The sequence below is a fragment of the Duganella sp. CF458 genome, from assembly GCF_900113115.1.
Taxonomy (GTDB): Bacteria; Pseudomonadota; Gammaproteobacteria; order Burkholderiales; family Burkholderiaceae_D; genus Rugamonas.
In genome coordinates this window covers 115,343-173,013 of the sequence record NZ_FOOF01000012.1, presented here as the reverse complement: position 1 = coordinate 173,013, position 57,671 = coordinate 115,343, and the positions used below count along the sequence as shown (strand labels likewise).

The following is a 57,671-nucleotide window of genomic DNA, read 5'->3' as shown; positions in this document are numbered from 1 at the left end:
AGGTTGGCCAGCGTGTCCAGGTCGATGCCGGAAGGTTCGGTATAGATGTCGTTGCTGTATTCGCTCATTGAATGCTTGCTCATTAATCAGGAAGCAAGCATTGTAACCTTGGCACCCGATTCTTCGCCGAGCAGCATGGCCGTGATCTTCTGCGGCGGCACCGGAGGGCTGAACAGATAGCCCTGGATCTCGTCGCAGCCGTGCTGCTGCAGGAAGCTGCGCTGCTGTTCCGTCTCCACGCCTTCCGCGATCACGCGCATGTCGAGCTGGTGCGACAGCGAGATGATGGCGCAAGTGATGGCCTGGTCGTCCGGGTTGCCTACCAGGTCGCGGACGAAGCTCTGGTCGATCTTCAGGCGGCTGATCGGGAACGATTTCAGCGCGGCGAGGCTGGAATATCCGGTGCCGAAATCGTCGATCGCCAGCGTGATGCCCATTGCTTCGAGCTGGCGCATCTTGGCCACCGACTGCGCGGTGTCGCGCATGATCATGCTCTCCGTGACTTCCAGCTCCAGCCATCGCGGGTCCAGGCCGCTCCACTCCAGGGCCGCGGAGACACGCTCGACCAGGCGCGGATCGTCGAACTGGCGCGCCGAGACATTGACCGACACCACCAGCGGCGACAAGCCGGCCTCCTGCCAGGAAAAGGCCTGGCGGCACGCTTCGCGCAAGGCCCACTCGCCGATCGGGATGATCAGGCCGTGCTCTTCCGCCAAAGGAATGAACTGGGCCGGCGATATGGCGCCGCGCTGCGGGTGCTGCCAGCGCAGCAAGGCTTCCACGCCGAACATGCGTCCCGATTCCAGGTTCACCTTGGGCTGGTAGGCCAACGAAAGCTGATGCTCTTCCAGTGCCTTGCGCAAGCCTTCCGTCAGTGCCAGCTTTTCCTCCAGCCCGGCGTTCATTTCGTGGGTATAGAACTGGCAGTTGTTCTTGCCGCTGTCCTTGGCGCGGTACATGGCGGCGTCTGCATGCATCATCAGGGTGGCGGCGTCGCGGCCATCGCGCGGGTAGACGGAGACACCGATCGAGCAGCTCACCTGCATCTTCTGCCCTTCCAGCATGATCGGCTGCACCACCGATTCCAGGATCTTGTTCAGCAGCGGCACCAGCACCTGCGGGTTGTCGTTCACGTGCGGCAGCACCAGCACGAATTCGTCGCCGCCGAAGCGGCCCACAGTGTCTTCGCGGCGCACGCAGCCCACCATGCGGCCAGCCACTTCCTTCAGCAATTCGTCGCCGGCGTTGTGGCCCAGCGTATCGTTGACCAGCTTGAAGCTATCGAGATCGATGAAGGCCACCAGCACCGATTCCTTATTGCGCTCGGCATGGGCGATCGATTGCTCCAGGCGGTCGCAGACCAGGCTGCGGTTCGGCAGGCCGGTCAGGGTGTCGTGGTGCGCCATGTGGTAGATGCGATCTTCGGCACGCTTGCGCTCGCTGATATCGCGCACGATGGCAACCACGCCGCCTTCCACCCCGACCACCTGCCAATGCAGCCAATCCGCCTGCAACTGCGGCACCAGGTTCGGGCCCTCTTCCTGATGCACGCCGCCGTTCCTGGTCACCAGCGCCAGACGTTCGAACATGCCGTTATGGCGTGCCGCCGGCATCCAGCCGCACAGCGTTTGCGCGCGCAGCTCACTGCGGCTGCGGCCGGTCAGTTGCTCGGCACGCAGGTTGACCGCGGCGAACTTGAAGTCCACCACCACGCCCTCCTTGTTGCGGATGGCGCGCAGGACAAAAAACGCGTCCATGTTCGATTCGGATGCGGCGGCGTAGGTTTCCTGTGCGCGGCGAATGCGGCGGCGCGCCTTGGCCCCCTGCCAGACGCAAGCCCAGACCAGGGCGGCCAGCAGGATCAGCACCGCACTGGCGACGACCGCTTCCCACAGCAGCTGGCGGCGCTGGGCCACGAAGCCGGCCATCTGCTCCTGTTCCGCCAGCCCCACCATTGCGCTCAACCGCAGTCCGGCCAGCTGGCGTACTGCCGTATAGCGCTTGATGCCATCGATCTTGCTGGCCACCGGGACGCCGCGGCGCGCCTGCAGCGCCGCCAAGTCCAGTCGCTGTCCGAAAGACTGCTTGTCGCCGACCCGCCGCGCGCGCACCACGCCGTCGTCGCCGACCAGGCCGAGCATGCCCTGCTCGCCCAGGCGGCTACGTTCATAGCCGCTGGTGAAATAAGCGGGATCGACTTCCACGATCACCACGCCTGCAAATTCTCCATGCTTGTCGTCGAGCCGGCGCGTGAAATGCAGGTGCCAGTCCGGGTTCGCCTCGTCGCGCATCGCGTGCGAAATGAAGGTGTAATTGCTGCGATGCTGTTGATGGAAGCTGAAGTACTCCTGCCGCGCGACATTGATCGGAGCTGCAGCCGGATTGCTGGCAACCGTATTGCCCTGGGAGTCGACAATGCTGACGATGAACACCAGGCCCGATGGCAGCAACCCATGCGCCTGCAGCTCCGGCAAGGCGCCGCTCGCGCCCTGGATTTCGGCGCTGTACTTCAACACTTGCAAGGTTTGCTCGATGCCGTTGATGCTGCGCGCCACCTGCGCTTCATAGGTGGCGATCAGTTCGCCGGCCGATTCGGCGGCCAGTGCGCGCGAGGCGGCTTCCTCGCTGTCGATGAAATGCAGCGTGGTGCCCCACACCACAGCCAGCAGGACAATCGTGAACAGGGGCAGCGAGACTTGCGTCTCCAGGCACATGCGCAGCCAGCGTTTCATGATCAATGCACCACCAGCACTGGACGCACGCTGGCATCGAGCGCGCTGCGGTCGATGTAGCCGATCAGGGTTGGGTTATCGGCCACCAGCTTGCGCACGGCCTGGCTGTTGGGCAGTTCGCGCGGCGGCTGGCCACGACCGGTGAAAATCCTCTTGGTCCAATAGGCCTTCATCAAGGCCGGCGTGCGGTTGGCAACCTTCAGGTAAAAGTCGTCGCGCAGCGGGGAGCCGATCGGTAAATCGAGCGCAACCACTTCGCCGCCATCCGGAAAGCGCGTTGCCTCGGACAGGAAGATATCGGCCACCTGCTCCGCGCGCAGGGTTGTAATGGCGCTGCGCGCCGACACCACCACTACCAGTTCGGCAGCGGCGGCAGCGCCGGCAAGCAGCATCAATAGCAGGCCGCAAAGGAGTTTCCTGGTCATCGCGAACTCCCCCATCAGAACACGAAGTCCACCGAGGCGCTGAATACGCCGAAGCTTCGGCCGTAACGGTAGCCAGGCTGGATGTTCGACAGCGTACCGCTGGTGCCGCTGCGCGGGCGCACGTGATCGAACTGCAGTTTGACGGCGGCATTGCGGCCAGCATCCCAGCGCAGGCCCAGGCTGGTGCTATCCTGTTCCGCAATCATGCTGAGCAAGCCATTCAATTCCATGTTGAGGCGCTGGGCAGCCGGCGCATAAGCAGGCGGCAGCATCGACAGGTCCAGCCCGGCGACCCGGTTCGGGGTATTCGCGACCACCTTGCTGAAGGTGCCGTATGGCGTGAAGCTGCCCAGGCGATAACCGCCGCTGATATAGCCAGCGGACTTATCGCCCAGCATCGAGCGCGCGTTGACACGCCCTACTTCGCCCATCACGAACCAGTTGCCTGGATCATAGGAGGCACCGATGCTGAGCACCGTGGCGCGCTTGCGGTCCGGTTCATAACGGCGCGCCAGCGTTTCACCTTGCGGGCCAAACTGGCGCATGGCGGAGAACAGCTCTTGCAACAACGGCGTTTCCAGCTCGCCCTGGATGGCAGTGGCGCGCACTGTCAGCGCTCCGTACGTGCTGGTGTTGGAAATGCCCGCCAGCTCGTGCGCCTTGACGCGGGTATCGTCGGACAGCGGCACGCTGGTGCCGCCGAACAGCACTTGTGTCGTATTCTTCACGCTGCCAAAGTTCCAGCGGTAGCTCGCATCAATGCCGTCGCTATTGCTGATTGGGAGCGAGGCATACAGTTCGACCGGCGTGCGCACGGAAGTCAGCGCATAGCTGGCCTTGCGGTAGTCCCCGGCCAGGAACAGCGGCAGCGCGATACGGCCGACGCGCAGGCTCAGTTCCGGCGATACCTGGTATTGCACATTGGCCCATTCAACCTTCGGCGTCCACGAGTGCGTGAGGTCACGTTCCGCCACAACCTGCAGGACGGCCGACCAGTGGCCACCGTTGTTGTAAGTAAGCTGCGCGCCGAGCCGGCTGTCCACGGCATAACTCCAGTCGCGCGTGGCGCCGGCCTCGCCCGGGTTGAGCGGATTGGCCGCGTAGTCGGCCTGCTTCTCGCTCGAATGGACGGCGCTCAGGGTGCCGAAGCCGCCGAAGGTCCAGCTGCCGTCCTGTCCTGCCGTGTGCCCGGCATGCGCGGCAGGCTGCACGAGCAGTGCTCCGGCAAGGGCGAACAGGACAGGCGTCTGGTGCAGCTTTGGCATAATGGCCCTCTTGGCAAGAAACGTCGGCAATAAAACAGCGTCGCTTGCCTTGTGAGCATGCGTACGCGATGGTTTTGGGGTTGGATAGTAAGACCGGGCGCTGGGGCACGCCTTCTGAATTCTCACACTTTATAACAGCACCTTGTGACTGTCGAGAAGTTTCCTTAGAGTACCATTACTAGTAATTGGGAAATAGTAAAATATGGTAAAAAAGCAAAGGAAACAAGGACATGCAGCAAGTTTCATGTGGCACCCTGGTGCTCAATTCCGCCCGCCAAATACTGCTTTGCCATGTCACCGGGACCGCCAGCTGGGACATCCCCAAAGGACTGCAAGACCCCGGCGAAACGCCACTGCAATCGGCACGGCGCGAACTGTTCGAAGAGACCGGGCTGGATTTCGATGCCGGCCTGTTCGAAGACCTGGGCGAATTCACCTATCGCCCCGACAAGCGCCTTCACCTGTTCAAAGTGGAAGTCGGGGAGCAACTGTGCAGCCTAGATCACCTGCGCTGCACCAGCTTCTTCCCCCACCAGCGTACCGGCGAACCGACACCGGAAGCGGACGGTTTCCGCTGGGCCTCGCGCGATGAACTGAGTTCCTTGTGCTGGCCGCGCATGGCGACGCGGCTGCTCTCTATCGAGTGGTGATTCAGGCCCCGCCGGATACGCGGATTGTCGTACCGCTGATGTAGCGTGCCGCCGGCGACAACAGCCACACTGCCGCTTCAGCGATTTCTTCCGGCTCGCCGACGCGGCCCATCGGGATGCGGCCCGCCACGCGCGCCGGGCGTCCCGCATCGCCGGAGGTGGCATGGATATCGGTCTGCGTGGTTCCCGGCGCAACGCCGCACACGCGGATGCCTTCTGGCGCAAGCTCCTTGCCAAGACCCATGGTGAAGGTATCGACCGCCGCCTTGCTGGCCGCGTATGCCACGTACTCGTTCGGGCTGCCCGCCGTCGCCGCGGTGGAGCTGATATTGACGATCACCCCGCCCTGTCCATGTTGACGGAATGCGGCCAGCGCGCGGCGGCTGGCCTGCATCAGGCCAAGCACATTGGTGCGGAACACCTGCTCCACGGTCGCCGGCTTCGTATCGGCGAAAGGACCCAGCCCGCCGGTGATGCCGGCATTATTCACCAGTCCCGTGACCGGTCCCAGTTCCCGTTCAACGGTCGCAAACAGCCGTTCGATATCCTCGTCGCATGCCACGTCCGCTTGCACCGCCAGCGCCCGGCCACCAGTAGCTTCAATGTCTGCCACCACGCGCGCCGCCGCATCCGCATCGCGCTGGTAGTTCACGGCTACCACCCAGCCATCTGCCGCCGCCCGGCGTGCAATGGCAGCGCCGATGCCACGACTGGCGCCTGTCACGATCAGTATTTTTTCCATGTTTATTTCAAAGCAAGCTATTATCTTGTCGAATTGTAGTCGGCTTCCGAGATTAGATAAATGATCGACCGCTTTGCGGATTCACAATGAAACTGGAATATCTGGCCATGGATCGTTTGATCGTTGAAACGCTCGCAAAGCGGCCGTTGCGTTTGGATGAACTGTTGGGAGTGACGACTATTCGAAATGAGGCACTGCGCCTCAATATTCGCAGAGCCGGCGCATCCCCGAGCGAGAGCGCTGACACAACCGTCAATGAGCGGCTGCAAGCGCTTCGGCGCAGCAATGGGATTGCATACGATTCCGCGACGAGTCGTTGGAGCATTTCATCGACGTCCGCGAACCAGTCTTTCGCGGGTCCGCCAATTTGAACGAGCGCGCCTAACAGCCAGCAACGCGCCTTCAAGCATTGCGAGAAGTGGGCCGACTGCAGCAGCTATGGAGAGACTAAGCTACGCATGACTATTTACGTTCGACGCACCATCGGTGCCTGTATTTGTTTATCGCCACTGGCCTTATCAGCTGCATCTATAGTTAAGTCGTATGGTGCTAATCATGCAGACTTTACCGCGGTCGCCTTCGCTGTCGGGGCGTTCGCACTAGGCGCTTTGAACTTCTACTTATCTTTCATTCGGCTCTGGTGGATCAACCGTCGGCGTGGAAGTCTCGATGGCATTTCAAATGTCTCTGGAATTCCAATGGTCGGGACGCTTCTCGTCTTGGCGAGTATGTTGTTTGGCTTTGGCTCCTTCGGTACATCAGTCATCGCACTATGCTCTGTTTTGCTCGACACAGGCGGGGCGTCCTGGTTCCTCGTTGCGACGTGGCATGATAAATCCTTATGGGGTGCTTCATAATGTCCGATAAGAGTTCGTCGCACTCGCCTGAGTACGAACGCGGAAAGCGAGGAATAGAGCGTGGGCAGAAAGGGCTGGGATCCTCGAAGGGAAGTCTATGGTCATTCGATGACGGTTCCGCGAACCATATTCTGCTTAGTCGGTTCGCCAGAAGAACAGGTGCCTTCTATTGCCATGGCATTCATGAGTGACGTCTACAGAGACAGGCCCGGTCTCATGGACGACGTTCCGACGAGGGATCCAGCGCAGGAATTTTTGACTAAATTCTTTCCCTGCGAATGAACTGTTCCGATGGCGGACGCGGCAGAAGCAGGCGTTGTAAATATTTCAAGTTTAGCTACTTAAGCAAAATGAGATCAATCGCAATTGTATTTGGACTCCTCCTGCACGGATCAAGCCACGCAAGTGAATGCATACCGTTGCCGCCGAGCGAAATCGCACAGTCGGCAAAGATTGCGTTTATTGGAACTGTAACGGCTGTGGATGAGAGCGATTACAAGCCATGGAAGGGCTGTTGGGAGCATTCAGCCCAGCGGCCACCTTGTGGTGGCAAGCTCGTTACACTTGAGGTTACGGAAACTCTTCGCGGGAATATCTCGAAATCGGTAACAGTGCTTGCGGAAGATGCCTGTTATTGCTGGGGACCGTACTGGGAGACAAGTGCCTCGTATATTGTCGTCGCTACGCCTGCCGCCGAGACGACAGCGCCAGCTGTCGCTGCGAATCAGTGCGGGGGAACGATGGAGCTCACAAACGACGCCAAGCCGCTCGTTGAAGCATTCCGAGAGTCGAAAAAAGTTCTTTCTCCGTTGGTGCGCTAACGACCAATACCGGACTGGCAATCACCATTGACACAATTAAGGATGCACCTCTGATGAATCACGCGTTCACCGCTTCCGTACCGCACCTCCAGATAGAACGACTTACCCTTCGCGAATATCGGCGCACGGACTTCGATTTATTTGCAGACCATTTGGCGAATCCGGAGAGCTCAGTTCACTTAGGCTCAGCTGACCGTCAGACGGCCTGGAGAATCTTCACGTCACATGCTGGATTATGGCTCGTCCACGGAGCTGGTTGGTGGGCTATAGAGGATAAGCAGACTGGCCAGCTCGTCGGCAGTGTGGGGGCCTTCTTCAGAGAACAATCAACTGTGATGGAAATGGGCTGGAATACTTATCGGGCATTCTGGGGCAAGGGAATTGCGAACGAGGCGGCAGCGGCGGTCTTGAATTACGTGTTCGAGGTTCGACGCGAACTGAAAGTTCGGGCTCTTATCGGTCCTGGCAATGAATCATCGCGTCGCGTTGCCGAGCGCCTCGGAATGACTTTCGAGATGGAGACTGAGTTGAACGGCAAGACCATCAGTAGCTATATGCGTGAGCGCGCGTGATCGGCTAAATGCGATGGGACAGCCTTGCCGTCGCGTTTGCTATTTGTTGTTGGGGGCAGTGCCCGCAGCCGTGGGCGCATGGCTCCCGACTTCCGCAGATGTGAGTACGAAACTGCCATTCTCTCCAATAGCGGCTGATGTTGGATCCATAGGAGATTAGATGACCTATTTGAAAAATCTGCCTTACCTCTTGTACTACGCAACACTTGCGCTTCTGAGTCTCGCGGGATGCAAGTCGTTACCCCTGGACCAAATTCCGATGAAAGCGGAGTGGAATACTCCCAAAGATATATTCTTTACAATTAAGCCTAATGACAACGGTAAAGAACCCCTTAATTTTACTGCATCCGAGGTAGATTCTATAATTCGCGGCCAATGGTCAACGAAAAGTATTTCCGCATTACGATCATCTCGACTGCCTGAGAGAACGAAATATACTTTGTTGTTTATTTTGGCCACGCGCGAGATTGTTGAGAAAAATAACAGTTGTGAAAATTTAGAATTGGTAAGTGTTGACATGTTTGACGGGGTCAAAGCTATAGACCGACAGGTGCATGACTCTACCTCGACGTTAACGGCCGAAATTTGGAATGTAGATGCCTGCGGTGCGAAGCAAACTCATCATATCGGTGCTGATGGGAGCATCAAAATGGTTGAGGATGTGACCTTGCGCTTGCAATGATCGTTCATCAACTTTTGCCGCCACCTCGGCTGCGCAAAAGTCTAAAAATGAGCGTCCTGCAGCGCAAAAGGTTGCGGTACGAGAGTGCCGAATGAGTCTGGGCGCTAGACTGCGGAGGTATCAGTCGATCTCGTTACCGATGACAACCAAGAATGGCTTTTCGCCGTTGAAAATACCGTTGAACCGCCTTACCCATGCTTTGACCTATACGTTTCCATTAACAAGAAAACAGGCAAAACCGCTTCCTGGTGGGGCAAGTGAACAAAGCGCCGGTTGATCTGTGTCATGGAATCCCTGTCTCCGCCGGGCGAAACTGGCGCAATACACAAGGAGACCGCCATGCAACGCCTCGAATGGAGCCCGCTGCTGGAAACCGGCGTGGCCGAGATGGATGCTTCTCACCGCGCCCTGTTGCAAGCCATTCACGCCACCATCGACGCCGACGACAACGCGCTGTCCAGCCGCATTGCCGAGCTGCTCAGCGCCTTGTCCCTCGATTTCGCCGAGGAAGAAGCGTTGATGGACCAGCTTTACTATCCCACCGACCATGAACACCGCGCCGCCCACCGCCGGGCGCTGGCCGCGCTGCAGCATGCCCTGCCGGTGGCGCAGGTCGATCCGGCGGGCGCCCGCACCCTGCTGGAACGGCTGCCGCGCTGGTTCCTCGGCCATCTCAGCGCCATGGATTTGCCACTCGCGGTGGCGGTGGAAAACGCCGGCCACCCGCACAGCCAGCCGCCCAACGCCAAGTTGCGGCAGCAGCTGGCGCAACTGCTGCAGGAGCAATCCATCTGAATTAACGATACATTGCATCTAAATATATTGGCTTCCAGAATATATCTGTGCGGCATAAGATGACTCCATCAACAACACATTCCCTGAAGGAGTCACACCATGAATTTCGATAGAACTTACCTGCCCCTGATCGGCCGCATCCTGATGGCTGCCATTTTCGTCATGAGCGGCATCGGCAAGATCGCCAACCCCGCCGGTACCATCGGCTATATCAGCGCCATGGGCCTGCCCTTCCCCGAACTGGGGCTGGCCGCAGCCATCGGCATCGAGGTAGTTGGCGGCGTGCTGCTGGTGGCCGGACTGTACACCCGCCCGGTGGCACTGGCGCTGGCAGCGTTCTCGATCGTGACCGGCCTGATCTTCCACAGCGCAATCGCTGACCAGAACCAGATGATCCACCTGATGAAAAACCTGGCGATGGCCGGCGGCCTGCTGCAGATCGCTGCCTTCGGCGCCGGCACCCTTAGCCTGGACGCACGCCGCGGCACCAGCGCGCTGCGCACCGCCTGAGTAGTTGCACGCATGTGGCGGAACACTTTAGACTGCGGCACCTGAAGGAGATTTCAAGAGATGTTTCGCCACATTCTGATTCCAAGCGACGGCTCCGCCGCTTCGCAACTGGCAGTGAACGCCGCCCTGCGCATGGCCCGTGAAAGCGGTGCCCGTGTCACGGCGGTTCACGTGCTTCCCGAAGAACCGGCGCTGGCCAGTTTGGCTACAGCGCCAGCCGAGAACACCATTCTGGCCGAAAACACGATTCTGGCTGATATCGCGCGCCAGGCCACCACCTTGCACGTCAACTGCACCACGCTGGAAGTGCATGCCGACCAGCCGCATGCCGCCATCATTGCCACCGCCCTGCAACGCGGCTGCGACCTGATCGCGATGGCCTCGCGCGGCCGCAGCGGACTGGCCAGCCTGATGCTGGGCAGCCAGACGCAGAAAGTACTCACGCACAGCAAGATACCGGTACTGGTGTTCCGCGAAGGCTAGCGGCGAACGGCAACCAGGTCGTCGTAGATCGGCACTGCCGCCATGGCCAGCAGCACGCAGGCCAGCGGCAGCACCGCCCCGAAGCCTAACGCCTGGAAGCCGAATGCGCCGGCCAGCGCACCAATGAAGAAGGATGACAGCAGCGAGGCCAGGATCCGCACCCGCTTCCAGTCGGCAGCGACGCGCGGTACGGCTTGCCCGTCGCGGTTCCAGTAAAGCGCCTTGCCGGTCTCGATGCCAAGGTCGGTGACGATGCCCGTCATATGGGTGGTGCGGATCTCCGCGTTGGACAGCTTGGTGATCACGGCATTCTGCAAACCCATCATGAAGCACAGGAGCATCACCGTAGCCGGCAGTACGAATACGTCGATCGACTGCAAGCTGGTTCCCATCACTCCAAACGCCAGCAACAGGACTGCCTCCACCAGCAGGGGCAAGGCAAACTCGCTATGAAGCTGGCGGCGGCGGGCGAAATTGACCATGATGGCGCAACTGGCCGCACCGGCGACAAATGCCAGCAAGGCGCCGGCACAGTCGAGGGCCGCGTCGATGGCACCCAACGCCATGTTGTCGGCTGCGGAGGACAGGATACCCGTCATGTGCGAGGTGTACTGCTTGACGGCGAGGAAGCCGCCAGCGTTGGCCGCCCCGGCCACGAAAGCCAGGACGATGCCGAGGTGGCGATTAGCCTGGGCGGCGCGCTGCCGCCCCGTCAGCCTTCTTACATAATTGATCGGCATTCGTCCTCGGCATGGGCATTATCCTGTTACAGGTAAGCGCTGACGTCGGGACGGGTTGCCAGGGCCTGCTGCACCACCTGCACCACGAACTCGCGGTCAGCGCCGCGCAGTGGCTGGCGTGGACGGCGAACGTTTTCGTTGCCAACTTCGACCAGTGCCTCCACCAGTTTCAGATTCTGCACCAGCTTGGTCGAAACGTCGAGGTGCAGCAACGGCATGAACCACTGGTACAGCTTCAGCGCTTCTGCCAGGCGGCCGGCTTTCACCAGGTTGTACAGGGCCACGGTCTCTTTCGGGAAAGCCACCACCAGGCCAGCCAGCAGGCCGTCGGCGCCGAGTGCCAGGCCTTCGAAGGCCAGGTCGTCCACGCCCATGAAGATGGCGTAGCGGTCGCCCACAACGTTACGCAGGTCGGTCACGCGGCGGATGTTGTCGGTCGATTCTTTGATCGCTTCCAGTTCTTCGCAGTCCGACAGTTCCTTGAAGTCGGCCGGGGTCAGGTCGACTTTGTAGGTCACAGGGTTGTTGTACACCATGATCGGCAGCTTGGCAGCCTTGGCGATGACGCGCAGGTTGGCCTTGGCTTCGAAAGCGTCGGCAGCGTACAGCACCGAAGGCATCACCATGAAGCCGTCCACGCCCAGGTCGCGCGCTTCCTGCACATAGCGCTCGGCGTTGGCAGTGCGGGTTTCACTGACGTTGGCCAGCACCGGCACGCGGCCGTTGGCCACCTTGACGGCGGTCTTGGCGACAGCCAGCTTTTCTTCGAAGGACAGGGTGCTCGCTTCGCCCAGGGAACCGCAGGTCACCAGGCCGTGGCAGCCGCTGTCGATCATGAAGGAGAAGTGCTTCTCCATTTCCGCGTGGTCCAGCTCCTCATTCGCGTGGAATTTGGTGGTTACTGCAGGGAATACGCCTTCCCATTTGATTGCTGCCATTTCAAGTCTCCTTGTGAGGTTCGAGGGTGATAATGCTGCCGGCAAGTGCCGGCGAGATCGGAGTACGCACGGCGTCCGGACGCCATCCGTACAGGAAATCGGTTGCGTTGCCGCAGATGCGGCCCTGGCAAGGGCCCATGCCGCAGCGGGTATGCAGCTTGGCGCTGCGCCAGTTCGCATGCTCGCGCAATTCGTCGTGGCAGACGTCTTCGCAGCGGCAAACGATGGTGTCCGTTTGCGCCAGCTTGCGCAGTTCCTCGCGCGGGGCGAAGGCACGCGCCAGCCGGGCCGCGAAGCCCTGCCATTGTGCGCGCTCGGTGAAGAGTTCCTGCGCCATGCCTTGGCCGCAAGCCACCATGCCGGCGATCCGGCCTTCAACCAGGGCCAGGTCGACGCCGCCGACACCTGTGCCCTCGCCTGCGCACAATACATCCGGCACCGAGGTACGCTGCCAGGGATCGGTCTTTACCGCGCCTTGCTCTATTTCGCAGCCAAGTGCGCGCGCCAGTTCCGTGTTTGGCAGCAGGCCGTAGCCGCAAGCGAGATAGTCGCAATCGATATCGAGCTTCGCATCCTTGCGCTGGACCTGCACGGATGTCAGCTGCACGTCGCCGCGGGCGATCGTTACATAACTGTTGCTCAAGTACGGGATACCGCGCAGGGCAACGCCAAGCTTGGCCGCCTGCACCGCCTTGGTTGGCGTCAACGCCAGGCCTGCGGCAAAGCGCGCCAGGGCGGTCATGCCCGCCTGCTCGACGATGGCGGCAACGATCGCGCCACGTTCTTTCAAGGTTGCCGCGACGGCCAGCAGCAATGGACCGGTACCGGCCACCACCACGCGCTTGCCCTGCACGGGGTAGCCGCCTTTGGCCAGCGCTTGCAGGCCGCCTGCGCCGGTCACGCCGGGCAGTGTCCAGCCTGGGAACGGCAGCAGCAATTCGCGCGCACCGGTTGCCAGGATCAACTGGTTGTAGCGGATGGTGCGCGCCTGTTCGGCGTCCTGCACCAGCAGTTCGCCGGGCTGTGTTTGCATCAGTACGCGGGTGCCAGGCAGCACGCTCACATTGCTTGCCGCTTCCAACGCTTGCCAGAGCTGGCGGGCACGCTGGTCCTGCTGCTTCGCCGGGCCGCCGCGCCAGATCTGGCCGCCGGCCAGCGGATTGTCGTCGACGATGGCAATACTGCGCTTGCCTTCGGTGCTCGCTGCGGCATGCGCCGCTGCCAAGCCGGCCGGCCCGGCACCGACGATCAGGATGTCGAAGAACTGTGTCATGCCGCCGCTCCCGTCTGCACGTCCATCCCCGAACGGCAAAGCGTTTGGCAGGACAGCACATGCGCCCGGCCGTTAATGGTCACGCGGCACTCCTGGCAAACGCCCATGCCGCACAAAGGCGCACGCAGTTGCCCGCTGACCGAACGCCGCGTCACGCCTGCAATGGCAGCGGCGACGGTGGTTCCGGCGGCAACGGTCGTGCCATGTCCGTCGATAGTCAGGTTGATGGAATCAGCCATATGCCCTCCCCTGTGCATCAAAGCGGCTCGGCAGGTATGGGCGCGAGTCGATTCCCGCCGGTCCGCCGGCCATCTGCGCCGCCAGCAGTTCGGCAGTGGCGAGCGAGGTCGTGATGCCCAATCCTTCATGGCCGGTCGCCAGCCACACGTTGCGGCGCGACAGGTCCGGGCCGATCAGCGGCAAGCCGTCCGGGGTCGCCGCACGCAAACCCGTCCAGCAGCGCAGCACATTCAAGCCCGCCAGCGCCGGAGTGTAGTCGACCGCCCTGGCCAACATGCGCGCCATCATCGACGGTTCCGCCGCCAGGTCAACGGTGTCGAACTGCCGGGAAGAACCGATCAGCACCTGCCCGGTGGGACGCGGCTGCAGGTTGAAGGCCACCGATTCGCCTTCCGACGCGTGTGCACTCTTGATATATCCAAGCTCCACCAGTTGGTGGCGAATGAATCCCGGATAGCGGTCGGTAATCATCACGTGGCCCTTCTTGGGCCGCAGCGGCAGGTCCGGTGCCAGCGACAGGCAACGCGTACCCGCCGCAAGCACCACCTGCCCCGCCGACAGGCGCGATCCGTCCGCCAGCACGACAGCGCCGTCCTCCAGCGCCACGACTTCGCCCATGACCAGCGACGCGCCGCGCGCCACTGCGCGCGCCAGCAGGATGCGCGCGCTCTTTGGCGGATACACCAGGCCATCACCCTGCACCAGCAGGCCGCCAGCCAGGTGCGGCCGCAGGTTCGGCTCCAGCCGGTACAGCTCTTGCGCGCCGATCACATCGCATTCCAGTCCATGGGCCTTCATGGTGACGGCCTTGGCGCGCGCAGCTTCCAGCTCCTCATCGTCCGCGGCCACCCAGATGGTGCCGCAACGGCTGTATTCATGGCGCTGCCCCTGGCCGTCCACCAGCTCTTTCCATAATTCCAGCGAATGGGAGCTCAGGGCCAGTTCAGCCGCGTTATCGTCCATGGCCACCAAGTGGCCCATACCGGCGGCAGTTGCGCCGCTTCCGACCGCATCGCGCTCGACCACGGTCACGCGCAAGCCCCGCGCCGACAAGGCATCGGCGCAAGCAGCGCCGATAATTCCCGCGCCGACAATCAGGACGTCCGGTTTCATGCTCAACGAATTCCCCAGACAAATGGATCGCTCGGGTCCAGCACCAGGGTCGCCGTCGCATTCACCCAGGCCTTGCCGCGAATACTAGGCAATACGCGCTCGCCCTCTCGGCGATAAGAACCTTCGAACACGCTGCCGACGATGCTTTCCTGGCGCCAGACTTCGCCTTCCGCCAATTTGCCGTCGGCCGCCAGGCAAGCCAGCTTGGCGCTGGTGCCGGTGCCGCAAGGGGAACGGTCGTAGGCATTGCCCGGGCACAGTACGAAGTTCCGGCTGTCGCCCAAGCCGCTGCGGGAATCGGCAAACAGCTCGATATGGTCGATCAGCGCGCCGTTATCGCCGGTGATGCCTTGCGCTTCCAGCGCATCCTTGATCGCGGTGGTGTAGGCCGACAGCTCGCGCACATTGGCCAGTTCGAGTTCCCGGCCATGGTCGGATACCAGGAAGAACCAGTTGCCGCCCCAGGCGATATCGCCGCGCACTACGCCATAGCCTGGCACATCGACCGGCACGCCAGTCGCCTTGCGCCAGGAAGGCACATTGTTCACCGTCACGCTGCCGTCGTCATGCAACTGCGCTTCCACCACGCCGACCGGCGTATCGATACGGTGCACGCCCGCGCTCAGGCGGCCCATGAAAGCGAGCGACGCCACCAGGCCGATGGTGCCGTGGCCGCACATGCCGAGAAAGCCGACGTTGTTGAAGAAGATGACGCCTGCTGCACAATCCGGAGCATGCGGCTCGCACAGCAGCGCGCCCACCAGCACGTCCGAGCCACGCGGTTCGCACACCACGCCGGAACGGAAGCCGTCATGCTCGTTGCGAAAGCGCGCCAGGCGTTCGTTGAGGGGACCGGCGCCCAGGTCGGGGCCGCCGTCAATCACCAGGCGGGTCGGTTCTCCGCCGGTGTGGGAATCGATAATGGCTATGGTTTTCATGCTTGCCATCTTATGCCTTCCCAGGGCCGCCGTCTTGCATCGCCTGGCTGCCGAAGGTGACGAAATCTGCATAACCGTGTAAAAATAGACAAACTCACTGGGAGAACCGCATGTCAGTACATCTTTTACACAGCACGGCGCGCAACGATCTGGGAGCCCGGATCGAGGATGTTTTCTTTGCGGAGCCCCTGTTCGATGCGCTGCCGGACGTGGTGTTTTTCGTCAAGGACCGTGCGGGGCGCTATGTGGTGGTGAACCAGACTCTGGCGCGGCGCTGCGGGATGAAAGACAAGTCCGGCCTGCTGGGCAAGACCGCCAACGAGGTGTTTGCCGCGCCCCTAGGCCAGCGCTTCCAGGCCCAGGACCAGTCGGTGCTGGATGATGGCGTGCAGATCGAAGACCAGCTTGAGCTGCACCTCTATCCCAACCGTGATCCGGGCTGGTGCCTGACGCAAAAGCGGCCCTTGCGCGATGCGCAAGGCGCGATCGTCGGCCTGGCCGGCGTGTCGCGCGACCTGGCCATGGCCGACCACAAGAACCCCGCGTACCACAAGGTTGCCGATGCGGTCCGGCTGATTCACGATAAGTATGGCGAGACCCTGACCTTGCCACAATTGGCACGCACGGCCAATATGTCGGTGGCGCAGATCGAGCGCTACTTCGAGCGCATTTTCCACCTTACGCCGCGCCAGATGATCATCAAGACGCGGCTGGAGGCGGCCTCGCGCATGCTGGCCGGCGACTCAAGCGTTTCCGACATCGCACAGGCCTGCGGCTACGCCGACCACAGCGCCTTCACCCGCCAGTTCCGCGCCACCGTCGGCGTGACACCTAGCGAATACCGCTTGCTGCTTCGCGAACATTGAGGAAGTAGGCCGCGATGCCGCCAGAGGATTAATCCCAGCGGTCCAAACGGTAGTCGCTGACCTGGTCTCCTGACGTAACCCGCAGCGTTACCTGATACTGATCTCCCTTCGACAGCAACAAGCCAGCCACATTGTCTTCGCCAAAACCCGCCAGGCTATTTGTGTTGCTGTACGCCTCGATGGTCGACCTGAATCCATGGAACTCGCCTTTCAGGCAAGAGGGGAATATTGCCGAATGCCCTCCACACTTACGCAAGTCGCGCGCGTTCTTAAGCAATAACACAATGCCTTCGCCTTGTTGGGGATGAACCTGCCCCAACCATGCGTGCGGCGGCAGCGTCATTGCCGTTACTTCGTAAAAGCCGCCGCACAAATTGAAATCGCTGGCAGATGAACCGCCATGGTAAATGTACCAGGCAACCGGGTTGCGCTGGGAGTCATTGTCCCACTGCAGGATCGGACGAGCATCGGCATGGACCGCCGATGTCAGGGCAACGAATGATGTCCGGCCCGCTGGTGCCGCCATCTCGATCTTGTCCGCGTCCGGCAGCACTGTACGACGGAATTTATCCAGCGTCATGACCGTCGCCGGCGCCATCATCGACGTGGTCCGCGCGCTTACCCCTTTAGGAATAATGCTAGCGAACAGGCCGCCTTTCGCTTCCTGCTTCGGCGCGGTCTTGGGCAGCCAGACCGTTTCCAGGATGTCTGCCATCGTTGCATAGCGGCGTTGCAGCGCCGTTCCCGCGCCCAGCTTTTCGAAAGCCGCTTCGGCTGCCTTGATGGCGCCTGCGGTCGGAGCTGCCTGCGGCCGCAGATAACGCAGCGGATGCATCTTGGCGGCCCAGCTGGCTGCAGCTTCTTCGAACGATTTGCCGGTCGCAATATCGTCAAGCAGCGTAGCGATCATGCTTGAACGCGGATGGCAAAAACCCGTCGGCGCGGTAGCCACCATGCGATAGACGATATTGTCCTTACCCTGCTGGCCGTCGACGGAGTCACGCGCGGCATGCAGGTCCACCAGGAATTGCGCCTGGCCCAACGCCGCTTCTGAATTGGCGAGCGCATCGTCCTTCAGCAAACGCAATGCCGTGGCGCAGGTGGACGGCGTATACTCGTCCAACGCGCGACGCACCGAATCGAACGCCTGCCGCCTGGCACTGGCGGCCTGGAAGGCATTGTCAAGCCCATTACTGGCGAAGACCTTTCCCGACTTGACAGCGAAGTGGTGCCAACCGCCCTTTTCAGGCTTGCCGAACACCGCTTCGCCCGACAGGAATGGCATGCTGATGCTGGCCCGCCGAACTTTGCGTTGCAGCGCGACGAGCGCTTCACGGTATGGCTCGGGCACGTCCTCAATATCCCACAACGCTGGCACCAGTTGGCCGTCATCGCCGACCGTCGCCAATCCGCCGAAGCGCTCAATGAACTTCCGGCAGCAGCTGCACGTACGCTTCTGGCGCTCAGCCGGATCGGCGCAGGCTTGGAGATAAGCATCGAACAATTCAGTGGCATCAGTCTCGAAAATCGGCCCGGTCAACGCGCTGAAGCGGTCGTTGATTTGCGCAACAAAAACGTCAAAGGCGCTATCGACGGGATGGGCGTGAGTTTGGTCTGTAATCATTAATATGGCAATTGCCAGTGGAGGAAGTTAATACTTGCATATTACCACTAGGAAATTCCGTTACGACCGAACTCGCGATAGCCGGGACGTTCAAGAAGGCGCTCGACATAGGCGTCGACAGCTGGGAAGTCAGGGCGGTCAATTGGCGTCATCAGCCAACGGTTCAGGGACAATCCGAGGACGACGTCGGCCAGCGTGAAATTGGCGCCGGCCGCAAAAGGATCGCCGGCGGCCAGGTGGCGGTCGAGGATGCCGACGTTGCGATTCCAGGCCGCTGCACTAGCGGCGATTTGTGCTGGATCGGTGAAGGCCGGGCTGTTGCGCACCAGCGCCATGAAGGCGTAGCGCCAGGAGCTGTTCAGGTCCGTGGCCTGCCAGTCCATCCACTGCTCGACGCGTGCGCGCGCTTGCGGTTCAGCGGGCAGCAGGTCGTGGCAGCCCGCCTTGCCGCACAGGTAGCGGCAAATGCTGTTCGATTCCCATAATACGAAGCCGCCGTCCACCAGCACGGGCACCGTGGCGTTCGGGTTCAATGCCAGGAACTCCGGCACATTGGTTGTACGGTATCCATCGCCCCAGTCTTCGCGCTCATAAGCCAGGCCGGTTTCGGCCAGCGTCCACAACACCTTGCGCACGTTGATGGAGGTCGGTTTTCCGAGTAGTTTCAGCATGCCGGCGATTTTAGCACCGGCCCGCTTGGGAGCTCGACCCATCGCATGCCGCTCGACACACCCGTGCCGGTATTGGTGTTCCGGCCCCGGTAAACATGACGCAAATACACCACAAGTTGCCAAGAGATTTATGACGCCCCCGTCACATAACTCTTTCAAAATTGGACAAATCACGAAATCTGTTCAAGTTCAGACAATTCAAACCGGTATATAAGCCCTGCGTCTTAATAGCAAAGCTTTTCCGTATTTGTCGCCGCTCCCGTGCTGCCGCATATTCTCGCGCATTATCACAGCACGGGGAAAACCATGACTTTCGCATTTCGCAAACTAGCGATGGCCGCCGCACTGGCAGCCATCGGCACCGCCCAGGCATCCACCGCCGACCACCACGAGTTCGAAGCCACGCTGCATGCGCCTTACCGCGCGGTTGCCGGTACCAATGAAGCGCGCAGCTTCAAGCTCGAATTCAGCTACCCTTACGCCAAGAACGCCCAGTCGGTAAGCTGGGTGCTGGAAGTCGTCGCGCCAAACGGCAGCGTGGTGGAACGCTGGACCGGCGTCGAACGCCTGCAAGACAAGCCGGTCACCGTCAACGTTGAATGGGCCGGCCGCAACCGCCGTAACGCCCTGCAGAACGGCATCTACAAGGCGCGCCTGCGTGCCATTTCCGACGACGCCCAGCGCGGCCTGGCCTCAGGTGTGGACGCCGTATTGCGCCGCATCGCCAGCCACGACGGCGAAATCCACGACCAGGAATGGGACATCGCTATCGGCCAGCAGCCGCAGGCCAAGGCCGCCGCGGCGCCATCGTTGATGGCGATGGCGCCAGCGCCATCGTTGATGGCGATGGCGCCAGCGCCATCGTCCCTGCCGTACACCGTCTATTTCGGCAATATGCACAGCCAGACCAACCACAGCGACGGCGGCGGCGACCTGGGTGCATGCACCGGCGCGCAACACCCGCAGTCGGCGGCCTACGGTCCAACCGACGCCTTCAACTACGCCAAGAACCGGGGCCTGGACTTCCTGATGGCATCCGAACATAACCACATGTACGACGGCTCGGATTCCACCAACACGTCCGCCAATCCAGCCACCGCCAAGGCCCTGTACCAGGCCGGCCTGGCCGAAGCGGCCAGCTTCAACAGCGCCAACCCGAACTTCCTGGCGATCTATGGCATGGAATGGGGCGTCATCAACAACGGCGGCCACATGAACATCCTCAACTCGAACGAGTTGCTGGGTTGGGAGAGCAACGGTTCCGGCCAACTGCTTGCCGACACCTTCACCGCCAAGAACGACTACGCCGGCCTGTACACGCTGATGCGCCAACGCGGCTGGCTGGGCCAGTTCAACCACCCGTCGAGCAGCGGCCAGTTCCTGGTCAACGGCGTAGCCCTGGGCTACACGGCCGACGGCGACGAGGCAATGGCGCTGTGCGAAGTGATGAACACATCCGCCTTCTCCATCAATACCACCGAAACCGAAACGGGCCGCAGCAATTACGAAGGCGCCTGCAAGAAAGCGCTGGAAGCCGGGTTCCACGTCGCGTTCGTCACCGACCAGGACAACCACTGCGCTAACTGGGGCGCTTCCTACACCAACCGCACGGGCGTGCTGATCCCGAACGGCACCGCCCTGAGCACAGCCAGTTTCATGGATGCGATCCGCGCCCGCCGCGTCTTCGCGACCATGGACAAGACGTCGCAACTGGTGCTGACCGCCAACGGCCATATCATGGGCGAGCGCTTCACCAACAGCGGCCCGCTGAACCTGGTGGCCAATTTCACCAGCAGTTCCGGCAAGACGGTATCGACCTCGGAATTCTATGAAGGCGTCCCAGGCCGCAACGGCACCGTCACCCTGCTCGCCTCCAGCGCGAACACCACTATCACCCCGACCGATGGCGCCCACTTCTACTACGCCAAGGTAACCCAGGACGACGGCAATATCCTATGGTCGGCACCGGTCTGGGTGACGCAACAGGGTTCCAGCGGCGGCGACACCGTGGCCCCTACTGTCAGCACTTCCAGCAGCGGCAGCAGCGGCACCATCACCTTCAACGCCAATGCCACCGACAACGTCGGCGTGACCAAGGTCGAGTTCTACGTGGACGGCGCGTTGAAAGGCACCGATACCGCATCGCCATGGTCGTACGGCTTCAATTCGACCGGTGTAAGCAATGGCACCCACGTGCTGACCGCCAAGGCCTTCGACGCGGCCGGCAACAGTGCCCTGTCTTCCGCCGTCAACTTCAGCGTGAACAACACCACCATCACGCAGCAGCTGTTGCTGAACAGCGGCTTTGAATCCGGCAGCACCAGCTGGAGCGCGAGCAGCGGCGTAATCACCAACGATTCCTCGGTGTCGGGCCATGGCGGCACCTGGAAAGCCTGGATGAACGGCTACGGCAGCGCACATACCGACACCCTGTACCAGCAAGTAAGCATCCCTTCGACCGCCAACAGCGCCACCCTGGGCTTCTGGCTGAAGGTCACGTCCGACGAAACCACCACGACCCAGGCTTACGACACGCTGAAAGTCCAGGTACGCAACAGCAGCGGCGCCGTGCTGGCAACGCTGGCCACTTACTCGAACCTGAACAAGGGTTCCAGCTATGTACAGCGCACCTTCGACATGAGTGCGTACAAAGGCCAGACCGTGCGTGTCTACTTCGAAGGCGTGGAAGGCTCCACCATTGCCACCTCCTTCATCGTGGATGACGTTACGCTGAACGTGCAGTGACCCTGATGTCGCGCAAGCCCTTGCCAAGCTTGCGCCGCAGCAGCGTGCGCAATGTCACGCCGTCGCGATAACCCACCTGCTCGGCGATGCGATCGACGTTCTGGTCGCTGGTCTTGAGCAGGTGGACTGCGCGCTCGATGCGCAGGTCCTGCACATAATTCACGGGCGTCTTGCCCAGCACCTCCTGCAGGCGCCGCGCCAGCGTGCGCTTGCTGGTGGCCAGCGCCGCCGCCGCTGCCTCCAGCTGGAAACCCTCCGCCAGATGCTGCCTCACCCAGCGGTCGAACCCCGCCACCAGCGGATCGGCATGGGCCAGGTGGTCGGAAATCACATACGCCGACTGCGCCGGCCGCGCATCCACCACCAGGTAGCGCGCCACCATCGCCGCCAGTTCCGGGCTGGCTTGCCGGATCAGGGCCAGCGACATATCGAGGTGGCTGAGCGCAGCACCCGCCGTAATGAACCGGCCCGATGCCACCACCATGCGCTGCGCATCCAGACGCACCTTGGGATAGCGCTGGCGGAACATGGGCGTCAGCCACCAGGTCGTGGTGGCTTCTTCGCCGTCCAATAGCCCGCTTTCCGCCAGCACGAAGGTGCCGATGCAGGCGGCGGCGATGCGCACGCCCTGCCCGGCCTGCCGGCGCAGCACGGCGCCGGCTTCCGCCACTTCGGCCGACGCCAGCGCGGCCTGCAGCGGCTCCGGCATCTTGTGGCCGATGGCGGGCAGGATCAACAGGTCAGGAGCAGGTGCGTAAGCCAGGGGCACCACCGGCAATTGCATGCCTTGCGCACTGCGCACGGCGGGACGGATGCCCGCCAGCGTCACGTTGAACACCGGCTGCGGCGCCTCCAGCATGGGCGCCAGCTCATTGGCAGTGGTGAAGGCGTCCAGGACGGCCGAAAGCCCGGTGTCGAACACGCTGTCCAGTGCGAGTACGGTGATATTCATGGCGCGATCGATACCAAAGATGTCAATCTCGCCAATTTAACCGGAAGCGCGGCCTCGGTAAAGTACCTCCATCGCAGTTTCGCGATCAATCCAACCAGGAGATAACATGATCAAGTACGCACTGTTCGCCCGTTTCGAAGCCAAACCGGGCAAGGAATCCGCCGTGGCCGACTTCCTCCAAACCGGCCTGGCGCTGGCCAGGCAGGAGCCGGGCACCAAGTACTGGTTCGCCCTGCGCCTGTCGGAGCGTGTGTTCGGCGTCTTCGATGCCTTCGAGACGGAAGAAGCGCGCCAGGGCCACCTGAATGGCCCGATCGCACAAGCCCTGATGGCGCAGGCACCAGAGCTGTTCGCCACACCGCCGAGCATCGAGCCGATCGAGGTACTGGGCCTGAAAACCGCGTAATTACTGGTCGTCGGAGGAGATGAAGTTGTACCTCTTTTTCAGCTCCTCCACTTCCGCCTTATTGGTCTGCATGAAACGGCGGAATTCATCCACCACCTTCGGGTATTTGTGCGAGGACAGGTACCACTGCCCGGAAGCATGCGGCAGGTCCGGGTCATACAACACCGGTACCTGCGGCAGCTTGCGGATCTTGGTCCAGTAATGGTGGGCGATACGTGTGTTCATGTAGGCGCCATCGACGCGCCGCATGATCAGCTTTTCATAGAGGGCATCGTAATCGGCCGTCTCCTCGATGCGCAGCGAGCCGGCCGACATCAGTTGCTGGTATGGATAAGGCGTGAAGCCGAGCGGGATGCCGAGGGTTTTCAGGCGGCTTACCCCCTTGCCGATGTCCTCGGGCCGAACCAGCACGCCGTCGGTGAATTCCAGTACCGGGGCATAGCTGATTTTCAGTTCCTTCTTCATCTCCACCACCCAGTTCGGGTTGTCCGGGAAGGACAGGTCGACCTGCCCGTCGACGAACAGGCGGTCGCGCCGCTTCAATGGATAGGATTCGTAAACGAAGGTGTAGCCCATCTGCCGGGCGAAGGCATCGAGGATATCCCTTCCCAGGCCGCCGTACACGCCGTTCCGCACTTCGGAATACGGCAGCCAGTTCTTGTAGTCCTCAACGCCTATGGAGAAGGTTTTCTTGTCGGCGGCGTGTACGGCGCCCACCACCAGGAATCCGGCTAACAACCCTCTCCACATGACGCACCTCCGTCATTCAAGCTGGTAGGCGTAAATGTTGACGACGTTAAACGTGGTGTCGGGCACATACACGCGCCGGTCGCGCGCGTAGATGAAGAACGGCATCCAGACGCCGCCTACTTCAGGATACTTTTTAAATACAAGCTCTCCTGTTACGTATTCTAGCGTGTCCTCGCCGATGCGGAAGATCTTCAGCGCGCGGTTTACCAAATCGTTGACAATCAGGTGTCCCTCCTGGTCCACGCACAGGCTGGCCGGCAGGTAGAACTTGTCCGCATCCTTCTCCAGGTCGTCGCAGTACCCCGCGCGGCCGAAGCTCCACAGGCTGTTGCCCTGGCGGTCGAACACGCGGATGCAGTTGTTGAACTGGTCGCACACGAAGACGCGGTCCTGGGCATCGATCGTTACGTCACAGGGTGCGAAGCTGGCCAGCGGTTCGCCGTTCTCCACCCATTGGAAGTTTTTGACGAAGGAAACCAGGCCGGTCGGTTGCAACTGCCACATCGAGATGCGGTTGTTCAGCGAATCGGCGATATAGACTTCGCCATGACTGTTCACTTCCAGCCCCTGCGGTGCTTTCAGCGTACCGTCACCGCCCAGCCCTTCGCGTGCAAACGGCAGGCCGTAGTTCAGCAAATGCCCGCTGGGACCAAACTGGAACATCGATACCGTGCAGGCGTTGAAGTTGGTGACGAAGACCAGCGGCGTGCCGGGGCAGATCTGCCCCAGCAACGGTTGCGAAGGGTAATACACCGCCATTGCCAGTCCGCCCGGCATGAAGAAGCCGCGCATCATATCCTGCAACTGGGCGATCGGGTCGGCTGCCGTGTCGAACGTTTTCATGCACCAGTTGCCGGAATCGATGTTGAAGGACGAGGTGGCAGCGCCCGCCAGCGGATCGAGGCGGGCGTGGTGCTTCAAATGGTCGTACCAGTACTTGTAGATATTGGCCGTGGCGCTGGCCCAGCTATCGATCCAGTTCGACTGCGGCAAGGTGCCGCTGCCCTCGCGCTTGGGGTCGACGCCGATCACCGCCGTCATGCAGTTGAACTGCGAGGTGACGGATTTCGCCGCCTGGTTGTCGCGCCTGTGGCCGACCGCATCGAGCAGGATCGCGTCCTGGTCGCCGCCATCACGGTCGGGCGCAATGCGCATCTTCAGCACGGTCGAGGCGAACGGCTCCGTCACGTAGTAGACGTTGGCATCGGCGGCGGCACAGATCTGGTACGGGCCGACGAAGACGGCATCTTCCAGCGAGCCGTACACCAGGTCGGAAATCGAGTGCATGGCTTGCGGCTTATGGTTCCACAGCGGCAGCATGCCTTCGACAATCGTCAGCAACTTGCCGTCGGTGTCGTAGACCGTGATCGAGTCCTCCACCTGGCCCGGCACGAAGATGCGGTCGTTGATCACGCACACCGAACGCATGACGTTGAACTTGCCGATGCCGGCCGGGTTGCCGAAGCTGTGCAGCAGTGAAGTCTCGCCGGGGCATTGCACGCGTTCGTTCTTGATCGGCCAGGCGGTATCGATCTTCAAGACCTCGTAGTGACCGGTGTTGGCGAGGTACAGGTTGCCGTGCGAATCCGAAGCCAGGCCCTGTGGCCACAGCAGGTCGTGCACGCTGTTGGCATCGTCGATGGTACGGAACTGCAATACGAATTTACCCTCCGGCGTGAACTTCACGCAGCGGCTGCGGTCGTCGCCTTTGGTGTGGAAGAATTCATCGCAGACGTACACGAAGTGATCGCCGCCGGCCTCTTTGACGATGGTGATGCCATTCGGGTCGCTCAATGGCACGAAGCCCTTGCCGTTGATGCCGTCCGCCGCGTCGCCAAAGGCGAACTGGAAGTCGACCGAGTGCTCGTCGTACTCGAACACCACGATGCGGCCGTTGCCCATGTCGGTGCAGTACATCAGGTCCTGCTCCGGATGCGGACAGAGATGGAATGGCATCAGCAGGCGGCGCGCCTGTTCCGTGCCCTCGCCCGGCGTATCGATCACATGCAGCAGGGTATTCAGGTCGGCGGTGAAAACCAGCAGGCGGCTATTGCCCGTATCGCACACCCAGACATGGTCGTAATGGTCGCGCGCAATGCCGACCGGGGAATTCATGGTGAAGTCGTCCGGCAGTTCGCCGCGCGCCGTGGTGCCCGGCATGACGAGTTCACCGTAGTGCGTAATATGATGAAATTTGCTCATGGCCATCCCCCGCCTGTTATTGGAGCATTCCAGTATCCGGGCTGCCTTCAAATTCGGCAACATTGACAGGAAAGCCCTTAACGGCAGGGACGGCGAGCTATCAAATGGCTAGGTTGGCCGGCTCAGAATGGCACGCTAGCGGTGAACCAGGCGCGGACCTTGGACGTCTTGCCATCCGCATCTTCACCTTTGGTGCCCGGCGCCGGATTGTGGCCGAGCTTGCGCGCCACCTGCACCTGCAGCAGGATACCGCTTGCGCCACGCCAGGTCGCGCCCAGGCCCGCGCCTTTCAGGGTGTAGCTGTTGCCCGGGCCATTCGCTGCCAGAGCGCCCGCATACAAGCCATTGTTCAGGCGCACATGGCCCACGTCCACGAAGGCCGACAGGTCGGTGCGCAGGTTCTGCAATTCGTAATGCAGCTCCGTGCTCAGCACATGCCCCTCATCGCCGGTGGCCTCGCCGGCCGGATAGGCGCGCACGCGGCCAGCGCCGCCGAGCGAGAATTTCTCGCCCGATTCCAGGTTGCGCGACGCGAACTGGCCGCTGGCGTTCAGCAGCAAACCGACGTTGCCACCCAGGCGCTGGAAGCGGCCCAGCGAGTATCCCAGGTGGGAAAAACGGCCGTCGCTGCGTGGGCCGGCCGCATCCGCCGCTGCCGACGCGGCGTTGGCGCCCAGGTCCAGGTGACCAAGGCTCAGCTCCAGACTGGCCTGGGTCATCGCATCCTGGTCCTGGCGGCTGAAGCTCACAGCCATTGGCAACACCTTCACATGCTTGTCGCTGGTCTGGGCTCCGTTGGCAAAGTTCTCGTAACGCTTGTCGTCGTAACCGGTGCGCAGCTGGATATTGGTCCTGCGGGTACGCAGCAACGGATAGGTGACGATCAATTGCGACACCGACGCCGTGCCGTGCGCGTCCAGCGCCTTGAATTCCTCGCCCAGCTTGTAGCGCAGGCGCGAGAACGCGGCACCGGCCTTCAGGCCTTTGAATCCCATCGGCGCGACATAGCCCGCGCGGCCGTAGCTGAAACCGTCGCCAGCGCTGGATGCGAGCAGCGACAGCTGGCCGCCATAGCCGCCCAGGTCGTTCAGTGCAACGTTGCCGGACAAGCGCGTGGCGCCGGTATAACGGTTGCTGGAGTTATCCAGGCTCACGGAGCCGCTGGCCAGCGGGCCTTCGCTCAGTTGCACGGCCAGTTCGGATTCGCCGATGCCCTGCCCCTGGCTCAATTCGGCGCGGGCGCCCATGCCGGGCAGGTCCTGCGTCAACAGCAGCGCACGTTCCAGTCGGTCCTCCTGCACCGGCTGGCCATATGGCACCAGCGCATCGAGGTAGCGTCGCGCGATCTCGGGACGCAGGCGGACTTCGCCGTCCGGCACCATCCGCAATTGCGAGATACGGCCTTCCAGTACCTGGATTGTCACCTCGCCGTCGCCGATTTCCTGTGCCGGCAATACCGCGCTGGCCACGAAATAGCCGCGCGCACGATAGTAGTTCGTCACCGCGTTGCAGGCTTGCTGCAATTCCGCAAACGTCAGTTCGCGCCCGGCAAACGGCACCAGCACGCCCTGCAAATCCGCCGGATCGAATGCGCCCACCCCCTGCAGCGTGAAGCGGCGCACCATCACTTTCTGGGCGCCTTCCAGCGCCAGGCCCGGCACGGGTGCCGCATCGGGCACCACCTTTCCGGTCGCTGCCGGCTGGCGCACCAGCGCCGGCGGGCGGTTCTGTTCGAGGATGCGGCCGGCGTCCGGCAAGGCCTGGGCCTGTGCCAATGCGAGGGCCGGAGCGCCCAGGATGGCAAGCGCCAGGCTATTCTTGGTATGTTTCTGCACTTCTTGTTCCCTGCTTCTTATCAGTTAGGTGCGACGGCACCGTTCACGCCGCCGTCGCGTACTTTCACGCGGCTGCCGCCGCCGATGGTGTACTCGCGCGTTTCGCCGACGCGTTGCTGCGGCGCGGCGACCGCTGCATCGCTGGCGGTTGGCGCCTTGGCACGCTGCACCAGGTCGGTCAGCCATCCCCACCCGTTCAAGGTGGCAGGGCTGGCAGCGCCATTGACCGCAGCAACGTCCGCAGGCACGTCGACCAGGGGTCCACCGTCGCCAGCCAGTTGCATCCACACGTTCAGGTCCCGTCCCATCGCGCCCTGCTGCCCCGGCAGTGCCGGATTCACAGCGCTGCCGATGACGTTGTCGAACTGCTGCAGGGGGCGCGCCACGGTCATCACGCCATTGACGTAATCGACAGCGTAGTTGGCCAGGCTGCCACCGCCGACGACGATGGCATAACTGCCGGGAGCCGAGTCGCGCGCCGCGATGGTGGTCGCATGCACGTCGCCCAGCAGCGCCGAAGTATCGCCGCCGACGAAGCCGCTGGCAGTCCAGGTCAGGGCCGGGTTGCCAGCGCCGTATGCGCGCGCCTGGTCGTCGGCCTTCACCTGCAGCTTCGCCTGGTCGATGGTGCCGCTGGCGGTGACGCTGTTACCGGCCAGTGCATAGTTCGACGCCCGCCCGCTGCCGTCCGCCAACCCGTAGCCGCTGGCGACAACCTGCTTGCCGGTTCCCGCGTTGCGGTTATCGAACTGCACGCTGGCCGGACCTTGCAATACCAGGCTTTCGCCATTGACCAGGCCGGACAGGCTGCCGATATTCGACAGGCTGCCGTTGGCGCTGCCATCGTAGGTCTTGTTCGCGACACTGACCCCGCCGATCGTCAGCTGGCGCGCGCTGATGCTGCCGGCCAGCGCAACGTCCGCCGGCAGCACATAGTTCGACAGTGCGGTGCCGCCATCGGCATTCACCGCGGCGACATCCAGCGTGGCCTTGACGCCGACGGCATCCACCACATTGGCACTGTTGTACAGGCCTTGCAGCGGGCCGACGGATGCACCTTCGCCAGCGACGAATCCGGTCAAGCCGACCTGGCCCGCAGTCACTTGCGCCGACGTGCTGCCGTCATACACTTTATTCACTACCCCGTTCGCGACAGCCGCCAGCGCCCTTGGCGTGATGGATGCGGTGGTGTTTGCAGTACTGTTGCCGACGGCGTAATTGCCTGCATCAGCGCCCGACAAGGAAATGCCCGAAACCGAGACCGCCTTGCCATTGCCGACATTCTTGTTGGCGAAGCCGGCATTGCCGCTCACCTGCAGCTGGTCACCAGCCAGGCGATTGTCGCCGTAAGCCACGCCGGCGGCCAGCGAGCCGTCATACACCTTGTCAACGCCGCTCACGCTTACCTGCAATGAGCGCTGGGTGATGCTCGCCGTCGAATTGGCAACGAAGGAAACGTCGTAGTTGCCGGCATCGGCGCCGCCCACATTGAGGCCGGACAAGGAGACAGCCTTGTTGTTGCCGGCATTCTTGTCGAAGAAGCTGCCATTGCCGCCGGTGAGGACCAACTGGTCACCCGCTACACGATCGTCGCCAAGCAGCACGACCGAGGTCGAGGTCGTGCCGTCATACACCTTGTCGGCGGCGGCAACGGTAGCCGTCAGGGTGCGCGCTGCAATGGACCCGGAACCCACCGCTGTCGTTGACGACAGCTGGTAGTTGCCGGCATCGCCGCCGGACAAGGCCAGGCCGGTTACTGTCAGCGTCTTGCCATTGCCGGCATTCTTGTTGTTGAAGTTGCCGCTACCGCCAACGGACAGAACATCGCCCGCCACGCGGTCATCGTTGAAGCTTGCCGAAACCGCAGTGCCGCCGTCATAAACCTTGTTGCCTTGCACACTGACGTTCAGCGTACGCGGCGTGATATCGGCCGTGGTGACGGCGCTGCCGGACGCCAGCGCATAATTGCCGGCATCGGTTCCGGACAAGGACAAACCGCTGGCCATGACGGCTTTACCGTTACCCACGTTCTTGTCGGCGAAGCTGGCATTGCCGCTCACCGACAACTGGTCGCCGGCCAGGCGGTCGTCGGTATAGCTTGCGATGGCGGCCAGGCTGCCGTCGTACACCTTGTCGGAAGCCTGGGCAGCGACGACCAGCGTGCGCGGCGTGATGTTGCCGCTGGCGGTAGCATTGGTCGATGCCAGCACATAATTGCCGGAATCAGTGCCGGTGGCGGAAATGCCGCTGACATTGATCGTCTTGCCATTGCCGGCATTCTTGTTGGTGAAGTTTGCCGCGCCGTAGGACAGCGACAACACGTCGCCCGCGACGCGGTCATCGCCCAGCGTCACGGATGCGGTGGTGCCCCGGTCGTACACCTTGCTCGAGCCGGTCGCCGTGGCATTCAAGGTGCGTGCGCTGATATCGGCCTTGGCGGTGACCGGACCGGCCGACAGCACGTAGTTGCCGGCATCGGTGCCGGAAAGCGAGACTCCCGTCACGCTGATATCCTTGGCGGTGCCCACGTTCTTGTCGAGGAAGGCTGCATTGCCGCCGACCGACAGCACATCGCCATTGACCCGGTCGTCGCCCAGGGTCACACCGGCGGCAAGGCTGCCGTCGTACACACGGTTGCCGCCGGTGGCCGTCACCACCAGCGTGCGCGCCGCAATATCGGCCGTTCCGCTGACGGCGCTGGAAGCCAGCACATAATTGCCCGCATCGGCGCCGCCAACGATCGAAACGCCGCTGACGTTCACGGTCTTGCCGGTGCCGGCGTTCTTGCTGGTGAAGCTGGCGCTTGCGCTGCCGAGCGACAGGCTGTCGCCGCCCAGGGCGTCGCTTGCCAGGCCGACTGTCGCAGCGGTCGTGCCGTCATAAGTCTTGTTGCCGCCGTTCATGGTAACCGTCAACGTACGCTTGCCGATATCCGCCTTGGTGGCGGCCTGGGTCGACGACAGCACGTAATTGCCTGAATCGGTCCCGGTGATCGCTATGCCGGTCACGTTGACATCCTTTGCAGTGCCGGCATTCTTGTCGGTGAAGGCCGCATTGCCGCCAACCGACAGCACATCGCCGGCCACACGGTCATCGCTGAGATTCACCGTCGCCGCCTGCGAGCGGTCGTACACCTTGTTGTTGCCGCTCGCCGTCACAGTCAGCATGCGCGCCGTGATCGACGCCGTGGTGCCGGCGGTAGGCGATGCCAAGGCGTAGTTGCCGGCGTCGGTGCCGGACAAGGCCAGGCCCGTGGCCGTGACGGATTTGGCCGCACCGACGTTCTTGTCGGCGAAGGCGGCGTTGCCTGAAATCGTCAGCGCGTCGCCATTCACACGGTTATCGGTATAGCCGACCGTCGCAGCCAGTGCGCCATCGTAGACCTTGTCGGATGCATTCACACCCACTGTCAGCAGGCGCTGCGTGATATCGGCTGCGGCGGTGGCCGTGCTCGCGCCAAGCACATAATTGGCCGCATCGGTGCCCGACAGGGAAAGCCCGGTCACCTGCACCGCCTTGGACAGTCCCACGTCCTTGCCTGCAAACGTGGCGCCAGCCTGGTTGACCGTCAGAATATCGCCGGCCACGCGGTCATCGCCGAGCACTGCGCTGGCATTGATGGAGCCGTCATAGACCTTGTTGGAAGCCGTAGCGTTCACGTTCAGCGTGCGCTGGCTGATGTTCGCGGTCGTCGCGGCCGTTGTCGACACCAGCGAATAGTTCGCCGCGTCGGTGCCGGACAGCGCAATGCCGCTGACATTGACCGCCTTGCCGTTGCCGGCATCCTTGTTGGCGAAGGTGCTCGACGTTGCGCTCGCGGTCAGCTGGTCGCCATTGACCCGGTCGTCGCCCAAGGTCACGCCGGCGCTCGCCAAGCCGTCATATACCTTGTTGATCCCCGTAGCGGTGACGGTCAGCGCCTTGGGTGTGACGGTCAGCGTCTTGCCGGAGGCGAAACTGATGTTGTAGCCCAAATCGCTGAGCAGGCTGCCCTGGTTCAGGCTATACGTACCGACGTTCTTGATGAAGTCGGTCGCGGCGGCCGAACCGGAAATGCCGCCCGAATCGCCGTCGATGTAGCCGGTGACGTTATAGCTGAAGCTTGGCAGCGAATCCGTTCCATCGTAGACTTTACTGGCGTTCTGCGCGGTGACCGTCAGTGTAGGTGACAGCTTGTACATGAACCAGTTGCCGCCTGCAGCAGTGTACGAAGGTGCCATTCCGGTATACGACTGGCTGTAGTGCTTGTTGTAGCCGCTCATTCCCTCCAGGACATTGGCCGGCGCATCGGCGTACACGTGGTAATAGCCGTTGGCCCCGCCCTGCAGCGCATTGCTGCCCACATTGTTGGTAAAGGTACCGCCGGCGGCACCGGTTGCCGCGACCACCACCGTGGCTGCACCGCCGCCGCCCGAACCCACCAGGCGGCCACCGGTATTGATCACGACGTCGCTTCCTGCCGATGGACCTTTGTTCACAACGGTGATCGTCTTGGCGTTGACGATGCCCGCGATGGTGATATCGCCGCTGGCAGATTCCGCCTGGCCGGCGCCGGTATCGATGGTCAGGTTGACATTGCCCGCATTGATCGCGGTGCCATTCGCAACCGTGATGACCGCGTTGCCGGCACTGCGATAGGCGCTCACCACACCGGCTCCGGTGCCGGCGTTGGCGGTGACATTCAGCTTGCCGCCCATGGTGATGTTGGAGTTCAGCTCGACGCTGCGCCCGGCCTGCAGCGACAGGTCGCCGGTACCGGCCGCGTTGATGGCGTTGCCGGCCAGCCAGGTGATGTCATTATTGGCTTGCAGCGTAATGCTGGTGCCGGCTGCCAGGGCGGCGGCCAGCTTCTGGGCGTCCACCGAAGCGTTCACATTCGGCTGCGGATAAGCCTGGCCGAACGCAATGGAAGCGGCCGCGGGTGCCGGCAGCAGGCGGAACAGATTGACCGACCCGGTCTGCAACACGCTGCCATCGGCCGAGTCGGCAAAAGGCTGGGCCACCACCAGGCTGTCGCCGGCGCCGTTCACGGCCACCGCAAAGCCGAAGTTGCCGAAGTCGTTGATGTCGAGGCTGGCGTTTGCACCCTGGGTGTAATCGCGGCCGATCACCGCCGTTACCGCCGGCGACGAGAAAGTGCCGGTGTAGTCGATGATGCGCACGGCACCAGGGCCGGTGCCCGTGCTGCCAAGCCCTCCGTTGGTTGGCGAACCGATTGCCAGGCGGGTCCCGGCATCGTTCATCGCCAGCGAAGAACCGAACAATTCGCCGTCATTCAAGGTGATACTCAGCTTGCTGCCGCCCTGGCCGATCGAGCCCTGGTCAGTCAAGGAAGTGAACGGCGTGGAGTACAGGTGGACCATGCCCTTGCCGTTGTTCTCGGCCGGCGCCCCGACCGCCAATTGCGTGCCGGCGTCATTGAGCGCCACGGCGCTGCCAAACTGGGTGTCCGCAGCACCGGTTAGCGTGCTCACGCTGGAAAAGCTGCCGCTCGACTTGGTGAACAGTTCGACACTGCTGTCGAACAAGGCGCCTACCGCCAGCTTGTCGCCGTCGCCATTCAGGGCCACCGCGACACCAAAGCCATTCGAACCGCCGGCGCTGCTGGCAATCGTCTGGGTCAATGCCGGCGCCGTGAAGCCGGCGCCGAAGCCGAAGGTGTACACCTTGCCGGCGTAGTCGCTGCCCAGTGCGCCGACGGCCAGCACGTCACCGCTGCGGCTCAGCGCGACCGAACTGCCGAACGCGTCGCCGCCGGTCAACTGAGCCGACATATTGTAGTTGTTGCCGCCGGTGTAGCCATGGCCGATGGTACCCACCAGCGTGCCGCCGTTGAACTGGCCGTCGCTAAACGTGAACAGGCGCACGGCGCCGTAGTTGGCATCGGCGATGCCGGCAGCGCCATCGTCAAGCGGCGCGCCAACTGCAAGCCCCCTGCCGTCGGACGTCAGCGCCACGCTGTAGCCGAACCAGTCGCCTTCCTTCAGGCTTGCCACGTTGCGGTTCTTGCCGCCGCTATAGCCCTTGCCGATCACCGCGTCGTAAGTCCACTGGTTGGTGAAGCTGCCGATCACGATATTCTTGGGGTCCAGCAGCAAGCGGCCGCCGGCGCCGATGTCGAGCCGCTCCAGGCCCACATGGCGCAAGTCCTGGTGCGACGAAATTTCGACCGCACCGCCACGGGCTGCGCCAGTCGCCTTGATGGCGCCCAGCATGGTCGTTTGCTGCTGCGACCACACGACAGCGGTACCGCCCTGTCCCGCCGCGCCGCGCGCGGAGACGTCCAGCCTGGTGCCGTCATTGATGAAGGTGGCGTCGGCATTGGCAATACTGGCCGTGGCGCCCCAGCGTGCAGTGAAACGGTCCGCGTCCGGTGCATCGGCGCGCTGTGCGCCGCCCTGGAAAGCACCGCCCACGCGCACCAGGCCACCCTGGGTGGCACCGGTGGCATCGACGTTCGCGCCCATCAGGCGCACGTCGGCGCCGCTGATGTCGACCCGGCCGCCGATTCCCGCCACGCCATGTGCGTCGTGCCGGCCGGAAGAAAGCAAGCTGCCGCCGGCCTGCAGCGATAGCGCGCCGCCGTCGGTGGTGCCGCTCACATTGGAGGAGGCCGAGGCATTCTCCGCCAGGCTGGCGCCTGAGGTGAGGCTGATGCTGCCGCCCTTGCCTGCCGTGCCGGCAGCCGACAATGCCGACGCAGCCGACAGGTCGCCTGCGGCTGCCACGTCCACGCTGCCGCCGCGCACACCGTCCGCGCGCACCGCGCCATCGAGCGCAACGAAGCCGCCCGCGATCTTGACGCTGCCGCCCTGGCCCGTGCCGGACGAAGCATCCAGCTGGCCTGCCTGCACCAGCCCGTCGCCCACCAGCCGGATGGTACCGCCATCGGCCACCAGGCCGCGCGCCTGCACTACGCCAGCGTTGTTGACGGTGGAACGCGCCAGCGCATCGGCCGCTTTGGCGGTCAGCAGCACTTGGCCGTTATCTGCCTGCAGCAAGCCCTTGTTCTCGGCCAGCGCATCAAACGCGCCCTGTTCCACGCGCAGCGTGATCAGGCCGTCGCCGCGGAAGTCCATGCCGACGGCGTTGCCCGCCGCCAGTACCACGCTGCCGCCTTGCGCCGCGATGCTGCCGCTGTTCGATACGGCTGGCGCCAGCAGTGCCACCACGCCGCCGGCTGCATTGATGCGGCCTTCATTGCGTACCGCGCCGGCATTGCTGCCGCTGCCGCTGAAACGATAGCTGCCGGACAGGAAGGACTGGTCCGAGATGCCAAGACTGGAGGCCACCAGCCCGCCCACGTTCACCTGCGCACTGGCGCCAAACAGCACGCCCTGCGGATTGACCAGGAATACCTTGCCGTTGGACGACAACTTGCCGAAGATAGCGCTGGCCTCGCCGCCCACCACCCGGTTCAGCGCCACCGCCGATGCGTTCGGCTGGTTGAAACGCACCTGCGCGTCGGCGCCGATATTGAAACCCTGCCAGTTCATGATGGCCTGCTGCGTGGCCTGGTTCACGGTCATGCTGCTGCCCTGCACATTCACGCCGGCCTGGCCTGCCACCAGCTGCATGCCGGCCGGTAGCGCATTGACCGGCGCACTGGCCGAAGCCGCCCCCGCCATTGCCAGGCTGCCCGCCAGCACAGCGGCGGCGCGGCGGCGCGCGCCGCCTTTGCCATGGCTGCGCGTGCCTTCGGCGACGGCCACCCAGCAGCGGTGCACCGTGCTCCAGACGAGGCGATAAAAACGGTTGGCGGAGGCGTGTTTGTGCATTGTGTTTCCTTAAACGTGCAGGTTGAAGTCGGCGCGCAGCGTGACCAGCGCACCTTGGCGGACGCCCGGCTGCAGGAACACCAGCTGGCGACCCGTCGCTTCATTTTCGATTTCGTAGCTGCCGGCCAGGATGGCCGGCTGTGCGGCGGCGGAAAACACCACCGTGAATTGCGTCACTTGCGCACCGTCGGGCGCGATCTTGGAGGCTTGCACCCGTTCCAGCTTGATTTGCAAAGCGCGATGCTCCGGATGGTTCAACCAGAAAACCTGGCCCACCAGAAGTTCGGCAGCGGCACGGCTCCAGCCAAAGCTGTTGCCGTTTTCACTGGCAAGGGCTGCCGGTGCGCGCAGGCCCAGGCCCGCCAGTAAAGAACCGCCGCCGGCTTTCAGCAGGGTGCGTCGCGAAGTTACTCGATCATTCATTGTCGTTCTCCCATTCCATGGCCCGGTGCATGCCGGACACTCCAATTTCTTTGAAGCCGAGGCGGCGATACAGCGCCTCGGCCCGGTTATTCAGTGCTACATGTAAGCGCAGCGGCAAGCCTGCGCCGGCCGCTTCGTGCTGCAAGCCGCGCAGTTGCGTGCTGCCGATGCCTTTTCCGCACCATGCCGGCATCAGTGCGATGTCCACCAGATGCAGGGCGCCGCCTGACTGCGCCACAACGCGCCGCCCGGCGGGGACTCCGTCGGCTTCGATGATCTCGAAGCGTGCGCCTGGAAAGGCTTGCCGGTACGACTGCCGCTGCGCCGCGCATTGCATGTCGAGCAAAGGCTGCAGCACCGCTTCATCCATGCCGGCCAACCCGAGTTCGCGCACGCGAACCGCGCCGAACAGCGCGCGCAGGAAGGCCTGGTCCGCCGCAGCCTCGCTGCGCAGCGTAAGCTCCATCAGGAGCGCGGCGGGAACACGCCCTGCAGCGCGATGCAGAACAACAGGCCCAGGTAAGGCTGGCGGTTGTTATGCGGCTGGCCGCTGCCTGCCACTGCCAGCACTTCCGGACGCATCGGCAACATGCCGGCGGTCGTCTTGCTGTAGGCCTGGTTCATCGCCCCCGACTTGGCAAAGCCGCTGGAAGCGCTTGGCGCCACCTGGTTGGCGGTAACGGTGGTCGACTGCAGGTTGTGAGCGTGGGACGGCATTTCCGATTCGATCAGGCTGACCGTGGCACTGCCCCCCTGTTCACCCAGGTCGCGCAGCGACAAACCGGCACCTTGCCCCGGATGCAGCGGCGAGCGGCCGTTCAGGTCGGGCAAGCCAAAAGTCGATTTGCCATCGCCGCCATAGGTGGTGCCCAGCAGGGAAAACAGCGCCGTATTCTGAGAGATCGGCAACAGTTGGCCATCGCAGGTGGCCCAGCCGGTCGGCGCGAAGTTGCTTGCAAACATGCGGATTTCCGCAACAAATGGTGAACTCATCGGAAGCTCCTCAAGACTGCTGCGGGAATATGCCGAACAGCGAAATGATGAAATTGACGCCGAGGTAAGGCGCCATGTTGTCGTGCGGTTGCGATCCGCCCGCCGGCGTGATGGCCCCTGCCGCCATCGGCTGTACATTGTTGTCAGAAGTGCCGTACAACGCTGTGCCGGCGGTTACCGTCGCTGCCGGGTAGCCGGTCAGGTTGGTGAAGGCTCCGCTCCCGCGTTCGGTGCTGCCGATGATGGTGTGGTTATGGTTCGGGATGTGCTGCGACGTCAGGGTGACGCTCTCGGCCCCGCCCATTTCGCCGATGGTGAAAGTGCGGCCTTGCAGGCTGCCGGAATGCAGCGGCACCCGGCTGCGCATATCAGGCAGTGCAAAGGTGGACTGGCCGTCGCCGCCATACGTGGTGCCGATCAGCGTGAACAGGGTCTCGTTCTCGGAAATGGGCAGCAGCTGGCCATCGCAGAAGGCCCAGCCGGCCGGTGCGAAATTACCGCCAAACATGCGGATTTCGCCAACATAAGGATTAGACATGGTCGGCTCCGCTCAATTCTGGCTAGGGAAAATGCCCTGCAGCGCGATGATGAAATTCAGCGCCAGGTAGGGTTGGGTATTCTCGTGCGGTTGCGAGCCGCCGGTGCTGGACACCTGTGTCGACACCAGGCCCACGTTCGGCGAGCCATTGAAGACATCCGCGGTCAGCCGTCCCTTGCGCGCCAGCAGTGCGCCACTCGGGTCGTTGGTCGTCGCAACCGCCGAGCTGGCGTTCAGGCGGTGCGTGTGGGCAGGCATTTCAGCCTGCGACAAGGTGTGCGCAAACGCGCCACTGGCCTCGCCCTGGGTCATGCCGCCACCGACATGCGCCGGCACGCGGCCGCGCAGGTCCGGCAGTGCGAACGTGGTTTGTCCATTACCGCCGTAGGTGGTCCCCAGCAAGGAGAACAAGGCCTGGTTCTGGTTGATCGGCAGCATCTGCCCATTGCATAAAGCCCAGCCTTTCGGCGGGAAATTGAACGAGACGAGCTTGATCTCGGCCAAGTATGGCTCTGCCATATGGTCTCCTGGTGGGGGTTAATTGTTAAATACGGCGTGGTACTGCATGCCGGCGCTGTGACGGACTGCCGGCACGATGAAAATTGCCAGGGCGTCATCACCGGAACGTTCCAGGATGACGGTTTGCTGTTCCAGCTGCGGCATGGCGGGACCTTGGAAAGTCAGCGAAAAGGCTTCCGGATTGGCCGTTGGCTGGACTTCCGCCAGGACCAGGGACAAGGCTGAACCAGCTATGGAGAACTCGGCCCCGAGGCGGGCCTGGAAATAGGAGACAACTGTCGACACGGCAAATTTACAACTTTTCTATCGTTGAAAAATTTCACATTGTACGATTATTTTTCCTTGATCTGTATTACATTTTTGCAATGAACCTGAAATTTTAGAAATCTTCCCGGGCGGCGCCCGGGTTCTATGGTTCGGCTACAACAGGCGCGCCAAATAGTTAAACGCTAGCGAACGCAAAGTTTATACTTGCCTGAATGCAGCCCGCTTTCCCTACGGTGTCACTCAACATGTACCGTGTGCTTCTCGCTCCCATTCTTGCGGTACTGCTTGCCGCATCGCACGCATGCGCCGGCCCCACGGTGGTGGTCGGGGCGGAAGATGACTGGGCGCCTTATTCATCGGCCCCGCAACAGCATGCCCAGGGATTTGCCGTCGACGTGGTGCGCGAAGCCTTTGCCCTGGCCGGGGTCAAGGTGGAATTCAGGGCCTTGCCCTATTCCCGCTGCATGGCTGAAACCCGCAGCGGCCAACTGACGGCATGCTTCGACGCGGTCCCGAACAGCCTGATCAGGCCCCTTTACCTGTGGCCCCGGATGCCCCTGTTTTCCACCCGCATGAATATCTACGCGCGGGCAGGCTCCCGCCAGCGCGGCTTGCGCACCAAAGACCTGGAGGGGCACACCGTCGGCGTACAACGCGATTACGAATACGGCGAGGAGTTCGACGTCAACACCCGCATCCGGCGCCGTGTGGTGGACAAGAACGAGTATGGTTTTCGCATGCTGATGGCCGACCGCATCGAGTACATGGCGGCCGAAGAACGCATTGCCAACGCCCTCTTTCGCAGCAAGCCCGGTGAGTTCGCCGGCCGTTTCACGCTGGTGGGGACGGTCGCAACACCCGACCTGTTCATCGCCTTCAGCAAGACCGCGCCGGACAGCCGCGAGATGCTGGCGCGCTTCAACGAAGGCTACGACAAGCTGCTCAATTCGCCCCGCTACAGGCAGATCGAAGACCGGTGGTTCAAATGACCCGCTCGATCGCCACGCGCCTGCTGCGCATCATCTTTGGCTGCTACTTCATCGTCACGGTGGTGGTGACCGTCATCCAGCTGACCGCGGAGTACAAACATACGCGCAGCCGCGTCGAAAGCGAAATCGAAGCGATGCAGCACACCTTCGGCCCCGGCATCGCCGACGCCATGTGGCGCTTCAACGACGACATCATGCGCGGCATCCTGGCCGGCATGAAGGAGCTGCCGATCGTGGTCGGCATCAAGGTGGTGGACGACCAGGGCAAGCTGGTACGCGCGGTCGGCACCGTGCTCGATGAAAACGGCAAGCATATGCAAGCCCAGGCCGATGGCCGCCTGGCGCCGCCCTTACGCGACGACGGATTGTTCGGCCAGATCTTCAGCCGCGAATTCCCGATTTCATACCCGCTCGAAAACGGCACTGCACAGGAAATCGGCAAATGGACCGTCTACTCGAACCGGCGCATCGTGGTCAACCAGGTGCAGTACGGCTTCGTCCTGATCCTGGTGAACTCCGTGATCAAGACCCTGGCACTGTGGTTCATCTTCGTGCTGGTGGTGCGGCACTGGCTGGGCAAGCCGCTGCAGCAACTGAGCGATTATGTCGGCCACCTGAACATCGACAACCTCGGCAGCAAGCCGCTGTCGTTGCGGCATGGCGGCAATACGGAGCTGGACCTGCTGGCCAACAAGATCAATGAAATGCGGGAGAACATCCTGACCGGCTTGTCGGAACGAGCCGTGCTGTACGAGGAACTGGCCGTCCTCAACGAGTCGCTGGAACGGCGGGTGGCCGAACGCACCGAGGCGGCACGGCACGCGCAGGATGAACTGGCGCGCAGCGAGCGGCTGGCGGCCCTGGGTTCGATGGTGGCCGGCATTGCCCATGAACTCAATACGCCGATCGGCAACAGCCTGGTGGCCGCCAGCACCATGCACGACAAGATCCAGGCCCTGGGCCAACGTTTCGAAGGAGGCCTGCGCCGCTCGGACATGCATCAATTCCTCGACGAAGCGGACGGCATCGGCCTGCTCCTGACGCGCAATATCGAACGCGCGGCCAGCCTGGTATCGAGCTTCAAGCAGGTCGCAGTGGACCGCGCCAGTTCGCAACGCCGCCGCTTCGACCTGGGTGCCGTCATCCAGGAAAACATGAACACCCTGTCGCCGGTGCTGCGCAAGACGCCTTATGAAGTGACGGTGGACGTGGCGTCGCTGGTGGCAATGGACAGCTATCCCGGCCCGCTGGGCCAGGTGCTGGCAGCCCTGGTGAACAACGCGATCATGCACGCCTTCCGCAATCGCGACCACGGCCGGCTGTCCATCTCGGTGCCGGTGCCGACCGACGACTACGCGAACATCGTCATCAGCGACGACGGCGCCGGCATCGCGTCCAGCCACCTGAATCGCATCTTCGACCCGTTCTTCACCACCCGCATGAGCGAAGGCAGTTCAGGACTGGGGCTGAACATCGTGCACAACATCGTCACCACCATCCTGGGGGGCAAGATCCACGTCGACAGCATGCCCGGCGTAGGCACCACCTTCCGCATCACCATTCCGCTGGATGCGCCGATGCACCACGAAGAGCCGATTATTCCGCGGGCTTGAGCAGCACCGGCACTTCCTTGAAGGCCGGCGTGGCCGAACCGCGCGCCACCAGCGCCGGGGAGATCAGTGGCGTCAGTTCGGGGAAGTAGCCGAACACGTCGCCATCCGGCACGTCGTACCGCACCAGCTGGTAGCCGCTGCATTTGCGCGCGATGCCGTCCGGCGCGGCGGCGTGCACGTCGACCAGTTGGCCGTCGCGCAGGCCAAGGCGCGCCATGGTCCCGGCCGAGATGAACAGCACCTTGCGCGTGTGATGCACACCGCGGTAGCGGTCCACCTCGCCGGTGGTGTCGCGATAGACGGTGGTGTTGTATTGCCGGTGCGCCCGCACGGTGGCCAGGCACAGTACATCGTCGCCGAAGGCAGCGCGGGCACGGCCCATGATGGTGTCCTGCGGCAGCGCAATGGCGGTGAACTGCGCCTTGCCGCTGGCAGTCTTCCAGTCGCGGTTGCGCGCACTGTTCGGCAGGTGGAAGCCGCGCGGCTGCGCGATGCGGTCATTGTATTTCTCAAAGCCCGCCACCGCGGTCTGCGCGACCTGCTCGATCAGCGAGCGCGTAACGCTGTAGTCGCGGCCCATGGCTTGCCAGTCGATGCCGGACATCCCCGCGCCTGCGGCCAGCGTGTGGCGCGCCAGTTCGGTCACGATATGCGGCTCCGAGCGCAGCTTGGCGCTGGCCGGATCGCTGCGCCCCGCCGAGGCGTGCACCATGCTGGCCGTGTCTTCCACGCTGACGAACTGGCGACCGCCCGCCTGCTCATCGCGCTCGGTACGGCTAAGGCAGGGCAGCAGCAGGCCGACCTGGCCGGGATGCAGGTGGGTGCGATTCAGCTTGGTCGCGATATGCACCGTCAACCTCAGGCCATCCATCGCTTGCAGCACGCGGGGCGTATCCGGGCCGGCCACGGCGAAGTTGCCGCCCAGGCCGAGGAAGGCATGCACCGATCCATCCATGATGCCGTTGATGGCGGCCACCGCGTCGAGCCCATGCTGCGCCGGCGGCGTAAAGCCGAACACCCGCTCCAGCCCCTCCAGCCACTCCTTTTTCGGCCGGTTGGTCACGCCGACAGTGCGATCGCCCTGCACGTTCGAATGGCCGCGCACCGGCATCAGGCCCGCCCCTGGCTTGCCGACGTTGCCGCGCAAAAGCATCAGGTTGACCAGCATCTGGATGGTCTCGATCGCATACTCGTGCTGGGTCAGTCCCATGCACCAGGTAGCGATGGTGGCCTTGGAAGCGATATAGATTGCCGCCGCCTGTTCGATCTGCTCGCGCGACAGGCCGCTATCCTGCTCGACCTGCTGCCACGACTGCGCACGCACGGTGGCGGCGAATTGCTCGAAACCGCTGGTATGGCGCGCGATAAAGTCGCGGTCCAGCACCTTGCCGCCCGCCTGCTCCGCTTCCAGCACGGCCTTGCACATGCCGGTGATGGCCGCCAGGTCGCCGCCCACGCGCACCTGGAAATACTCGGCGGCGATCTGCGTGCCGCGCCCCGTCAACGTTTCGACCGGCGATTGCGGATCGGCGAAACTACGCAGGCCCGGTTCCAGCATCGGGTTGAAGGCAGCGATGCGGCAACCGCGCAGCGAAGCCTCGCGCAAATCGCCCAGCATGCGCGGATGGTTGGTGGCCGGATTCTGGCCAAACACAAAGATCGCCTCCGCGTGCTCGAAATCCTCGCGCGTGACGGTCGACTTGCCCACGCCCAGCGTCGTGCCCAGCGCCATGCCGGACGACTCGTGGCAGTAGTTCGACGAATCGGGCATATTGTTGGTGCCGAAAGCGCGCGCAAACAGCTGGTAAGGGAAAGCCGCCTCATTGCTGCTGCGGCCGGAAGCGTAAAACACCGCGCGGCCAGGAGCATCGAGCGCATTCAGCGCGCTGGCGGCCAACTCGAACGCCTGTTCCCACGCGATCTCGCGGTAGGTATCGCTGGCACGGTCGTACAGCATTGGCGCGGTCAAGCGGCCGAAGCCTTCCAACTCCCATTCGGCGCGGGTGCGCAGCGTCGCCAATGGATTGGCCGCGAAAAATTCCGGCGTAGCGCGGCGTGCCGTCGCTTCATGCGCAACCGCCCAGGCACCCTGCTCGCAGAAATCGACCGCCTTATCCTTGGGCGAATCCGGATAGGCACAGCCCGGGCAATCCACCCCGCCCGGCTGGTTCAGCTGCGGCAAGACTTTCAAAGCCGGCAACGCACTATTGCTGCGCAAAGCTTTCGCGGTGCCGTTCAGCGAGCCCAGGCCGCCAGCGGGTTTGTCATAAAAGCGAATCGGATGCTGCACGGGGATCTCCGGCCATTCTGTCAAGCCCGCGATGTTAACATATGAAAGTCGGGGTCAGCTCTGGCAATAGGACATTTTCGCTAGCGAAAATGTCCTATTGCCAGAGCTGACCCCGACTTTCAAGCTGCTATTGTTGAGTTGCCTTATGACAACGAGCTATACGCCGTGGTAGCTGGGATAGCCGTATATGCTTTATACTTCGTTTGCGCCTTACCCCCGCGCAACGTTTCCCTCTGGCCAAACCCTCGCCTGCACTCTCCCCCATCAGGAGATGGTTGTGCGCCAAATTCCCAAACTCCATACGTTCAAGTTCAAGATTACAGCCCTGTTGGTGCTGATGGTCATGTTCGCCACCGCTTTGATCGCCGGCGTTTCCTTGCTGGTGGCTGAGCAGGAAATGCGCAAGGTGATTGCTACGCAGGAAATGTCCATGCTGTCGAGCGCGGCGGCCTATCTCGATCGTGACATCACTTCCAAACAGCAAGTCCTGCGCGTGATGGCCGAGAGCTTGCAGGCCGAGCCGCTGGCGGCGACCGAAATCCAGGCCCAGCTCGAGCTGCGCGCGGCGCTGCGCGACGAGTTCTTCAACGTCACCGCCTACGACGCCGACGGCAAGCTGGTCGCCAATTTGCAGGACCGCCGCATGATCGGCAAGCTCAACAGCAAAAACCGCCAATATTTCCGCGATACCGTCGTGGCCCAGGAAGGCATCGTTTCAGCGCCGTTTCGCAGCGTGCTGTCCGGCCGCCCGGTGCTGGCCATCACGCAGCCCGTGTTCCGCCATGACGGCAACATCGACTACATCCTGGTCGGCACCATCGACCTGCAACGCCCTGCCTTTGCCGGCCAGTTGCAAGCGCTGCGCGGCAAGGCGGAGGGCTACCTGTTCATCCTGACCGCCGACGGCACGACACTCTATCACCCCGACCAGAACCGCGTGCTGACCCAGGCTGCCGGCCCGGGGACTCTGGGCGCCTCGGTGCTGGCCAACGGGGAAGGATGGCGCGACGACCTGGTCGATGAGGGCAAGCCGGTGCTGCTGGCGCATAAACGCCTGCAGAAAGCCGACTGGACGCTCGCGGTGTCCTTCCCCATCCGCGACGCTTTCGCCTCGATGGCCAGCCTGCGCTGGCGTGCCCTGGCCGCCGCATCGGTGGTGGGCCTGCTGGCGGGCATGGCGATCTGGCTGTTGTTGCGCACCATGCTGGCGCCCCTGTACCAGCTATACGGCCAGGTGCGCGCCTTTGGCCGCGGCCACATCGATATCGAACAGTTCAACTCTGCCAAACCCGATGAATTCGGCCACCTGAGCCGCGCCTTTTACCAAGTGGCGCGCCAGCAGCAGATGGCCGAGCGCAACCTGCAGCGCCTGGCCACCACCGACCCGCTGACCGGTGCCCACAACCGCCGCATGTTCGACGAGTTCTTCCCGCAGGCGCTGAAGCGCGCCGTCCGCGCCGGCCAGCAGATCGGCCTGGCCGTGCTCGACATCGATTACTTCAAAGGGATCAACGACAACTTCGGGCACCAGGCCGGCGACGCCGTGCTGGTGCAATTTGCCGACCGCCTGCGCAACGCGGTGCGCAGCACCGATACCGTGGCGCGCATCGCCGGCGACGAATTCGTGATCGTGTTCGAACACCTGGAGGCCGGCCACGACGTCAACCTGCTGGGCCAGAAAATCGTGGCCGCCATGCGGGCTCCATTCGATGTCAACGGCCGTCCGCTGAACGTCACGGCCAGCATCGGCATCGCCCTTACCACCGAATTGCCAGCCGACGTCGACAAGGTGATGCTGGCGGCCGACCAGGCGCTCTATTGCGTGAAGGCGGCGGGCCGCAACGGCTTTGCGGTCAATACGGTCGGTGCCGAGCGCATGTTGTCGGTGCGCGAGTTCGTGGCGCCGGCCAAAGCCGACAAGAAGAGCTGGCCTTCCAGCCGCTTCTGATCAATGGCGTGACGGGATCGCCGCCGGGCGCACCTGCGATTGCGCCATGCCGGACATGCTGCGGCACTCGCTGGCGCAACGGCGGCAGGCGATCGCGCAATCCTTGCAATGCTCATGCGTGTGCTGCTCGCACTCGTCGGCGCAGGCATCGCATAGTTCGGCACACGCCTGGCACAGGCTCGAAGCGAGCTTGCTGCCGCGCTGCATGAGGCCGACGCAGACGCGGCACACCTGGGCGCAATCGATATCGGTGGCGATGCAGTGGGCCAGGCTGGCCACGTCCTGCTCCTGCAGGCAACTGGCGGCGCAATGGTCGCAGGCGGCGGCGCAATCATTGCAGGCGTCAATGCAGGTCTGATACAGTTGCTGGGTCATGAGGGCCTCCTTTCGGAAAGGGCCAGACTAGCACCCACCCCGCTTGGAGCGCGCACAGCTTGCCCCATGCGGAATTCGCCGACCAGGGCCACCAGCGTTGCCGCCTGCTGCTGCAGGCTTTCCGCCGCTGCGGCGGCCTGCTCCACCAGGGCGGCATTTTGCTGCGTTACCCCATCCATCTGGCTGATGGCCTGGTTGACCTGGCCGATGCCGTTGCTCTGTTCACCGCTGGCGGCGCTGATCTCGTTGACGATATCGCTCACACGGCGCACGCTGGCCACCACCTCGTCCATCGTGGTGCCGGCCTGCGCCACCAGCGCACTGCCCGCCTCCACTTCACCGACCGAACTGCCGATCAGCTCCTTGATTTCTTTCGCCGCCGCCGCGCTGCGTTGCGCCAGGTTGCGCACCTCGCTTGCCACCACAGCAAAGCCGCGGCCCTGCTCGCCGGCGCGCGCCGCTTCAACCGCGGCGTTCAGGGCCAGGATATTGGTCTGGAACGCGATGCCGTCGATCACGGAAATAATGTCCACCACCTTGCGCGAGGAGTTGTTGATCGAGGCCATGGTGTCGACCACCTGCGACACCACCTGGCCGCCGCGCGCCGCCACTTCCGACGCCTGCGCCGCAAGCTGGTTGGCCTGGCGCGCATTGTCGGCGTTCTGCCGCACGGTACTGGTCAGCTGCTCCATCGTGGCGGCGGTTTCTTCCAGCGCACTGGCCTGCTCCTCGGTACGTGACGAGAGGTCGCTATTGCCCTGCCGGATTTCCGTGCTGGCGGTTGCCACGTTCTCGGACGATTCGCGCACCCGCGCCAGCACCGAGTGGATTTTCGCCACGAAGCTGTTGAAGCCGCTGCCGATCACCGCCAGTTCATCCTTGCCGTGCACTTCCAGGCGCGCGCCCAGGTCGGCGTCGCCGCTGGCCAGTCCGGTCATCGCGTCCGCCAGTTCGCGTACCGGCCGCATCAGGCGGAACAGCACCGTCACCAGGATAAAGCCCATCGCCACCGCGCAGACCAGCGAGACCAGCAAGGTGTATTTCATCAGCTGGCGCGCAGGGGCCGTCGCCACCGCATGCGGGAAGCTCATTTTCACCGCCCACGGCGCGATATCGGGATGCAGCGCCAGTGGCTGCAGCAGGTGCACCATATCGGCCTGGTCCGTGTACTCGTAGGGCTTGCCGGTGCGGATCGCTTCCAGGCCCTCCTTCGGGATATCGCTGGCCGGCTTGCCGATCAAGGCTTCAGTCGGGCTGCTCGCATACAGCCCGCCGTTCGACACCAGCGACAGCCGGCCGCCCTCGATGGACTTCAAGCCCTTCAGGATCTCGCCCAGCCGCGTCAGCATGAAGTCGGCGCTGGCCGTGCCGCGGAACTCGCCGCCGATCAAGATCGGCGCCACCAGGGAGGCCATCAGCACGTCCTTGCCGTTCACCGGGTAGGAATACGGTTCGGTGAAGAACACCTTGCCGGTGCGCTTGGGGATGTCGTACCAGTCGTTGGCGCCGGGCTTGGGATCGAACACAATCGGTTCCACATTGGTGCCGCCACCCGGCGCCTTGGTGTAGTACGGCATGTAGCGCCCGCTGGCATCGAACTCCGGCTTCTTGTCGGCGAATTCGGCATCCTTGTTGTCCAGCGCATTCGGTTCCCAGGTGACGGCGCCGCCGACCAGGTCTTCCGAACCGAGCACCACGGTCTTGGTGATTTCACCAGTCTGCTCGCGCGACAGAGGCAGGTTGGCGCCGCGTGTGGCCCGCTGGGTGGCGCCAAGCTGGATCACCGAGGCCAGGTTGCGCCCGATGCGCGACTGCAGTGCCGACGCCGCAGCCGCAGCCTGGGTGCGCGCCAGGTCCATCGCATCGCGTTCGGCAGTGCGGCTGGCCTCGAAGCCGGTGACGGCGGCGGTGATGCCCAGGCTGAGCACCACCAGCGCGGTGGCCGTAACGTTGATCTTGGCGTTCAGCGAGAGGTTCGACAACATGCGGCGCTCCTCAGAAGGTCTTGGCGACGGTCAGGACAAAGGTGGCCTTTTCCGTATTCGAGAAGGCCAGCTGGCCGTTCGCGTCGGGCACGCCGTTGGTGTAATCGCGATACACATTGGTCGCGCCCCAGCCGCGCGTGACGGCGGCGGCAACCGACCAGCCGCCCTCCAGGGCCTTGGTCACGCCGGCCTTGGCATCGCGCCAGTCCCAGATCCGGTTGCCGGCCCCGCCCACGCGCGCATCGCCGGCATGCAGGTTGAGCGTATAGCCATTGCCCAGGTCCTGGTTCAGGCCGATGTCGAGGTAGCGGGTGCCGCGCCCGTGCGTGATGCCGAAGAAGTGCGGGCTGACCGTGTAGTTGTATTTGACGTAGGCGGACTTGTAGGTCAGGCCCAGCGACAACTCGGTGTAATTGAAGGTGGTATCGGTGGCGCTGACCCTGGCGCCGGGATAGAGGTACTCGTAGAGGATCAGGCTGTAGCCGATATCGCCCTTGCTGGCCGAGTAGCCGGCGTACAAGTCCCATTCGACCGTGGCATCTTCAACGAACTTGTCGCTGACGTTCGAGGCCCAGGTGCCGGCCACCAGCCCGCTGGGATGAACGTAATCGATGCCCAGCTGCAGCGCCGGCTTGTCCCAGGTCTGCCGGATGCCGCGCGAGACATACTGGCTGGCCAAGGTAACGGTGGTGGTAAGGGTTGGCGCCGGGGCCTGCTGCGCCATGACTGCATGCGGCAACAAGGCCGCCAACCATAAGCTGCGTTTCATCACACCCTCGCTTTCTTATTGTTCGGGGAGATGCAAACAATACTATCAGGCTATTCGCAGGAGCTCCAAACGATTCTATGCCGCAACAGCTTTACGGGCGTGTTTTACGCGATACATGGCCTGGTCGGCCAGCTCGATCAGCTTGTCCATGTCCTGTCCGTCTTCCGGACTGATGGCGTAGCCGATGCTGGCGCCCAGGCGCAGCGCGCGCCCTTCGAATTCGAACGGCGCGCCGATGGCCTTGGTGATGCTGTGGCATTTGCTGCCCACGCCGTCGCGGTCGCGCACGCCGCACAGGATGATGCCGAATTCATCGCCGCCCAGGCGGGCCGCCAGGTCTTCCTGCCGCAGCTCGCGCGAGATGCGGTCGGCCACCTGGCAGATGGCGGCATCGCCGGCACGGTGGCCCAGCTTGTCGTTGATCGCCTTCAGGCCGTCCATGTCGATGTTTACCACAGCCACGTTGCTGCAGGCGCGGCTGGCTTGCGACAGCTGCTGGCGCAGGCGGTCGTAGAACAAGGCCCGGTTGGCCAGGCTGGTCAAGGCATCATGCGTGGCGCGGTGATACAGGTCACTCGATTCGTATTGCACCGCATGGTAGATGGCGGCGCCAATCAGCTCCGACAGCAAACCCAGGATTTGCGCGTGGTAAGCGTCAAAGGCATTGACGTGCGGCGCACCGACTTTCAGCACACCGACAGTCTGGCCCTCGTGGCGTAACGGCACCACCAGCATCGAGCGCAGGCCGACCTTGCGGCAAGCCGCACGGTCTACCCGGGCATCGGTTTCGGAATCGTCGCATTGCAGGATCTTGTCCTGCGCGACGCACAGGCCGGACAGGCTGCCATCGCGCTTCAGCCGCAGGCCGAGCGCGCCTTGCGCCACGCCGGCGGCGGCGCGGTACACCATCTCGCTGCCTTCGGCCAGCTCCACCACCGCGGCAGTGGCGCCGCACAAGGCGCCGGCGCGCTGGCAGACCAATTGCATTACGCCGCCGAGGTCCAGGCCCTGGCGGGCAATATCAGTTTGAAGATTGATGATCTCCAGCAATATCGCCGGATTCAGGTTCAGTGCATTCATCATGCCGCCACCACAAAATCTCACACATTTTCACAGCTTTAAGTGTGGCGCATCTGTGACCAGTTAGCAACTTTTTTAGCTTCTTTCATGCTAGCTTTTGCGGCGGCGTCACGCGCCTTGCGGTGCATGGCGCGGCGGCCCAGCCACAGCACCAGGCCGGTGATCATGAAGGCCAGCGGCGCCAGGCCGCTGAACGAGACCAGGACCCTGCCCGCCATGCCGAAGGCTTCGCCGGTATGCAGCGGGAATTGCCAGTTGAGGAAAGTATCGCCGGAAGCGGCAGTCAAGGGATCGCGCACACGCAGCACCGCGCCGCTGAAAGTATCGACGCTGACGCGGGTGTTGCCGTCCCCTGCGCGGATTTCGCCATCCTGGCGCATGCGGATTTCGTACGGCGTCTTGGCCGAACCCAGCGTCACCCGCGACAGGCGCCCTTGCGGCACCCGCTGCTGGGCGATTTCCAGGGCGGTGGCGACGTTGAGCGGCTGACGGCCTTCAGCCGGGCCATTGGCCACCTTGCCATTGTGTTCCAGCGTCGCCACGGCTCCCACCACCGGGCGCACCCAGTCCGGCAGGTTCATCGCCATGCCGGTAAAGCCCAGCACGGCCAGCATCGGCGTCATGAAGAAGCCCGCCGAGCGGTGGAAGCTGAAGTTGAACTGGCGCGACGTCACGGCACCCCGCACGGCCAGCGATTTGCGGAAACTGGACAGCGTATGCTTCGGCCACCACATCGCAAAGCCCAGCAGCGAGGTGACTAGCAGCAGCAGCCCGCTGACGCCGATCACGGTCTTGCCGAAATCGCCGGCCAGCATATAGCGGTGCAACTGGAACAGGGTCGGCATCAACAACTCACGCGACAGGCCGATTTCGCCATAGTTGCGTTCGCCCAGGATGTCCAAGGTATAGCGGTCCAGCATGACCTGGCGCGAAATCTCGTTGTCGAAACTGCCCTTGTCCTTGTTCGGCTTGCGGTACCAGGCCACATAGACGTCGCCTGCCTCGAACGGCAGCATCAGCATGGTCGGCTTGCCATAGCCGGGCGCGGCGGCCAGGCGGTCGAAGGCCGCCTGCGCCTGGGCCGGGGTTGGCGCGACATCAGGCTTGCCGTCCGCGCCGCGCGAATGCAACAGGCTTGGGTTCAGCGCCCCATCCAGCTCATGGGTCCAGGCGATCACCACGCCGGTCAGGCCGGCCATGACGAAGATCGCCCCGAATACCAGGGAGACATACAGGTGGATATCGCGCAGCCGCGCACGCAGCAAACCGGTCAGCATTTTTTATGTCAGCAATAAAATGTTTGAAATTATAAATGAGAATGATTATCATTGCTGCCTTCTTTTGTATCTTTCTGTTTAGGAGTCACTAAATGACCACGTTGAATCCCCTCACCCGCGCCGTTGCACTGGCCTGCCTCGCCCTCTCCGGGGGTGCGGCTTTGGCACAAGGCGCCGAGGAGCCGATGAAGGAAGTGGTCGTTACGGCAACCCGCCACAGCAAGAGCGTCGACAAGATTCCGGGCGCCGTCAGCGTGATTTCGCAGAAGGAACTGGAAGCCCAGTATCTGTTGGCGGACGATCCTTCCGCCGCACTGGCCACCTATATCCCGGGCTATGCCCCAAGCCGCCAGAAAATGAGCTCCACCGGCGAATCGCTGCGCGGCCGCAATGCCCTGATCCTGCTGGACGGCGTACCGCAAACCAACCCGCTGCGCGGCGGCATGCGCGAAGGCTATATGGCCGATACCGCCATCATCGAGCGCGTGGAAGTGATCAACGGCGCTTCCGCCATGCAGGGCATGGGCGCCACCGGCGGCATCGTCAACTACATCACCAAGTCGCCGAAAGCGGAAGGCACCAGCCAGGCGGTCAATGTGCGCATGTCGTCCCAGCTGCGGCACGATAGCCTGGACTGGAAAACCGGTTACACCCTGCAGCACAAGTCGGGCGACTTCGACCTGCTGGCCTTCGGCAGCATCCAGCAGCGCGGCCTGGGTTACGACGGCAAGGGCCGCCCGCTCGGCATCGAAGCAGTGCAAGGCGACACCATGGATTCCGAAGGCAGCGACCTGTTCTTCAAGGTCGGCAAGAATTTCGGCGACCAGCGCCTGCAACTGACCATCAACCGCTTCCGCATGGAAGGCGACGGTGACTACAAGCCCGTCAATGCCAACTTCGCCAGCGGCACCCCGACCAGCGCTACGCCTGGCACGCCGCCTGGGGCACCACCTCGCAACAAGGTGGAAACCAGCAGTTTCGAATACCGCCATAACGACTTGCTGGGCGGCAGCTTCAACGCACAGTTCTTCAAGCAAGACTTCGCCTCGCTGTACGGCGCGACCAATACGTCCACCTTCCAGGACGCGGCAATTGCACCGAAAGGCACCCTGTACGACCAGTCCGAAGTGGTGGCCGACAAGTATGGCACCAAGCTGACTTACGTGCGCCCCGACACGCTGGTCAAGGGCCTGGAATTCACCGCCGGCCTGGACTACCTGCGCGACCGCACCAAGCAATGGCTGGCCGGCACCGGCCGCACCTGGGTACCGACGCTGGATTTCACCTCGCTGGCCCCGTTCACCCAGCTCGAATATGAAATCGGCCCGCTGACCGTGCGCGGCGGCGTGCGTCATGAGGACGCCAAGCTGAACGTCGACACCTACACCACCCTGGCAGCCTACGGCAACCGCCTGGTGCAGGGCGGCGAGCGCTCCTTCACCAAGAACGTCAAGAACATCGGCGCAGTGTGGCGTTTCAACCAGAACTGGTCGGCCTTCGTCTCCAGCGCAGAAGGCTTTGGCCTGCCGGACGTGGGCCTGGTGCTGCGCGCAGTGAACAAGCCCGGCCAATCGGTGGACCAGCTGTTCGACATGCAGCCGGTCATCACGCGCAACAACGAGATTGGCCTGAACTGGCGCGGCGCCATGGGCAGCCTGGGCGCCTCGTTTTATGATTCGCGCTCCAAGCTCGGTACCGCACTGCGCGTGAACTCCGCCGGCATCGGCCAATTGGACCGCGTCCCGACCACCGTGCGCGGCTGGGAGATTTCCGGCGAGCTGCGCGCCACGAAATCGTTGTCGGCCTTCGGTTCCTTCGCCCGCACCATGGGCAAGACCGCTACCGCGGCCGGCGCCCCGATGGACGTCGAACTGGGCGCCCGTTCGCAAGGCCCGGGCAAGCTGGTGGCAGGCACCAACTGGCAGTTCATGCCGAAAGCGACCATGCGCCTGCAGGCGACCACCCTGTTCGACCGCGACATCAACGTCGGCCGCAGCGTGGGCACCACCAACCTGGAGGAGCACTTCAACGGCTACACCCTGGTGGACCTGGCGGGCGGCTACGACTCGCCATGGGGCAAGCTGGGCGTGGGCATCGAAAACCTGGCCGACCGCCAGTACATCGGCTACTACCCGCAATCGGTCAGCTACAAAGACCCGGTCTCGCACTTCGCCGGCCGCGGCCGCACCCTGTCGGTCAGCCTGACCCGTTCGTTCTAAAACAACACACCGCGGCGCGGGACTGGGCTATACTGCCAAATCCCGCGCCCCACCCTTGCGCAATATTTCATCCCGGCCAAGACCTCGCCACCTGTTCCAAGCAAGGAATCGGCTGTGCGCACCTTATCTCTCAATACCGGATTCGATTATTCGCGCAAGTTTGCGCGCGATGCTTCTTTGCCATTGCCTGCCGGCTTTCCCGCCGCGCTGGAAGGCAGTTATCAGCAGGACATCGTTCCCGCCAAATTCCGTTCCTTCAGCCAGGCCTGCATGCTGTGCATGCTGCTATACCTCTCCTTCGGCGTTCTCGATATCTGGGCTTTGCCCAATTCGCTGGGTTTGGCCTGGGTGGTGCGTACCGTCGTCGTCCTGGCAACCCTGGCCTGCCTCCTGGGCGCATGGCGCAACCGCCAATGGTTCGTCAGGAATTATGCTGTGCTGACTACCGGCCTGTACGGACTCTGGGGTGCCGGGATCGAAGCGATCATCGCGTCCTCCGCTCCGGGCGAAGCATCCTGGACGCACTACTACGCCGGCCTGACACTCGTCACCACCGCACTCTATACCTGGACTTACGTCACGCCGAAAGCGGCCGGCATCCTGGGCGCTTGCCTCACCATCGCCTATATTGCCATCGCCACCGGATTGCAGCGGCTGCACGAGGGGCCGGAAAGCAGCGCGCTGGTTGCAATCGTCTTCTTCCTGGTCAGCACCAACCTGATCGGATTGCTTTCCATGCTGGCGCGCGAAAACTTTTCCAGGCAGGCTTTCCTGCTCAAGCACATGCTGCGCCAGGACCTGGAAAACGCCGGCAATGAGCAGCGCCATTCGCAGCATATGTCCGAACATGACCACCTGACCGGCCTGCCGAACCGCCTGCGCTTTGAACGGCGCGTGCATGAACTGTTTTCCAACGCGAGGCTGACCGGGAACAGCGTCGGGCTGCTGTTTATCGACCTTGACGGATTCAAACCGATCAACGACCAATACGGTCACGCGGCCGGGGACGCAGTGCTGACCGACGTGGCAAAGAAGCTGATGGGAATGATCCGTCCCGAAGACCTGGTGGCACGGCTGGGGGGCGACGAGTTCGTCATCGCCATCCCGCTGGCGATGAACAACACCGATCGCATCCACAGCCTGCGCCTCGCCCTATCCATACGCATCGGCCAGCCGCTCCAATGGGAGGGCAAGACTCTGCATGTCACCGCCAGCATCGGCACCGCATGCTACCCCGAACATGGCGGCTCGCTCTCGCAAGTACTGGCGGAAGCCGACCATGCAATGTATCTCGATAAACAGCGTGCCGGCAGCCGGCGTGCTTGCGGCCTGAGGGAAACCGTGACTTCCGAATGACGCGGCAAAGCGCCAGCGGGCGTTCAAATGCCCCACTGGACTTTCAGCGTAACGCCCTTGCTGGAGCCGGGCAAGGCGCCGTTGGCGTCGGTCGTGGCGCCGATGGAGACAATGCGGTCGTGGCGCGTGGTGCGTTTATATAACAGCGAACGGTGGCGGTATCGCTCGCTCCACGGCTCCAGCAACTGCGGCGGCAGGTCCTGGCGTTCCGAAGCCGTGTTCTGCACGATCATGCGCAGGGCATCGCGCGGCGTGGCGTGCAGGGTTCCGATCCAGCGCCAACCGGTGTCGCTGAAGTCCTGCAGGCTGCGGTGCTTGACCCAGGAGCGGTTCCAGCGGTGGTCCGATTCCAGGCTCCACCCGCCTGCCAGGGGGAAGCGCAAGTTCGCTTCCAGTTCCAGGTTGCCGCCCTTCCCTACCTGGTCCGCTTCCACGTCGAGCTGGCGGCCCAGCGTCAATTCGCCTTTCAGCTTGACGAACCACGGCGACGGCGTGCTTTCGATGCCCATATGGACTGCCGGGGTCTTGTGCAGCATCGCGCCGGCGCGGCCGCGCTGGCGGTCGATGCCAAGGTCGGCCCAGTAGCGCGTCTGGTGCCCGGCATAGAACCAGACACCGGGCCGTACCCAGCGCTGCACTGTTTCGTGCGACAGCGTGCGGATTTCGTGCAAGCCGAGATGCAGCTCCGTCTCGTACGCGTCGAATAGCGCCAGGTTGCGGGCACCGGTGCGGCGATTGATTTCAAGGTCGCCTTTGATGATGCCTGCCTGCGGCACGAAACCATTGTCATTGGCGAAGTTGGTGCCGATGACTTCGAGCTGCGCGATGTTCGACCAATCGTCGGAACTGTAATTCAGCCTGCCGTAGCCATAGCCGCTATTGCGCGCATCGCCGGCCACCGCGCGGCCTTCGCTGTCGAATTGCGACGTGGTGCGCGAGGCCATGGCCGTCCAGGCAAGCTGGATATGTCCTTCGCCATTGGCCGGCGCGCGCCACTGGCCGTCGGTGCCGAGCACGGTGTTGCGCGCGCCGTCGCCATAATCGCGGTCGGACAGGAAGACGCCGGCTACCGCTTCCTCGCCATGGCGGCGCGCGCGCAGCAGCGTTACCTTGCTGTCGCCGGCGCTGGCATGTTCCTGCGTTTCATAGGGACTGCCGCGCATCACGATGCCGCCAGAGCGGTCGTCCAGGGCCAAAGCCGTGGCGTCCGCATCGGCACCGCGCCAAGTGGCGCGCATGCCCCAGCGCGGATCGGCCACGGTGCGCGAGTAGAACGCCGGCAGCCGCATGCCCAGCACGTCCGCGCTTTCCAGGAAGAAGCCACGCTTTTCCGGCAGGCTCAATGCGATGCGGTTGGTGCCGTTGCTGGTGGGGGCGTCAATCTCCACCTGCGAGAAGTCGGGGTTCAGCGTGGCGTTGAAGACCCAGTCGGCGCGCGGGCGGGCGCTGATATCCATGCCAAGGCTGGTCTGGCTGCTGCGCTGGCCGTAGTCGCGCTTGAAACGCTGGGTGAGCTCGGGACGGAATTCCCAGAAGGCTTTGTCCTGCACTGCCGGCAGCACTTGCGCCATGCCTTCGATTTCTTCCATCTCGGCGATGAAGTGCAGCGATTCCTTTTTCAGGGGCGCGCTGAGCAGAAGCATATTGTCTTCATGCGGCACGCTGCGCTCGAGCATCAGGCGCCACGCCTTGCCCTCGCCATACGGGAAGCGCAGGCTCGATAGCGGCCAGCGCACTTCCATCGTATAGCCGTCGGGCAGCAGGTGGACCGCGCTCTCCACCGGATAGTCGGGGCCCAGGTCTTCCTCGTCTTCATCGGCGCGATAAATACCGTCGCTCATGACCCCGGCGACGTTGACGCGCACGAATTGCGCCGAGCGGCCATGGCCAGCCGGGTCGATCCAGATGCCGATGAAATCCTGGTCGCGGTCCACCTTGTCGCGCCGCGCCAACGTGCCGTTCAGGGTCTTCGGGTCGCCGTTCCAGGCGCGGATGCCGAACACCAGCGCATCCCGGTCCACCAGGACGCGCAATGTGGTGCGCAAATGTTCCGGCGCGTCGCGATCGTCTTCCGGCTGGTATTGGTAGAAGCGCGTATTGACGGGCGCCAGTTCCCAGGCCGCGTCGTCAAGGCGCCCATCGAGCTGCAGCGCAAGCGCTTGCGGTGCCACGTGCGCAGCGACGCTGCGGCGTTTTGGCTCCTCGCTTTCAGCGGCAAACAATGGGATGGAAACAGCAAACTGGGAAAAAACCAGGAAGCGTAAAAAATTTCGGGGAAACATGACCTAGATTATAGATTTGCCAATTCGGCGCTGGCAAGCGAACATAGGGGTGCTAGCATGAAGGCCACTTCAATGAGGGGATTCATGGGATTGACCTGTCAACAGCTCACATGCCGCCGCGGCCGCAATACCTTGTTCGCGGGCGTCAGCTTTTCGCTGCAAGCCGGCGCAGCGCTCTGGGTGCAGGGCCGAAATGGCAGCGGCAAGACTACCCTTTTACGCTCCCTTTGCGGGCTCGCCCTGCCCGACCGCGGTGCCGTGCATTGGGATGGCCAACCTATCCTATCGGCACGCGCCCACTACCATTCCCATCTGCTTCACATCGGCCATGCGGATGGCCTGAAGCCTGATCTGCTGGCATGGGAGAACCTGGCGCTGGGCGGCCTGCCTGGCGAACGATGCAGCCGCGAGGATGCATTGCGGGCATTGGACGAAATCGGGCTGAAGGCGGAAGCCCGGCGCCCGGTGCGCCTGCTCTCGCAAGGGCAGCGCAAGCGTGTGGCCCTGGCCCGCCTGCTGCTGTCGCCAGCGCGTCCCTTGTGGATCCTCGATGAACCGCTGGCCGCGCTGGACCAGGCCTCTGCGGAGCAAGTCAGCCAGGTCATGCGGGCACATTGCGCGCGCGGCGGCATGCTGGTCCTGACCACGCACCAGGAGCCGGCCCTGCCAGGCGCACGCGCCTTGCATCTGGGAGCCCCATGCTGAAAGCGGCCCGCCAGTTGATGCAGCGCGACCTGCTGCTGGCCATGCGCCGGCGCAGCGATGCCCTCATGCCGCTGGCCTTCTTCCTTGTCACGACCACGCTGTTCCCGCTGGCGATCGGACCGGACACCACATTGCTGCGCAGTGTGGCGCCAGGCATTGTATGGGTGGCTGCCTTGCTGGCATCCCTGCTTGGCTTGCAACGCCTGTTCGCCGACGACCACGCCGACGGATCGCTGGAGCAGTTGCTGCTGTCGCCGCAGCCGCTGGAACTGCTGGTGTTGGCCAAGGTTTGCGCACACTGGCTGACCTCGGGCCTGCCCCTGCTGGTACTGGCTCCGCTGGTCGCCTTGCAGTACGGCCTCGATCCCCAGGCAATGGGTGTGTTGTGGATCGGACTCCTGCTTGGCACACCCGTCCTGAGCCTCCTGGGCAGCATCG

General features: G+C 63.1%; 48 protein-coding genes (2 of these 48 running past the window's edge). 17 read left to right on the top strand and 31 right to left on the bottom strand.

Annotated elements, in window-relative coordinates; translation table 11 throughout:
- The 4 genes in view from BM269_RS19480 to BM269_RS19465 are tightly spaced (at most 18 nt apart) and all read right to left on the bottom strand, a layout consistent with a single transcriptional unit that may run on beyond the window.
- A protein-coding gene (locus BM269_RS19480; protein ID WP_090440679.1) for an FABP family protein crosses the window boundary here: on the bottom strand, positions 1 to 68 show its 5' portion. 568 nt of this gene lie to the left of the window's left edge; the window shows 68 of its 636 coding nt (coding positions 1-68); the start codon lies at positions 66 to 68; the stop codon falls past the left edge of the window.
- An 18-nt stretch (positions 69 to 86) separates the two neighbouring features.
- Positions 87 to 2,732 carry a bifunctional diguanylate cyclase/phosphodiesterase gene (locus tag BM269_RS19475; RefSeq protein WP_090440676.1) on the bottom strand — a complete coding sequence of 882 codons (2,646 nt, stop codon included), beginning with the start codon at positions 2,730 to 2,732 and terminating at the stop codon, positions 87 to 89.
- A 2-nt stretch (positions 2,733 to 2,734) separates the two neighbouring features.
- Positions 2,735 to 3,157: a type 2 periplasmic-binding domain-containing protein gene (locus BM269_RS19470; protein WP_090440832.1), complete on the bottom strand. Its 423-nt coding sequence runs from the start codon at positions 3,155 to 3,157 to the stop codon at positions 2,735 to 2,737.
- A 14-nt stretch (positions 3,158 to 3,171) separates the two neighbouring features.
- Positions 3,172 to 4,422 (bottom strand): porin, encoded by a 1,251-nt coding sequence (locus BM269_RS19465; RefSeq protein WP_229204709.1) that lies wholly within the window; start codon positions 4,420 to 4,422, stop codon positions 3,172 to 3,174.
- A gap of 230 nt (positions 4,423 to 4,652) precedes the next feature.
- Between BM269_RS19465 and BM269_RS19460 the strand changes: the two genes are divergently transcribed.
- Positions 4,653 to 5,072 (top strand): NUDIX hydrolase, encoded by a 420-nt coding sequence (locus tag BM269_RS19460; protein WP_090440673.1) that lies wholly within the window; start codon positions 4,653 to 4,655, stop codon positions 5,070 to 5,072.
- A 1-nt stretch (position 5,073) separates the two neighbouring features.
- Here BM269_RS19460 and BM269_RS19455 read toward each other — a convergent pair whose 3' ends face one another.
- The gene (locus tag BM269_RS19455) at positions 5,074 to 5,814 is read right to left on the bottom strand and encodes an SDR family oxidoreductase (RefSeq protein WP_090440670.1); all 741 of its coding nucleotides are present in this window, start codon (positions 5,812 to 5,814) and stop codon (positions 5,074 to 5,076) included.
- 86 nt (positions 5,815 to 5,900) lie between these two features.
- Here BM269_RS19455 and BM269_RS29145 point away from each other — a divergent pair, with 86 nt between their 5' ends.
- The 6 genes from BM269_RS29145 (at position 5,901) to BM269_RS19430 (ending at position 10,534) form a co-directional block, all read left to right on the top strand.
- Positions 5,901 to 6,185 carry a hypothetical protein gene (locus BM269_RS29145; protein ID WP_139232803.1) on the top strand — a complete coding sequence of 95 codons (285 nt, stop codon included), beginning with the start codon at positions 5,901 to 5,903 and terminating at the stop codon, positions 6,183 to 6,185.
- A gap of 1,360 nt (positions 6,186 to 7,545) precedes the next feature.
- Complete coding sequence (locus BM269_RS19450) at positions 7,546 to 8,064, top strand: GNAT family N-acetyltransferase (RefSeq protein ID WP_090440667.1); 519 nt, start codon at positions 7,546 to 7,548, stop codon at positions 8,062 to 8,064.
- Positions 8,065 to 8,224: 160 nt separating this feature from the next.
- Positions 8,225 to 8,746 (top strand): hypothetical protein, encoded by a 522-nt coding sequence (locus tag BM269_RS19445; protein ID WP_090440664.1) that lies wholly within the window; start codon positions 8,225 to 8,227, stop codon positions 8,744 to 8,746.
- A gap of 339 nt (positions 8,747 to 9,085) precedes the next feature.
- On the top strand, positions 9,086 to 9,541 hold the full coding sequence (locus tag BM269_RS19440) for a bacteriohemerythrin (RefSeq protein ID WP_170860429.1): 456 nt from the start codon (positions 9,086 to 9,088) through the stop codon (positions 9,539 to 9,541).
- Between the two features lie 99 nt (positions 9,542 to 9,640).
- On the top strand, positions 9,641 to 10,051 hold the full coding sequence (locus tag BM269_RS19435; protein ID WP_090440657.1) for a DoxX family protein: 411 nt from the start codon (positions 9,641 to 9,643) through the stop codon (positions 10,049 to 10,051).
- A gap of 60 nt (positions 10,052 to 10,111) precedes the next feature.
- The gene (locus BM269_RS19430; protein WP_090440654.1) at positions 10,112 to 10,534 is read left to right on the top strand and encodes a universal stress protein; all 423 of its coding nucleotides are present in this window, start codon (positions 10,112 to 10,114) and stop codon (positions 10,532 to 10,534) included.
- Here BM269_RS19430 and BM269_RS19425 read toward each other — a convergent pair.
- Genes BM269_RS19425 through BM269_RS19400 form a run of 6 tightly spaced genes read right to left on the bottom strand, consistent with a single transcriptional unit; the run spans position 10,531 to position 15,785 of the window.
- The gene (locus tag BM269_RS19425) at positions 10,531 to 11,274 is read right to left on the bottom strand and encodes a YoaK family protein (protein ID WP_090440651.1); all 744 of its coding nucleotides are present in this window, start codon (positions 11,272 to 11,274) and stop codon (positions 10,531 to 10,533) included. The genes BM269_RS19430 and BM269_RS19425 overlap by 4 nt on opposite strands.
- Before the next feature lie 26 nt (positions 11,275 to 11,300).
- The gene (locus BM269_RS19420) at positions 11,301 to 12,212 is read right to left on the bottom strand and encodes a dihydrodipicolinate synthase family protein (protein WP_090440648.1); all 912 of its coding nucleotides are present in this window, start codon (positions 12,210 to 12,212) and stop codon (positions 11,301 to 11,303) included.
- Between the two features lies 1 nt (position 12,213).
- Positions 12,214 to 13,485 carry an NAD(P)/FAD-dependent oxidoreductase gene (locus tag BM269_RS19415; RefSeq protein WP_090440644.1) on the bottom strand — a complete coding sequence of 424 codons (1,272 nt, stop codon included), beginning with the start codon at positions 13,483 to 13,485 and terminating at the stop codon, positions 12,214 to 12,216.
- Complete coding sequence (locus BM269_RS19410) at positions 13,482 to 13,724, bottom strand: 2Fe-2S iron-sulfur cluster-binding protein (RefSeq protein WP_090440641.1); 243 nt, start codon at positions 13,722 to 13,724, stop codon at positions 13,482 to 13,484. The genes BM269_RS19415 and BM269_RS19410 overlap by 4 nt, the downstream gene beginning before the upstream one ends.
- Positions 13,717 to 14,838, bottom strand: a complete 1,122-nt coding sequence (locus BM269_RS19405; RefSeq protein ID WP_090440638.1) for an NAD(P)/FAD-dependent oxidoreductase — start codon at positions 14,836 to 14,838, stop codon at positions 13,717 to 13,719. The genes BM269_RS19410 and BM269_RS19405 overlap by 8 nt, the downstream gene beginning before the upstream one ends.
- 2 nt (positions 14,839 to 14,840) lie before the next feature.
- Entirely contained in the window at positions 14,841 to 15,785 is a 945-nt protein-coding gene (locus BM269_RS19400; RefSeq protein WP_170860428.1) for a 4-hydroxyproline epimerase, read from the bottom strand.
- A 101-nt stretch (positions 15,786 to 15,886) separates the two neighbouring features.
- Here BM269_RS19400 and BM269_RS19395 point away from each other — a divergent pair, with 101 nt between their 5' ends.
- Entirely contained in the window at positions 15,887 to 16,642 is a 756-nt protein-coding gene (locus BM269_RS19395) for an AraC family transcriptional regulator (protein ID WP_090440635.1), read from the top strand.
- Between the two features lie 28 nt (positions 16,643 to 16,670).
- On the opposite strand, the gene BM269_RS19390 is transcribed toward BM269_RS19395, so the two are convergent.
- Together BM269_RS19390 and BM269_RS19385 are read right to left on the bottom strand one after the other, a co-directional pair.
- On the bottom strand, positions 16,671 to 18,266 hold the full coding sequence (locus BM269_RS19390; protein ID WP_090440632.1) for a hypothetical protein: 1,596 nt from the start codon (positions 18,264 to 18,266) through the stop codon (positions 16,671 to 16,673).
- Positions 18,267 to 18,313: 47 nt separating this feature from the next.
- Complete coding sequence (locus tag BM269_RS19385) at positions 18,314 to 18,937, bottom strand: glutathione S-transferase family protein (RefSeq protein WP_090440629.1); 624 nt, start codon at positions 18,935 to 18,937, stop codon at positions 18,314 to 18,316.
- 306 nt (positions 18,938 to 19,243) lie between these two features.
- Between BM269_RS19385 and BM269_RS19380 the strand changes: the two genes are divergently transcribed.
- Positions 19,244 to 21,682 carry a CehA/McbA family metallohydrolase gene (locus tag BM269_RS19380; RefSeq protein WP_090440626.1) on the top strand — a complete coding sequence of 813 codons (2,439 nt, stop codon included), beginning with the start codon at positions 19,244 to 19,246 and terminating at the stop codon, positions 21,680 to 21,682.
- Here BM269_RS19380 and BM269_RS19375 read toward each other — a convergent pair.
- Positions 21,663 to 22,634 carry a GlxA family transcriptional regulator gene (locus tag BM269_RS19375; protein ID WP_090440623.1) on the bottom strand — a complete coding sequence of 324 codons (972 nt, stop codon included), beginning with the start codon at positions 22,632 to 22,634 and terminating at the stop codon, positions 21,663 to 21,665. The genes BM269_RS19380 and BM269_RS19375 overlap by 20 nt on opposite strands.
- 106 nt (positions 22,635 to 22,740) lie before the next feature.
- On the opposite strand from BM269_RS19375, the gene BM269_RS19370 reads away from it, so the two are divergent.
- Positions 22,741 to 23,040: a putative quinol monooxygenase gene (locus BM269_RS19370; RefSeq protein WP_090440620.1), complete on the top strand. Its 300-nt coding sequence runs from the start codon at positions 22,741 to 22,743 to the stop codon at positions 23,038 to 23,040.
- On the opposite strand, the gene BM269_RS19365 is transcribed toward BM269_RS19370, so the two are convergent.
- The 10 genes from BM269_RS19365 to BM269_RS19320 all read right to left on the bottom strand — a co-directional run bounded on the left by BM269_RS19365 (position 23,041) and on the right by BM269_RS19320 (position 38,363).
- On the bottom strand, positions 23,041 to 23,778 hold the full coding sequence (locus BM269_RS19365; protein WP_170860427.1) for a substrate-binding periplasmic protein: 738 nt from the start codon (positions 23,776 to 23,778) through the stop codon (positions 23,041 to 23,043).
- 24 nt (positions 23,779 to 23,802) lie between these two features.
- The gene (locus tag BM269_RS19360) at positions 23,803 to 25,992 is read right to left on the bottom strand and encodes an NHL repeat-containing protein (protein ID WP_139232802.1); all 2,190 of its coding nucleotides are present in this window, start codon (positions 25,990 to 25,992) and stop codon (positions 23,803 to 23,805) included.
- Between the two features lie 122 nt (positions 25,993 to 26,114).
- Positions 26,115 to 27,827: a ShlB/FhaC/HecB family hemolysin secretion/activation protein gene (locus BM269_RS19355; protein ID WP_090440610.1), complete on the bottom strand. Its 1,713-nt coding sequence runs from the start codon at positions 27,825 to 27,827 to the stop codon at positions 26,115 to 26,117.
- A 20-nt stretch (positions 27,828 to 27,847) separates the two neighbouring features.
- Positions 27,848 to 35,605 (bottom strand): YDG domain-containing protein, encoded by a 7,758-nt coding sequence (locus tag BM269_RS19350; protein WP_090440607.1) that lies wholly within the window; start codon positions 35,603 to 35,605, stop codon positions 27,848 to 27,850.
- Between the two features lie 9 nt (positions 35,606 to 35,614).
- Positions 35,615 to 36,028: a DUF6916 family protein gene (locus BM269_RS19345; RefSeq protein ID WP_090440604.1), complete on the bottom strand. Its 414-nt coding sequence runs from the start codon at positions 36,026 to 36,028 to the stop codon at positions 35,615 to 35,617.
- Positions 36,021 to 36,494: a GNAT family N-acetyltransferase gene (locus BM269_RS19340; protein ID WP_090440601.1), complete on the bottom strand. Its 474-nt coding sequence runs from the start codon at positions 36,492 to 36,494 to the stop codon at positions 36,021 to 36,023. Before BM269_RS19340 ends, BM269_RS19345 begins: the two co-directional genes overlap by 8 nt.
- Positions 36,494 to 37,021 carry a phage tail protein gene (locus BM269_RS19335; protein ID WP_090440598.1) on the bottom strand — a complete coding sequence of 176 codons (528 nt, stop codon included), beginning with the start codon at positions 37,019 to 37,021 and terminating at the stop codon, positions 36,494 to 36,496. The genes BM269_RS19340 and BM269_RS19335 overlap by 1 nt, the downstream gene beginning before the upstream one ends.
- 10 nt (positions 37,022 to 37,031) lie before the next feature.
- Positions 37,032 to 37,559: a phage tail protein gene (locus tag BM269_RS19330; RefSeq protein ID WP_090440594.1), complete on the bottom strand. Its 528-nt coding sequence runs from the start codon at positions 37,557 to 37,559 to the stop codon at positions 37,032 to 37,034.
- A 12-nt stretch (positions 37,560 to 37,571) separates the two neighbouring features.
- Positions 37,572 to 38,078, bottom strand: a complete 507-nt coding sequence (locus tag BM269_RS19325; protein WP_090440591.1) for a phage tail protein — start codon at positions 38,076 to 38,078, stop codon at positions 37,572 to 37,574.
- 18 nt (positions 38,079 to 38,096) lie between these two features.
- Positions 38,097 to 38,363 carry a DUF6916 family protein gene (locus BM269_RS19320; protein WP_139232801.1) on the bottom strand — a complete coding sequence of 89 codons (267 nt, stop codon included), beginning with the start codon at positions 38,361 to 38,363 and terminating at the stop codon, positions 38,097 to 38,099.
- Between the two features lie 227 nt (positions 38,364 to 38,590).
- Here BM269_RS19320 and BM269_RS19315 point away from each other — a divergent pair, with 227 nt between their 5' ends.
- Both BM269_RS19315 and BM269_RS19310 read left to right on the top strand, forming a co-directional pair.
- On the top strand, positions 38,591 to 39,334 hold the full coding sequence (locus BM269_RS19315; RefSeq protein ID WP_090440585.1) for a substrate-binding periplasmic protein: 744 nt from the start codon (positions 38,591 to 38,593) through the stop codon (positions 39,332 to 39,334).
- On the top strand, positions 39,331 to 40,947 hold the full coding sequence (locus BM269_RS19310; RefSeq protein ID WP_090440582.1) for a sensor histidine kinase: 1,617 nt from the start codon (positions 39,331 to 39,333) through the stop codon (positions 40,945 to 40,947). Before BM269_RS19315 ends, BM269_RS19310 begins: the two co-directional genes overlap by 4 nt.
- Here the strand turns inward: BM269_RS19310 and BM269_RS19305 are convergent.
- Positions 40,931 to 43,237: an FdhF/YdeP family oxidoreductase gene (locus tag BM269_RS19305; RefSeq protein WP_090440579.1), complete on the bottom strand. Its 2,307-nt coding sequence runs from the start codon at positions 43,235 to 43,237 to the stop codon at positions 40,931 to 40,933. The two genes, BM269_RS19310 and BM269_RS19305, sit on opposite strands and share 17 nt — an antisense overlap.
- Before the next feature lie 277 nt (positions 43,238 to 43,514).
- On the opposite strand from BM269_RS19305, the gene BM269_RS19300 reads away from it, so the two are divergent.
- Complete coding sequence (locus BM269_RS19300) at positions 43,515 to 45,185, top strand: sensor domain-containing diguanylate cyclase (RefSeq protein ID WP_229204708.1); 1,671 nt, start codon at positions 43,515 to 43,517, stop codon at positions 45,183 to 45,185.
- On the opposite strand, the gene BM269_RS19295 is transcribed toward BM269_RS19300, so the two are convergent.
- From BM269_RS19295 to BM269_RS19275, 5 genes are all read right to left on the bottom strand, one after another.
- A complete protein-coding gene (locus tag BM269_RS19295) occupies positions 45,186 to 45,560 on the bottom strand; it encodes a four-helix bundle copper-binding protein (RefSeq protein ID WP_090440573.1) in 375 nt (124 codons plus the stop codon).
- On the bottom strand, positions 45,557 to 47,545 hold the full coding sequence (locus BM269_RS19290) for a methyl-accepting chemotaxis protein (protein ID WP_090440570.1): 1,989 nt from the start codon (positions 47,543 to 47,545) through the stop codon (positions 45,557 to 45,559). Before BM269_RS19290 ends, BM269_RS19295 begins: the two co-directional genes overlap by 4 nt.
- Before the next feature lie 10 nt (positions 47,546 to 47,555).
- On the bottom strand, positions 47,556 to 48,314 hold the full coding sequence (locus BM269_RS19285; protein WP_090440567.1) for a TorF family putative porin: 759 nt from the start codon (positions 48,312 to 48,314) through the stop codon (positions 47,556 to 47,558).
- 75 nt (positions 48,315 to 48,389) lie between these two features.
- A complete protein-coding gene (locus BM269_RS19280; protein WP_090440565.1) occupies positions 48,390 to 49,397 on the bottom strand; it encodes a sensor domain-containing diguanylate cyclase in 1,008 nt (335 codons plus the stop codon).
- A gap of 35 nt (positions 49,398 to 49,432) precedes the next feature.
- Positions 49,433 to 50,671, bottom strand: a complete 1,239-nt coding sequence (locus BM269_RS19275; protein ID WP_090440562.1) for a PepSY-associated TM helix domain-containing protein — start codon at positions 50,669 to 50,671, stop codon at positions 49,433 to 49,435.
- 92 nt (positions 50,672 to 50,763) lie between these two features.
- Between BM269_RS19275 and BM269_RS19270 the strand changes: the two genes are divergently transcribed.
- Positions 50,764 to 52,890: a TonB-dependent receptor gene (locus tag BM269_RS19270; RefSeq protein WP_229204707.1), complete on the top strand. Its 2,127-nt coding sequence runs from the start codon at positions 50,764 to 50,766 to the stop codon at positions 52,888 to 52,890.
- Between the two features lie 114 nt (positions 52,891 to 53,004).
- The gene (locus tag BM269_RS19265; protein WP_090440560.1) at positions 53,005 to 54,246 is read left to right on the top strand and encodes a GGDEF domain-containing protein; all 1,242 of its coding nucleotides are present in this window, start codon (positions 53,005 to 53,007) and stop codon (positions 54,244 to 54,246) included.
- Positions 54,247 to 54,269: 23 nt separating this feature from the next.
- Here the strand turns inward: BM269_RS19265 and BM269_RS19260 are convergent, their stop codons facing one another.
- Positions 54,270 to 56,468: a DUF5916 domain-containing protein gene (locus tag BM269_RS19260; RefSeq protein WP_139232800.1), complete on the bottom strand. Its 2,199-nt coding sequence runs from the start codon at positions 56,466 to 56,468 to the stop codon at positions 54,270 to 54,272.
- Between the two features lie 144 nt (positions 56,469 to 56,612).
- Here BM269_RS19260 and ccmA point away from each other — a divergent pair, with 144 nt between their 5' ends.
- Positions 56,613 to 57,233: a cytochrome c biogenesis heme-transporting ATPase CcmA gene (gene ccmA / locus BM269_RS19255; RefSeq protein WP_229204706.1), complete on the top strand. Its 621-nt coding sequence runs from the start codon at positions 56,613 to 56,615 to the stop codon at positions 57,231 to 57,233.
- Positions 57,227 to 57,671 carry the 5' portion of a heme exporter protein CcmB gene (ccmB, locus tag BM269_RS19250; RefSeq protein ID WP_090440551.1) on the top strand. The gene runs 224 nt beyond the window's last position, so only the first 445 of its 669 coding nucleotides appear in the window; it begins with the start codon at positions 57,227 to 57,229; the stop codon falls past the right edge of the window. The genes ccmA and ccmB overlap by 7 nt, the downstream gene beginning before the upstream one ends.

Bases quoted from the DNA above. Each gene is read 5' to 3' on its own strand.
- BM269_RS19275 (WP_090440562.1), bottom strand. From the start codon at position 50,671: ATGCTGACCGGTTTGCTGCGTGCGCGGCTGCGCGATATCCACCTGTAT.
- BM269_RS19375 (WP_090440623.1), bottom strand. From the start codon at position 22,634: ATGAATATCACCGTACTCGCACTGGACAGCGTGTTCGACACCGGGCTT.
- ccmA (WP_229204706.1), top strand. From the start codon at position 56,613: ATGGGATTGACCTGTCAACAGCTCACATGCCGCCGCGGCCGCAATACC.
- BM269_RS19335 (WP_090440598.1), bottom strand. From the start codon at position 37,021: ATGAGTTCACCATTTGTTGCGGAAATCCGCATGTTTGCAAGCAACTTC.
- BM269_RS19385 (WP_090440629.1), bottom strand. From the start codon at position 18,937: ATGCTGAAACTACTCGGAAAACCGACCTCCATCAACGTGCGCAAGGTG.
- BM269_RS19360 (WP_139232802.1), bottom strand. From the start codon at position 25,992: ATGAGCAAATTTCATCATATTACGCACTACGGTGAACTCGTCATGCCG.
- BM269_RS19285 (WP_090440567.1), bottom strand. From the start codon at position 48,314: ATGAAACGCAGCTTATGGTTGGCGGCCTTGTTGCCGCATGCAGTCATG.
- BM269_RS19290 (WP_090440570.1), bottom strand. From the start codon at position 47,545: ATGTTGTCGAACCTCTCGCTGAACGCCAAGATCAACGTTACGGCCACC.
- BM269_RS19270 (WP_229204707.1), top strand. From the start codon at position 50,764: ATGACCACGTTGAATCCCCTCACCCGCGCCGTTGCACTGGCCTGCCTC.
- BM269_RS19400 (WP_170860428.1), bottom strand. From the start codon at position 15,785: ATGGCAAGCATGAAAACCATAGCCATTATCGATTCCCACACCGGCGGA.
- BM269_RS19445 (WP_090440664.1), top strand. From the start codon at position 8,225: ATGACCTATTTGAAAAATCTGCCTTACCTCTTGTACTACGCAACACTT.
- BM269_RS19295 (WP_090440573.1), bottom strand. From the start codon at position 45,560: ATGACCCAGCAACTGTATCAGACCTGCATTGACGCCTGCAATGATTGC.
- BM269_RS19465 (WP_229204709.1), bottom strand. From the start codon at position 4,422: ATGCCAAAGCTGCACCAGACGCCTGTCCTGTTCGCCCTTGCCGGAGCA.
- BM269_RS19430 (WP_090440654.1), top strand. From the start codon at position 10,112: ATGTTTCGCCACATTCTGATTCCAAGCGACGGCTCCGCCGCTTCGCAA.
- BM269_RS19420 (WP_090440648.1), bottom strand. From the start codon at position 12,212: ATGGCAGCAATCAAATGGGAAGGCGTATTCCCTGCAGTAACCACCAAA.
- BM269_RS19310 (WP_090440582.1), top strand. From the start codon at position 39,331: ATGACCCGCTCGATCGCCACGCGCCTGCTGCGCATCATCTTTGGCTGC.
- BM269_RS19405 (WP_090440638.1), bottom strand. From the start codon at position 14,838: ATGAAACCGGACGTCCTGATTGTCGGCGCGGGAATTATCGGCGCTGCT.
- BM269_RS19440 (WP_170860429.1), top strand. From the start codon at position 9,086: ATGCAACGCCTCGAATGGAGCCCGCTGCTGGAAACCGGCGTGGCCGAG.
- BM269_RS19325 (WP_090440591.1), bottom strand. From the start codon at position 38,078: ATGGCAGAGCCATACTTGGCCGAGATCAAGCTCGTCTCGTTCAATTTC.
- BM269_RS19470 (WP_090440832.1), bottom strand. From the start codon at position 3,157: ATGACCAGGAAACTCCTTTGCGGCCTGCTATTGATGCTGCTTGCCGGC.
- BM269_RS19425 (WP_090440651.1), bottom strand. From the start codon at position 11,274: ATGCCGATCAATTATGTAAGAAGGCTGACGGGGCGGCAGCGCGCCGCC.
- BM269_RS29145 (WP_139232803.1), top strand. From the start codon at position 5,901: ATGAAACTGGAATATCTGGCCATGGATCGTTTGATCGTTGAAACGCTC.
- BM269_RS19455 (WP_090440670.1), bottom strand. From the start codon at position 5,814: ATGGAAAAAATACTGATCGTGACAGGCGCCAGTCGTGGCATCGGCGCT.
- BM269_RS19340 (WP_090440601.1), bottom strand. From the start codon at position 36,494: ATGGAGCTTACGCTGCGCAGCGAGGCTGCGGCGGACCAGGCCTTCCTG.
- BM269_RS19475 (WP_090440676.1), bottom strand. From the start codon at position 2,732: ATGAAACGCTGGCTGCGCATGTGCCTGGAGACGCAAGTCTCGCTGCCC.
- BM269_RS19450 (WP_090440667.1), top strand. From the start codon at position 7,546: ATGAATCACGCGTTCACCGCTTCCGTACCGCACCTCCAGATAGAACGA.
- BM269_RS19370 (WP_090440620.1), top strand. From the start codon at position 22,741: ATGATCAAGTACGCACTGTTCGCCCGTTTCGAAGCCAAACCGGGCAAG.
- BM269_RS19435 (WP_090440657.1), top strand. From the start codon at position 9,641: ATGAATTTCGATAGAACTTACCTGCCCCTGATCGGCCGCATCCTGATG.
- BM269_RS19410 (WP_090440641.1), bottom strand. From the start codon at position 13,724: ATGGCTGATTCCATCAACCTGACTATCGACGGACATGGCACGACCGTT.
- BM269_RS19395 (WP_090440635.1), top strand. From the start codon at position 15,887: ATGTCAGTACATCTTTTACACAGCACGGCGCGCAACGATCTGGGAGCC.
- BM269_RS19315 (WP_090440585.1), top strand. From the start codon at position 38,591: ATGTACCGTGTGCTTCTCGCTCCCATTCTTGCGGTACTGCTTGCCGCA.
- BM269_RS19415 (WP_090440644.1), bottom strand. From the start codon at position 13,485: ATGACACAGTTCTTCGACATCCTGATCGTCGGTGCCGGGCCGGCCGGC.
- BM269_RS19390 (WP_090440632.1), bottom strand. From the start codon at position 18,266: ATGATTACAGACCAAACTCACGCCCATCCCGTCGATAGCGCCTTTGAC.
- BM269_RS19380 (WP_090440626.1), top strand. From the start codon at position 19,244: ATGACTTTCGCATTTCGCAAACTAGCGATGGCCGCCGCACTGGCAGCC.
- BM269_RS19330 (WP_090440594.1), bottom strand. From the start codon at position 37,559: ATGTCTAATCCTTATGTTGGCGAAATCCGCATGTTTGGCGGTAATTTC.
- BM269_RS19280 (WP_090440565.1), bottom strand. From the start codon at position 49,397: ATGATGAATGCACTGAACCTGAATCCGGCGATATTGCTGGAGATCATC.
- BM269_RS19345 (WP_090440604.1), bottom strand. From the start codon at position 36,028: ATGAATGATCGAGTAACTTCGCGACGCACCCTGCTGAAAGCCGGCGGC.
- BM269_RS19350 (WP_090440607.1), bottom strand. From the start codon at position 35,605: ATGCACAAACACGCCTCCGCCAACCGTTTTTATCGCCTCGTCTGGAGC.
- BM269_RS19460 (WP_090440673.1), top strand. From the start codon at position 4,653: ATGCAGCAAGTTTCATGTGGCACCCTGGTGCTCAATTCCGCCCGCCAA.